57 protein-coding genes (2 of these 57 running past the window's edge) are annotated in these 56,388 nt (G+C 66.3%); 11 read left to right on the plus strand and 46 right to left on the minus strand.

Going from position 1 to position 56,388, the window contains the following annotated elements; genetic code table 11:
* Positions 1–540 carry the 5' portion of a heme o synthase gene (locus tag V6D40_RS00585; protein ID WP_334265093.1) on the minus strand. It extends 363 nt beyond the left edge of the window, so only the first 540 of its 903 coding nucleotides appear in the window; the start codon lies at positions 538–540; the stop codon falls past the left edge of the window.
* Positions 541–789: 249 nt separating this feature from the next.
* Here V6D40_RS00585 and tkt point away from each other — a divergent pair, with 249 nt between their 5' ends.
* The 5 genes from tkt to pgl are packed head-to-tail and all read left to right on the plus strand — an operon-like array spanning position 790 to position 7,276.
* Complete coding sequence (gene tkt, locus V6D40_RS00590; RefSeq protein WP_334288637.1) at positions 790–2,943, plus strand: transketolase; 2,154 nt, start codon at positions 790–792, stop codon at positions 2,941–2,943.
* Between the two features lie 28 nt (positions 2,944–2,971).
* Entirely contained in the window at positions 2,972–4,063 is a 1,092-nt protein-coding gene (tal, locus tag V6D40_RS00595) for a transaldolase (protein WP_334265094.1), read from the plus strand.
* A complete protein-coding gene (zwf, locus tag V6D40_RS00600; protein WP_334265095.1) occupies positions 4,060–5,613 on the plus strand; it encodes a glucose-6-phosphate dehydrogenase in 1,554 nt (517 codons plus the stop codon). The genes tal and zwf overlap by 4 nt, the downstream gene beginning before the upstream one ends.
* Complete coding sequence (locus tag V6D40_RS00605; protein ID WP_334265096.1) at positions 5,614–6,540, plus strand: glucose-6-phosphate dehydrogenase assembly protein OpcA; 927 nt, start codon at positions 5,614–5,616, stop codon at positions 6,538–6,540.
* 1 nt (position 6,541) lies between these two features.
* On the plus strand, positions 6,542–7,276 hold the full coding sequence (gene pgl / locus V6D40_RS00610) for a 6-phosphogluconolactonase (protein ID WP_442891868.1): 735 nt from the start codon (positions 6,542–6,544) through the stop codon (positions 7,274–7,276).
* A 60-nt stretch (positions 7,277–7,336) separates the two neighbouring features.
* Here the strand turns inward: pgl and secG are convergent, their stop codons facing one another.
* From secG to V6D40_RS00700, 18 genes are all read right to left on the minus strand, one after another.
* Complete coding sequence (secG, locus tag V6D40_RS00615) at positions 7,337–7,585, minus strand: preprotein translocase subunit SecG (protein WP_334265097.1); 249 nt, start codon at positions 7,583–7,585, stop codon at positions 7,337–7,339.
* A gap of 89 nt (positions 7,586–7,674) precedes the next feature.
* Positions 7,675–8,457 carry a triose-phosphate isomerase gene (gene tpiA, locus V6D40_RS00620; protein WP_334265098.1) on the minus strand — a complete coding sequence of 261 codons (783 nt, stop codon included), beginning with the start codon at positions 8,455–8,457 and terminating at the stop codon, positions 7,675–7,677.
* An 11-nt stretch (positions 8,458–8,468) separates the two neighbouring features.
* Positions 8,469–9,686, minus strand: a complete 1,218-nt coding sequence (locus tag V6D40_RS00625) for a phosphoglycerate kinase (protein WP_334265099.1) — start codon at positions 9,684–9,686, stop codon at positions 8,469–8,471.
* Positions 9,687–9,771: 85 nt separating this feature from the next.
* Entirely contained in the window at positions 9,772–10,782 is a 1,011-nt protein-coding gene (gap, locus tag V6D40_RS00630) for a type I glyceraldehyde-3-phosphate dehydrogenase (RefSeq protein ID WP_334265100.1), read from the minus strand.
* Between the two features lie 173 nt (positions 10,783–10,955).
* Positions 10,956–11,951: a DNA-binding protein WhiA gene (gene whiA / locus V6D40_RS00635; protein ID WP_334265101.1), complete on the minus strand. Its 996-nt coding sequence runs from the start codon at positions 11,949–11,951 to the stop codon at positions 10,956–10,958.
* Between the two features lie 40 nt (positions 11,952–11,991).
* Positions 11,992–12,957 carry a gluconeogenesis factor YvcK family protein gene (locus V6D40_RS00640; RefSeq protein ID WP_334265102.1) on the minus strand — a complete coding sequence of 322 codons (966 nt, stop codon included), beginning with the start codon at positions 12,955–12,957 and terminating at the stop codon, positions 11,992–11,994.
* Positions 12,958–12,974: 17 nt separating this feature from the next.
* Positions 12,975–13,844: an RNase adapter RapZ gene (gene rapZ / locus V6D40_RS00645; protein WP_334265103.1), complete on the minus strand. Its 870-nt coding sequence runs from the start codon at positions 13,842–13,844 to the stop codon at positions 12,975–12,977.
* Between the two features lie 34 nt (positions 13,845–13,878).
* Positions 13,879–15,960 carry an excinuclease ABC subunit UvrC gene (uvrC, locus tag V6D40_RS00650; RefSeq protein WP_334265104.1) on the minus strand — a complete coding sequence of 694 codons (2,082 nt, stop codon included), beginning with the start codon at positions 15,958–15,960 and terminating at the stop codon, positions 13,879–13,881.
* Between the two features lie 19 nt (positions 15,961–15,979).
* Positions 15,980–16,513, minus strand: coding sequence for a PH domain-containing protein (locus V6D40_RS00655; protein ID WP_334265105.1), 534 nt, complete (start codon positions 16,511–16,513; stop codon positions 15,980–15,982).
* Positions 16,514–16,574: 61 nt separating this feature from the next.
* On the minus strand, positions 16,575–17,060 hold the full coding sequence (ribH, locus tag V6D40_RS00660; protein ID WP_334265106.1) for a 6,7-dimethyl-8-ribityllumazine synthase: 486 nt from the start codon (positions 17,058–17,060) through the stop codon (positions 16,575–16,577).
* Positions 17,061–17,111: 51 nt separating this feature from the next.
* Positions 17,112–18,377: a bifunctional 3,4-dihydroxy-2-butanone-4-phosphate synthase/GTP cyclohydrolase II gene (locus tag V6D40_RS00665; protein ID WP_334265107.1), complete on the minus strand. Its 1,266-nt coding sequence runs from the start codon at positions 18,375–18,377 to the stop codon at positions 17,112–17,114.
* 11 nt (positions 18,378–18,388) lie between these two features.
* Positions 18,389–18,976, minus strand: coding sequence for a riboflavin synthase (locus V6D40_RS00670; protein ID WP_334265108.1), 588 nt, complete (start codon positions 18,974–18,976; stop codon positions 18,389–18,391).
* A 7-nt stretch (positions 18,977–18,983) separates the two neighbouring features.
* On the minus strand, positions 18,984–19,970 hold the full coding sequence (gene ribD, locus V6D40_RS00675) for a bifunctional diaminohydroxyphosphoribosylaminopyrimidine deaminase/5-amino-6-(5-phosphoribosylamino)uracil reductase RibD (protein ID WP_334265109.1): 987 nt from the start codon (positions 19,968–19,970) through the stop codon (positions 18,984–18,986).
* Positions 19,960–20,622 (minus strand): ribulose-phosphate 3-epimerase, encoded by a 663-nt coding sequence (rpe, locus tag V6D40_RS00680; RefSeq protein ID WP_334265110.1) that lies wholly within the window; start codon positions 20,620–20,622, stop codon positions 19,960–19,962. The genes ribD and rpe overlap by 11 nt, the downstream gene beginning before the upstream one ends.
* Before the next feature lie 5 nt (positions 20,623–20,627).
* Complete coding sequence (locus tag V6D40_RS00685; RefSeq protein WP_334265111.1) at positions 20,628–22,046, minus strand: RsmB/NOP family class I SAM-dependent RNA methyltransferase; 1,419 nt, start codon at positions 22,044–22,046, stop codon at positions 20,628–20,630.
* Entirely contained in the window at positions 22,043–22,975 is a 933-nt protein-coding gene (gene fmt, locus V6D40_RS00690; protein ID WP_334265112.1) for a methionyl-tRNA formyltransferase, read from the minus strand. The genes V6D40_RS00685 and fmt overlap by 4 nt, the downstream gene beginning before the upstream one ends.
* A 30-nt stretch (positions 22,976–23,005) precedes the next feature.
* The gene (gene def / locus V6D40_RS00695; RefSeq protein WP_334265113.1) at positions 23,006–23,503 is read right to left on the minus strand and encodes a peptide deformylase; all 498 of its coding nucleotides are present in this window, start codon (positions 23,501–23,503) and stop codon (positions 23,006–23,008) included.
* A gap of 9 nt (positions 23,504–23,512) precedes the next feature.
* Entirely contained in the window at positions 23,513–25,528 is a 2,016-nt protein-coding gene (locus tag V6D40_RS00700) for a primosomal protein N' (RefSeq protein WP_334265114.1), read from the minus strand.
* A gap of 104 nt (positions 25,529–25,632) precedes the next feature.
* Here V6D40_RS00700 and V6D40_RS00705 point away from each other — a divergent pair, with 104 nt between their 5' ends.
* The 3 genes from V6D40_RS00705 to V6D40_RS00715 are packed head-to-tail and all read left to right on the plus strand — an operon-like array spanning position 25,633 to position 27,791.
* On the plus strand, positions 25,633–26,502 hold the full coding sequence (locus V6D40_RS00705; RefSeq protein ID WP_334265115.1) for a polysaccharide deacetylase family protein: 870 nt from the start codon (positions 25,633–25,635) through the stop codon (positions 26,500–26,502).
* Positions 26,503–26,553: 51 nt separating this feature from the next.
* Positions 26,554–26,931 carry a hypothetical protein gene (locus V6D40_RS00710; protein WP_334265116.1) on the plus strand — a complete coding sequence of 126 codons (378 nt, stop codon included), beginning with the start codon at positions 26,554–26,556 and terminating at the stop codon, positions 26,929–26,931.
* Positions 26,928–27,791, plus strand: coding sequence for a hypothetical protein (locus tag V6D40_RS00715; RefSeq protein ID WP_334265117.1), 864 nt, complete (start codon positions 26,928–26,930; stop codon positions 27,789–27,791). Before V6D40_RS00710 ends, V6D40_RS00715 begins: the two co-directional genes overlap by 4 nt.
* On the opposite strand, the gene metK is transcribed toward V6D40_RS00715, so the two are convergent.
* The 11 genes from metK to pyrR form a co-directional block, all read right to left on the minus strand.
* Complete coding sequence (gene metK / locus V6D40_RS00720; protein WP_442891870.1) at positions 27,788–29,035, minus strand: methionine adenosyltransferase; 1,248 nt, start codon at positions 29,033–29,035, stop codon at positions 27,788–27,790. The genes V6D40_RS00715 and metK overlap by 4 nt on opposite strands.
* Before the next feature lie 61 nt (positions 29,036–29,096).
* Entirely contained in the window at positions 29,097–30,311 is a 1,215-nt protein-coding gene (gene coaBC / locus V6D40_RS00725) for a bifunctional phosphopantothenoylcysteine decarboxylase/phosphopantothenate--cysteine ligase CoaBC (RefSeq protein ID WP_334265119.1), read from the minus strand.
* Between the two features lie 83 nt (positions 30,312–30,394).
* Positions 30,395–30,709 (minus strand): DNA-directed RNA polymerase subunit omega, encoded by a 315-nt coding sequence (gene rpoZ, locus V6D40_RS00730; protein WP_442891871.1) that lies wholly within the window; start codon positions 30,707–30,709, stop codon positions 30,395–30,397.
* 6 nt (positions 30,710–30,715) lie between these two features.
* Positions 30,716–31,297 carry a guanylate kinase gene (gmk, locus tag V6D40_RS00735; protein ID WP_334265120.1) on the minus strand — a complete coding sequence of 194 codons (582 nt, stop codon included), beginning with the start codon at positions 31,295–31,297 and terminating at the stop codon, positions 30,716–30,718.
* Positions 31,298–31,303: 6 nt separating this feature from the next.
* Complete coding sequence (mihF, locus tag V6D40_RS00740) at positions 31,304–31,624, minus strand: integration host factor, actinobacterial type (protein WP_334265121.1); 321 nt, start codon at positions 31,622–31,624, stop codon at positions 31,304–31,306.
* A 197-nt stretch (positions 31,625–31,821) separates the two neighbouring features.
* Positions 31,822–32,673, minus strand: a complete 852-nt coding sequence (gene pyrF, locus V6D40_RS00745) for an orotidine-5'-phosphate decarboxylase (protein ID WP_334265122.1) — start codon at positions 32,671–32,673, stop codon at positions 31,822–31,824.
* A 3-nt stretch (positions 32,674–32,676) separates the two neighbouring features.
* Positions 32,677–36,027, minus strand: a complete 3,351-nt coding sequence (gene carB, locus V6D40_RS00750; RefSeq protein ID WP_334265123.1) for a carbamoyl-phosphate synthase large subunit — start codon at positions 36,025–36,027, stop codon at positions 32,677–32,679.
* Positions 36,028–36,480, minus strand: coding sequence for a carbamoyl-phosphate synthase domain-containing protein (locus tag V6D40_RS00755; protein ID WP_334265124.1), 453 nt, complete (start codon positions 36,478–36,480; stop codon positions 36,028–36,030). It abuts the gene before it with no gap.
* Positions 36,477–37,763 carry a dihydroorotase gene (locus V6D40_RS00760; RefSeq protein ID WP_334265125.1) on the minus strand — a complete coding sequence of 429 codons (1,287 nt, stop codon included), beginning with the start codon at positions 37,761–37,763 and terminating at the stop codon, positions 36,477–36,479. Before V6D40_RS00760 ends, V6D40_RS00755 begins: the two co-directional genes overlap by 4 nt.
* A 4-nt stretch (positions 37,764–37,767) precedes the next feature.
* A complete protein-coding gene (locus tag V6D40_RS00765) occupies positions 37,768–38,709 on the minus strand; it encodes an aspartate carbamoyltransferase catalytic subunit (protein WP_334265126.1) in 942 nt (313 codons plus the stop codon).
* A gap of 3 nt (positions 38,710–38,712) precedes the next feature.
* Positions 38,713–39,288 (minus strand): bifunctional pyr operon transcriptional regulator/uracil phosphoribosyltransferase PyrR, encoded by a 576-nt coding sequence (gene pyrR / locus V6D40_RS00770; RefSeq protein WP_334265127.1) that lies wholly within the window; start codon positions 39,286–39,288, stop codon positions 38,713–38,715.
* 138 nt (positions 39,289–39,426) lie between these two features.
* On the opposite strand from pyrR, the gene V6D40_RS00775 reads away from it, so the two are divergent.
* Positions 39,427–40,803: a TIGR01777 family oxidoreductase gene (locus V6D40_RS00775; protein WP_334265128.1), complete on the plus strand. Its 1,377-nt coding sequence runs from the start codon at positions 39,427–39,429 to the stop codon at positions 40,801–40,803.
* A gap of 380 nt (positions 40,804–41,183) precedes the next feature.
* Here the strand turns inward: V6D40_RS00775 and V6D40_RS00780 are convergent, their stop codons facing one another.
* The 3 genes from V6D40_RS00780 to V6D40_RS00790 are packed head-to-tail and all read right to left on the minus strand — an operon-like array spanning position 41,184 to position 43,957.
* On the minus strand, positions 41,184–41,945 hold the full coding sequence (locus V6D40_RS00780) for an ATP-binding cassette domain-containing protein (RefSeq protein WP_334265129.1): 762 nt from the start codon (positions 41,943–41,945) through the stop codon (positions 41,184–41,186).
* Positions 41,946–41,948: 3 nt separating this feature from the next.
* Positions 41,949–42,968 carry an ABC transporter permease gene (locus tag V6D40_RS00785; protein WP_334265130.1) on the minus strand — a complete coding sequence of 340 codons (1,020 nt, stop codon included), beginning with the start codon at positions 42,966–42,968 and terminating at the stop codon, positions 41,949–41,951.
* Positions 42,965–43,957, minus strand: coding sequence for a substrate-binding domain-containing protein (locus tag V6D40_RS00790; RefSeq protein WP_442891872.1), 993 nt, complete (start codon positions 43,955–43,957; stop codon positions 42,965–42,967). The genes V6D40_RS00785 and V6D40_RS00790 overlap by 4 nt, the downstream gene beginning before the upstream one ends.
* A gap of 87 nt (positions 43,958–44,044) precedes the next feature.
* On the opposite strand from V6D40_RS00790, the gene V6D40_RS00795 reads away from it, so the two are divergent.
* Entirely contained in the window at positions 44,045–44,506 is a 462-nt protein-coding gene (locus tag V6D40_RS00795; protein ID WP_334265131.1) for a YbjN domain-containing protein, read from the plus strand.
* Positions 44,503–44,952, plus strand: a complete 450-nt coding sequence (locus tag V6D40_RS00800) for a YbjN domain-containing protein (RefSeq protein WP_334265132.1) — start codon at positions 44,503–44,505, stop codon at positions 44,950–44,952. The genes V6D40_RS00795 and V6D40_RS00800 overlap by 4 nt, the downstream gene beginning before the upstream one ends.
* Here V6D40_RS00800 and V6D40_RS00805 read toward each other — a convergent pair.
* From V6D40_RS00805 to alaS, 13 genes are all read right to left on the minus strand, one after another.
* Positions 44,949–45,800: a PPK2 family polyphosphate kinase gene (locus tag V6D40_RS00805; protein ID WP_334265133.1), complete on the minus strand. Its 852-nt coding sequence runs from the start codon at positions 45,798–45,800 to the stop codon at positions 44,949–44,951. The two genes, V6D40_RS00800 and V6D40_RS00805, sit on opposite strands and share 4 nt — an antisense overlap.
* Positions 45,781–46,281: a transcription antitermination factor NusB gene (gene nusB / locus V6D40_RS00810; RefSeq protein ID WP_334265134.1), complete on the minus strand. Its 501-nt coding sequence runs from the start codon at positions 46,279–46,281 to the stop codon at positions 45,781–45,783. Before nusB ends, V6D40_RS00805 begins: the two co-directional genes overlap by 20 nt.
* Positions 46,281–46,844: an elongation factor P gene (efp, locus tag V6D40_RS00815; protein ID WP_334265135.1), complete on the minus strand. Its 564-nt coding sequence runs from the start codon at positions 46,842–46,844 to the stop codon at positions 46,281–46,283. Before efp ends, nusB begins: the two co-directional genes overlap by 1 nt.
* Positions 46,845–46,887: 43 nt before the next feature.
* Complete coding sequence (locus V6D40_RS00820; protein ID WP_334265136.1) at positions 46,888–47,979, minus strand: aminopeptidase P family protein; 1,092 nt, start codon at positions 47,977–47,979, stop codon at positions 46,888–46,890.
* Positions 47,980–47,982: 3 nt separating this feature from the next.
* Positions 47,983–48,417: a type II 3-dehydroquinate dehydratase gene (gene aroQ / locus V6D40_RS00825; RefSeq protein ID WP_334265137.1), complete on the minus strand. Its 435-nt coding sequence runs from the start codon at positions 48,415–48,417 to the stop codon at positions 47,983–47,985.
* Between the two features lie 17 nt (positions 48,418–48,434).
* On the minus strand, positions 48,435–49,490 hold the full coding sequence (gene aroB, locus V6D40_RS00830; protein WP_334265138.1) for a 3-dehydroquinate synthase: 1,056 nt from the start codon (positions 49,488–49,490) through the stop codon (positions 48,435–48,437).
* A 10-nt stretch (positions 49,491–49,500) separates the two neighbouring features.
* On the minus strand, positions 49,501–50,016 hold the full coding sequence (locus V6D40_RS00835; protein ID WP_334288641.1) for a shikimate kinase: 516 nt from the start codon (positions 50,014–50,016) through the stop codon (positions 49,501–49,503).
* A gap of 62 nt (positions 50,017–50,078) precedes the next feature.
* Complete coding sequence (gene aroC, locus V6D40_RS00840; RefSeq protein ID WP_334265139.1) at positions 50,079–51,308, minus strand: chorismate synthase; 1,230 nt, start codon at positions 51,306–51,308, stop codon at positions 50,079–50,081.
* Positions 51,309–51,320: 12 nt separating this feature from the next.
* Positions 51,321–51,719 carry a prepilin peptidase gene (locus V6D40_RS00845; RefSeq protein WP_334265140.1) on the minus strand — a complete coding sequence of 133 codons (399 nt, stop codon included), beginning with the start codon at positions 51,717–51,719 and terminating at the stop codon, positions 51,321–51,323.
* A 10-nt stretch (positions 51,720–51,729) separates the two neighbouring features.
* Complete coding sequence (locus V6D40_RS00850; protein ID WP_334265141.1) at positions 51,730–52,551, minus strand: shikimate dehydrogenase; 822 nt, start codon at positions 52,549–52,551, stop codon at positions 51,730–51,732.
* Complete coding sequence (gene mltG / locus V6D40_RS00855) at positions 52,548–53,699, minus strand: endolytic transglycosylase MltG (RefSeq protein ID WP_334265142.1); 1,152 nt, start codon at positions 53,697–53,699, stop codon at positions 52,548–52,550. The genes V6D40_RS00850 and mltG overlap by 4 nt, the downstream gene beginning before the upstream one ends.
* Positions 53,696–54,190 carry a Holliday junction resolvase RuvX gene (ruvX, locus tag V6D40_RS00860; protein WP_334265143.1) on the minus strand — a complete coding sequence of 165 codons (495 nt, stop codon included), beginning with the start codon at positions 54,188–54,190 and terminating at the stop codon, positions 53,696–53,698. The genes mltG and ruvX overlap by 4 nt, the downstream gene beginning before the upstream one ends.
* A 101-nt stretch (positions 54,191–54,291) precedes the next feature.
* Positions 54,292–56,388: the 3' portion of an alanine--tRNA ligase gene (gene alaS, locus V6D40_RS00865; RefSeq protein WP_334265144.1), read on the minus strand. It continues 573 nt past the right edge of the window; only the last 2,097 of its 2,670 coding nucleotides appear in the window; its start codon lies off the right edge, out of view — the gene reads right to left on this strand; the stop codon is at positions 54,292–54,294.

Here is a 56,388-nt window from a genome sequence, read left to right on the forward strand (position 1 = left end):
GAAGAAGATGATCATGAACATCACCACGGCCTGCCACCAGTGGTCCGGGGAGCCGTCGTGGACGTTGTCGCGGATGACCGCCCAGCCGACGAGGACGGGCATGCAGCCGGCCGCGCCGCCCCAGATCACGTTCTGCCACGTCCTGCGCTTCAACCATTTCGTGTAGACGAAGATGTAGAAGAAGTTCGTGAAAACGATGAATGCCGCGGCGAGCCAGGAGTTGCAGACGAACCCGAGCCAGAGCACCGAGGCGATGAGCAGGGCCCAAGCGAAGACCGCCGCTTTTTCCTTGGTCACGCGGTGGCGCACCAGCGGGCGGGCGCGCGTGCGCCCCATCTTCTGGTCGATGTCGTAGTCGGCGACCATGTTGAAGGTGTTGGCGGCGCCAGCGCCCATCCAGCCGCCGAAGAGGGTGCCCAGCACGAGCCAGAGGTCAACCTCGCCGCGGTTGGCTTGGAGCATGGCGGGGATCGCGGCGACGAGGAGCAGCTCGATGACCCTCGGCTTCGTCAACGCGAAATACGCCTTGATGGTCTCCAACACTTCTCCTTCGCCGTGGCGTTTGAAAATTCATTCTTAAGGGCGCAGCGGAGCGCCCCCGCATCATTCCTTCGGTTGATACTAACCCCGACCCGCCTCTCGTACGGAATCGGACACGTCCCCCACCGCTCGCCTCGCGCTCACGGTGCGGGGAGGGAGCTTGTAGGATTTGTATGACCTTCACTGCCCCCACGAGACCCAAGCGAGGAAACTGTGAACCAGCCGACGCTGCCCGAGCCGCTTCAGGCTATGACCGTCCGCAACTACCCCAAGGACTGGACCGATACGGACACCCGCGCGGTCGACACAGCCCGCGTCCTCGCCGCCGACGCCGTGGAGCACTGCGGCTCCGGCCACCCCGGCACCGCAATGTCGCTGGCACCGCTGGCCTACACCCTGTTCCAGCGGGTGATGCACGTCGACCCGCGCGACAAGGACTGGATTGGGCGCGACCGCTTCGTACTCTCCAACGGCCACTCCTCGCTCACGCAGTACGTCCAGCTCTACCTCGGCGGCTTCGGGTTGGAGCTCGACGACCTCAAGGCGCTTCGCACCTGGGCCTCGAAGACGCCGGGCCACCCGGAGTACAACCACACAGACCACATTGAGATCACCACGGGCCCTCTCGGCCAGGGCCTCGCCTCCGCGGTAGGCATGGCCATGGCCGCCCGCCGCGAGCGCGGCCTGCTCGACCCGGACGCAGCTGCCGGCGAATCGCCGTTCGACCACTTCATTTACGTCATCGCGGGCGACGGCTGCCTGCAGGAGGGCGTCACCTCGGAGGCGTCGTCGCTCGCCGGCACCCAAGAACTGGGCAACCTCATCCTGTTCTGGGACGACAACCGCATCTCCATCGAGGACGACACGCAGATCGCGTTCACCGAGGACGTGCTGAAGCGCTACGAGGCCTACGGCTGGCAGACGCTGACCGTCGAGTCCGGCGAGGACGTCGTCGCTATTGAGAAGGCTGTCGAGAAGGCCAAGGCCGAAACGGCTAAACCGACCATCATCCGCGTTAAGACCGTGATCGGCTACCCCGCCCCGACCATGATGAACACCGGCGCGGTCCACGGCGCCGCCCTCGGGCCTGACGAGATCGCCCGCGTCAAGGAGGTGCTCGGCTTCGACACTGAGGCGACCTTCCCGGAGGAGGCTGAGGTCATCGCCCACACTCGCAAGCTGGGCGAGCGCGCGGCCGAGTACCGCAGCGCCTGGGAGGAGAAGTTCACCGCGTGGGCCGAGCGCAACCCGGAGCGCAAGCAGCTGCTCGACCGCCTCATCGCGCGCGAGCTGCCGGCCGGCTGGGGCGAGGGCGAACTTGCCTTCCCGACGTGGGAGCCGGACGAGAAGGGTATCGCCACCCGCAAGGCGTCTGAATCCGCCATCCAGGTCGCGGCAAAGGCACTGCCTGAGCTGTGGGGCGGCTCCGCCGACCTCGCCGGGTCCAACAACACGTTGATCAAGGGCGTGGCGTCCTTCGGCCCGCGCTCGATCTCCACCGACATCTTCACCGCCGAGCCCTACGGCCGCAACCTCCACTTCGGCATCCGCGAGCACGCGATGGGCTCCATCATGAACGGCATCGCCCTGCACGGCCCGACCCGCGTCTACGGCGGCACGTTCCTGATCTTCTCGGAGTACCTCTACCCCGCCATCCGCGTTGCGGCGCTTTCCGGCATCGACGGCTACTACGTGTTCACCCACGACTCCATCGGCCTCGGCGAGGACGGCCCGACCCACCAGCCGGTCGAAACGCTCGCGGCGCTGCGCGCTATCCCGGACCTCGCGGTGATCCGCCCGGCGGACGCGAACGAGACTTCCGCAGCGTGGAAGGCAGCGCTCGAGTCCAAGGAGCAGCCGAAGGCGCTCGCGCTGTCGCGCCAGAACCTGCCAGTGCTCGAAGGCACGAAGCAGAAGGCGTTTGAGGGCGTGGCGCGAGGCGCGTACGTGCTCGTCGAAGGCTCGAAGGCCACCCCAGATCTGATCCTCATGGCCTCCGGCTCGGAGGTGCAGTACGCGGTCGAGGCCGCCAAGGTCTTCGAGGCCGAGGGCACCGCAACGCGCGTGGTGTCCGTGCCGTCCATGGACTGGTTCATGGAGCAGGGCGACGACTACATCGACGAGGTGCTCCCGCGCGAGGTGAAGGCCCGCGTGTCGGTCGAGGCCGGTGTCTCAATGCCGTGGTTCCGCTTCCTCGGTGAGCACGGTCGCGCCGTCTCGCTGGAGCACTTCGGTGCCTCCGCACCGGGCGCCGAGCTGTTCGAGCGCTTTGGTTTCACCACCGACAACGTGGTGCGCGTCGCACGCGAGACGCTCGACTGCGTGGCCAACAACCGCACCGTCCCGACCAGCGAGCGCGTCGGCGATACCGAGTCCGAACCAACCCGCGGCGACGGCAAGTAACTGCCGCACGAAAGGAACCGAACACCACATGACCGCGATCGATGATCTCTACCAGCTAGGCACCTCCACCTGGCTCGACGACCTCTCCCGCGAGCGCATCACGACCGGCAACTTGGCGCAGGTCAAGCGCGACAAGTCCATCGTCGGCGTAACCACCAACCCGGCAATCTTCGCAGGTGCCATGTCTGCCGGCAACGCCTACGACGAGCAGCTCGCCACGCTTCGCAAGGAAAGCTCGCTTGCCGACGCAGCGGTGTACGCCATGAGCGTCAAAGATGTCCAAGACGCCTGCGACGAATTCCGCGACACTTTCGAGCGCACCGGGGGCAAGGACGGCCGCGTGTCCATCGAGGTCGACCCCCGATACGCCGCCGACGAGGAGAAAACCGTTGCCCAAGCAGCGGAACTGTGGAAGCTTGTCGGCCGCGAGAACGCGATGATCAAGATCCCGGCGACCGACGAGTCGCTGCCGGCGATCACCGCCTCCCTCGCCGAGGGCATTTCCGTCAACGTCACCCTCATCTTCTCTGTGGAGCGCTACCGCCAGGTGATCGAGGCCTACAAACGCGGCATCGCCGAGGCGGCCAAGAACGGCCACGACGTGTCGAGCATTCACTCGGTTGCGTCCTTCTTCATCTCCCGCATGGATACCGAGGTGGACAAGCGCCTGGACGCCATCGGCACCGATGAGGCACTGGCGCTGAAAGGCAAGGCGGGTATCGCGAACGCCCGGTTGGCGTACCAGCTCTTCCTCGACGAGTTCTCGGACACCGCCATGACCGAACTCCCAGCCGGTGCGAACAAGCAGCGCCCGCTGTGGGCGTCCACCGGCGTGAAGAACCCCGACTACCCCGCCGACATGTACGTCGTGGAACTGGCGGGCCCGGATACGGTGAACACCATGCCGGAGGCGACGATCGACGCCGCTATCGCCGGCGACCGTGTCGGCGGCGACACCCTGACGGGCACCGCCGAGGCTTCGCAGGCTATCTTTGACCAGCTCGCCGCCGCCGGTATCGACGTCGAGGACGTTGTGGACGTACTGGAGCGCGAGGGCGTGGAGAAGTTCGTCGACGCGTGGCAGGAACTGCTCGACAACATGGAGGAAAACCTCAAGTGACTCGTCCGAATCCAGCGCCGCTAGCAAACCCGCTCCGCGCCTTGGACGACACCCGCCTGCCCCGCATCGCAGGCCCGTCCGGCATGGTCATCTTCGGCGTGACCGGCGACCTCGCGCGCAAGAAGCTGCTGCCGGCGGTGTACGACCTTGCCAGCCGCGGCTTGCTGCCGGCCGGGTTCACCCTCGTGGGCTTCGGCCGCCGCGAGTGGTCGAAGCAAGACTTCGAGGATTACGTCCGCGAGGCTGTGACGTCGTCCGCCCGCACCACGTTCAACGAGAACGTCTGGGCGCGGCTCGCAGAAGGCATGCACTTCGTCACCGGCGCTTTCGACGACGACGCAGCTTTCGACAAACTCGCTGCCCAGCTGGAGGAGATGGACGCTACACGCGGCACGGGAGGCAACTGGGCGTTTTACCTCTCGGTCCCGCCAGAGCACTTCGCCAACGTCGTCCACCAACTCGACCGCTGCGGCATGGCGGCGCAGGAGGGGGACAACGGCGCGTCGCGGTGGCGCCGCGTCATCATCGAGAAGCCGTTCGGACACGACCGGGAATCGGCCGTCGAGCTTAACTCGGTGGTCAACTCGGTCTTTCCTGAGAACGCGGTCTTCCGCATCGACCACTACCTGGGCAAGGAAACGGTGCAGAACATCCTCGCCCTGCGGTTCTCCAACGAGATGTTCGAGCCGGTGTGGAACGCCCACTACATCGACCACGTGCAGATCACCATGGCAGAGGACATCGGCCTCGGCGGGCGCGCGGGTTACTACGACGGTATCGGGGCCGCGCGCGACGTGATCCAGAACCACCTCATCCAACTGCTCGCGCTGGTGGCGATGGAGGAGCCGACGTCGTTTTCCCCGCGGCGTCTCAAAGCAGAAAAGCTCAAGGTGCTTCGGGCGACCTTTCCCGTCGAACCGTTCTCCGAGACCACCGCGCGGGGCCAATACACTGCCGGGTGGCAGGGCTCCGAGCACGTGGTGGGTTTAAGGGAGGAAGAGGGCTTCGACCCGGAATCCACCACAGAGACGTTCGCGGCCTGCACGCTGCAGATCAACTCGCGGCGCTGGGCTGGCGTGCCGTTCTACCTGCGCACCGGCAAGCGCCTCGGTCGCCGCGTGACGGAGATCGCGCTGGTGTTCAAGCGCCCGCCCTACCAGCCTTTCACCGAGGGCCAAACAGATCTCCTCACCAACAACGCCGTAGTGATCCGGATCCAGCCGGACGAGGGCGTGCTCATGCGCTTCGGCTCCAAGGTGCCCGGATCAACCTTCGAGGTCCGCGACGTGAACATGGACTTTTCGTACTCCGAGGCGTTCACCGAGCAGTCGCCGGAGGCGTACGAGCGGCTCATCCTCGACGCGCTGTTGGACGAGTCGAGCCTCTTCCCCACCAACGACGAGGTGGAGCGCAGCTGGGAGATCCTCGACCCAATCCTCAACTTCTGGGCCGACAACGGCCGGCCGGACGAGTACGCCGCGGGGACGTGGGGCCCGAAGTCCGCGCACGACATGCTGGCGAAAGACGGCCGCGAATGGAGGCGCCCGTAAATGATCCTCACCCTGAAGAACACGACCACGCGCGAGATCGCGAACACACTGGTCGCGGCGCGCGAAAACTACTCGCTCGCCACCGGCCGCGTGCTCACGCTTCTCGTAGCCGTGAGGGCAATCGACGACGTCGACGCGATCCTTTCCACCTTGCGCACCGCCACCCGCGAGCATCCCGCTCGCGTCCTGGTGCTGATCATCGGCGATCCGGCAGAGCCAACCTCGCTCGACGCTGAAGTGCTCGTTGCCGCCGACGCCGGCGCATCCGAGGTTGTGGTGATGCGGCTGCGCGGCGAGCTGACGAACCACCTCGACGCGGTGGTGACTCCCCTGCTGCTGCCGGACACCCCGATCGTGGCGTGGTGGCCGACCACGGCCCCGGCGTGCCCCGCGCAGGCGCCGCTGGGCAACATTGCGCAGCGCCGCATCACTAACACCCACCACAACGTGACCGGCAACTCCCTGCTCCGGGTCACAACGGGCTACACCCCGGGTGATTCGGACATGATGTGGTCGCGGATTACGCCGTGGCGCGGAGTGGTCGCCTCGGCGCTGGACCGCTGCCCCGACGCGCAGATCCGCGCGGTGAGGATCACCGGCTGCGCCCAGGACCCGAGCGTGGATGTCGCCGCTGGTTGGCTCGCCTCGGCGTTGAACGTCACCGTGACCAGGGCGTCGTCCGAGCGGCCTGCTGAGGACGCGGCGCAGATCGACCAGGTGACCTTCATCGCCGACATCGGCGAGATCACCGTCGAGGTCGTCGACGCCCACACGGTCAAAGTGTCGGTGCCGGGCAACGCCGACGCCTTTGTCGCGCTCAGCGCCCGCACCGACGCGGAGTCGCTCGCCGAAGAGCTGCGCCACCTCGACTCGGACGCGACCTACGGCAGGGCGCTCGCCGGACTGGCGCAGGTGCAGGAGGCGTAAAGTGCGGATTCTTAGGTTCCCAGAGCTTTCCTCGCTTATCGACGCCACCGCGTCCCGCCTCACCTCCCTCGTCCGCGACATCCAGTCCTCAGCAGACGGCGGCCTCCACGGCGACGGCGTGGCCCGCCTCGTGCTGACCGGCGGCACCGCCGGCATCGCGCTGCTGCGCCGCCTCGCTGAGCCCGAACTGTCGGAGCAGATCGACTGGTCCCGCGTCCACGTTTTCTTCGGCGACGAGCGCAACGTGGCGCCCACGCACCCCGATTCCAACGAAGGGCAGGCTCGCGAGGCGCTGCTGGACCGCGTCGGCATTCCAGCGCGGCACATCCACGGCTACGGCCTTGACGGAGGCCCGATGGACGAGGCGGTCGCGCGCTACGCTGAAACACTCAACGCTGTCGCACCGCAGGGGTTCGACCTGCACTTGCTCGGGATGGGCGGCGAAGGCCACATCAACTCGCTGTTCCCTCACACCGACGCCGTGCGCGAGCGCGACCTTATTGTCATCGCTGTCTCCGACTCCCCGAAGCCGCCTGCCGAGCGGGCGACGTTGACCCTGCCCGCGGTTGCGCGCGCCGAGTGCGTCTGGTTCCTCGTCTCCGGCCAGGAGAAGTCGGAAGCGGCGGCAGCGCTGGCTACCGGAGCCGATCCTGAGGAATGGCCCGCCGCCGGCGCCAAGGGTACAGCCGAAACAGTGCTCTATGTCACCGAGGACGCGGCTCCTCCCCAGTCGTAACTGGACAAACAAAAAGCTTCCCGCATGGTGCGGGAAGCTTTTTACTGTGCATACCGTCTACTACGGCGTGACCGGCGCGGCGTACGTCTGGATCAGGTTCAGCGCGATGATGCACGCGATCCAAATAATCGCCAGCACCACCGTCACGCGGTCCAGGTTGCGCTCGACCGTGGTCGAGCCGGACAAGTTCGCCTGCACGCCGCCGCCGAAGAGGCTGGACAAGCCGCCGCCCTTGCCCTTGTGCAGCAGGACAAAGATCGTCATCAGGATCGAGGAGATGACCAGCACGATCTGAAGCGCGAGCGCCATGCGGTTGAACCTTCCTAGGTTGGAGACCGTTAGTGTCTAACTTTGGCCAGCCTACACCACCGCCGCCCGCCCCTAGGAATCAGACACGGCTACTGAACCGCTTGCGCTGCGGCGGCCGCGAGCTTGGCAAAGTCATGGCCGTCAAGCGAAGCGCCGCCGACAAGGCCGCCGTCTACATCGGGCTCGCCGATGATCTCGGCGACAGTGTCGACCTTCACCGAGCCGCCGTAGAGGATGCGGATACTGTTTGCGGTGTCCTCGTCTGCCAACTCGCGCACCAGCCCGCGGATAGCGCGGCACACTTCTTGCGCGTCGCCGGCGGAGGCTACCTTGCCGGTGCCGATTGCCCACACCGGCTCGTAGGCGATCACAGTTCGGGCGAGCTCTTCTGCGCTCAGGCCCGCCAGCGACGCGCGGGTCTGCTCCACCACGTAGTCCACGTGCTCGCCGGCCTCGCGCACCTGAAGCGGCTCGCCCACGCACACGATCGGGTGGATGTTGTGCTCGAGCGCCTTCTTGGCTTTCGCGGCGACCAGCTCGTTGTTCTCTGCGTGGTACTCGCGGCGCTCGGAGTGGCCGACAACCACCCAGGTGCAGCCGAGACGCTCGAGCATGGCGGCCGAGATCTCGCCGGTGTAGGCGCCGTTGTCGTGCGCGGAGACGTCCTGCGCACCGAAAGTGATCTGCAGTTTGTCCCCCTGAACCAGCGTCTGGATGGAGCGCAGATCGGTAAACGGGACGGTCAAGGCGACATCGACAAACTCGTAGCCGTCCTTCGGGAAGGCGAACGCGAGCTTCTGCGCGCTCTGGATTGCCTCGAGGTGGTCGTGGTTCATCTTCCAGTTGCCCGCGATGAGCGGTTTGCGTGCCATGGTGATCCTTCCTAGTCGGTCAGTACAGCAACACCCGGCAGCTCCTTACCCTCGATCAGCTCGAGGGAGGCGCCGCCGCCGGTGGAAATGTGCGAGAAGCCGTCTTCGTCGAGTCCGAGGGTGCGCACCGAGGCGGCCGAGTCCCCGCCGCCGACGACGGTGAACGAACCGTTGTCCTCGGTCGCGGCGATCATCGCCTCGGCGACGGCCTTCGTTCCGTCGGCGAAGTTCTCGAACTCGAACACACCCATCGGACCGTTCCAGAACACGGTCTTCGAGTCCTTGATCGCCTCGGCGTACGCGGTCGCGGACTCAGGTCCGATGTCGAGGCCCATCCAGCCCTCAGGGATTGCGTCGAGGCCGACAACCTTCTTCTCTGCGTCCTTGGAGAACTCAGGTGCCGCAGCGACGTCGGTGGGCAGCAGCAGTTTGTCGCCGTAGCGGGCGATGAGATCCTTGCAGGTGTCGACCATGTCTTCCTGCAGCAAGGAGTTCTGCACGTTGTGGCCCTGGGCCGCGAGGAAGGTAAAGCACATGCCGCCGCCGATGATGACCTTGTCGGCCTTCTCGGCCAGCGCCTCAATGACACCGAGCTTGTCGGAGACCTTCGAACCGCCGAGCACGACAACATACGGGTGCTCCGGGTTGTCCTTCACGGACGAGAGGGTTTCGACCTCTTTCTCCACGAGGTAGCCGGCGTAGGCGGGCAACTGCTTCGCCACGTCGTAGACGGAGGTCTGTGCGCGGTGCACCACACCGAAACCGTCAGAGACGAACGCGCCGTTGTCGGCGGCCAGGGCGGCGAGCTCGGACGCGAACTCGGCGCGCTCGGCCTCGTCCTTGGAGGTTTCACGCGGGTCGAAGCGGACGTTCTCGAGCAGGAGGATTTCGCCCTCGGTCAGGCCGTTGGCGCGCTCGTGCGCGTCCTCGCCGGAAACGTCGCCTGCCAGGGGCACGAACTGGCCGAGACGCTCGGACAGAGCCTCGGCGACCGGGGACAGGGAGTATTTGTCGTTCACTTCACCTTTGGGGCGGCCGAGGTGGGCCATGACGATGACCTTCGCTCCGTCGTCAAGCAATGCCTTCAAGGTCGGAATGGAGGCGTCGATGCGCCCTGCGTCGGTGATGTTGCCCTCGTCGTCGAGCGGGACGTTGAAGTCGGAGCGCACGAGCACGTGGCGGCCGTCGACACCTTCCTCCAACAGCTGCGCAAGCGTTTTGGTGGCCATGAAAATCTCCTCAGTAATTCTCCGTGTTATGAAAACGGGCCCGCAGCCACGCCGCGAGCCCCCTTTGTTGACAACTGTGTTGCGGTTACAGCTTATCCGCGACGAACTTGGTCAGGCGGATGTACTGGGAGGTGTAGGACCACTCGTTGTCGTACCACGAGATGACCTTGACCAAGTTGCCATCGATAACGCGGGTCATACCTGCGTCGAAGATCGCGCCGTGCGTATTAGCGATGATGTCGGAGGACACGATCGGATCTTCGGTGTACTCCAGCGCCACGCCCAGGACCTCGTCCTGCACGGCGTTCTTGACCGCCTGGTTAACCTCCTCCACCGTGACGTCCTTGTTCAGAGTGACGGCGAGGTCGGTGGCGGAGCCCGTGATCGTCGGCACGCGCATGGCGAAGCCGTCGAGCTTGCCCTCCAGGTTCGGCAGCACCAGCGCGACAGCCTTGGCAGCGCCGGTGGTGGTCGGCACGATGTTCTGAGCTGCGGCGCGGGCGCGGCGCAGGTCCTTGTGCGGCGCGTCCTGGATGCGCTGGTCGCCGGTGTAGGCGTGGATGGTGGTCATCAGACCAGACTGGATGCCGAACGCCTCATCGAGCACCTTGGCCACAGGGGCCAGGGAGTTGGTGGTGCAGGAGGCGGCGGAGATGATGTTCTGCTCGCCGGTGTAATCGGTGTGGTTCACACCCCACACGTACGTGCCGTCGACGTGCTTGCCCGGTGCAGAAATGATGACCTTCTTCGCGCCCGCGTCGAGGTGCGCCTTAGCATCGTTCGCGTCGGTGAAGCGACCAGTGCAGTCGAGCACGATATCCACACCTGCCTCGCCCCATGCGAGGTTCGCCGGGTCCTTCTCAGCAGTGACCTCGATGCGGCGGCCGTCAACGGTGATGGATTCCTCGTCGTACGACACCTCGCGGCCGAGCTGACCGTACGTGGTGTCGTATTTCAGCAGGTGGGCAAGCGTCTCGTTGTCGGTCAGGTCGTTGATCTTGACCACTTCGAGGTCGCCGGCATACTCGTCCAAGATGATGCGGAACGCGGAGCGGCCGATACGACCGAAACCGTTGATGCCAATGCGGGTAGTCATGCCTTCAATCTCCTCTGGGTTGAATATTCGTTGACTCGTTGGACCCACCGCGGCGCATCTCGTTGGCAGTGTTTGCCTAGGCGCTAACGGCGCTCACGATGGCCCGTCACAACCCAGTGTAACCAGCTGGCCCCGCAGCTGCAGGGGCAAATTGGAGGGTGATCTGTCTAACGCTAATCCGCGCCGCCGCTGCCGTTGGCGGCCTCGGCTGCCGCGGCGGAGGTGTCCGGAAGATCGAGTTCGCTGGCGCGCTTATCGGCCAGGGACAGCAGACGGCGGATGCGGCCCGCCACGGCGTCTTTGGTCATCTGCGGGTCAGCTAACCGGCCCAACTCCTCGAGCGACGCGTGCCGGTGCTCGACTCGCAGGTAGCCTGCCTCAGCCAAATGCTCCGGTACGTCGTCGCCGAGAATTTCAAGCGCACGCTCGACGCGAAGCGCAGCCGTCGCCGCGGCTTGCGCCGAGCGGCGCGTGTTCGCGTCGTCGAAGGTGGCGAGGCGCTGGCCCGTCTTCGCGGTTTGTTGCCGGGTGACCCGCTTTTCGTCCCACTCCAAGCGGCTGCGCTGCGCGCCCATTCGGGTCAGCAGTACACCGATGGTCTCGCCGTCGCGAATAAAGACGCGCTCGGTGCCGCGTGTTTCGCGGGTCTTCGCCGCGACCCCCATGCGCCGAGCGAGGCCGACAAGAGCGAGCGCGGCTTCCTGCCCGGGGCACGCTACGTCGAGCGAAGCCGTGCGACCTGGCTCGGTTAAGGAACCCCGGGCGAGGAACGCGCCGCGCCACGCGGCCTCCACCGCCGCCATAGATCCGGAAATGACCTGACGTGGCATACCTACGACGGGGTGGCCGGACGGGGTAACGAGTTTCAGCCGGCGGATCACGTCGTCGGTGCGGCTGTCCACGATGACGTGGTGGCGGGTTTCGCGGCTCGCGCTGCCGGGCTCGACGGTTTCAATCCGGCATGGCGTCTCGCAGGTTTCCTCGAGCAGGGCACCGAGAAGGTCGGCGACGGCGCGCTCAGCGAAGTTGCACACCAGCGCAAGGCCGCGGGGGGTGGATTCGTAGGCGCCGGCAAAGCGGATGAGCGCGGTTGCTTCTGCCGCGCGGGCTTCAGCGGAGGTCCGCCTCACGCCCAGAAGCTCATCTTTCACCTTTGCGGTCAGCGCCACCGTCGGATCCTTTCCCCTTCACAATTGCCGTCGAGACAGTCTAGCTTGCCTGCAAAACCTCGAGCAGCGCGGTGGCGAGCTTCTCCGGATCGTGCCTGTTCAGCCCTCGGCCGTCGGCGTCGGCTTCCCGCACCTCGCAGAAGCAGATTTCCGCGCCCGCCACCGCAGCCGCGCGGCGCAGGTTGTCGCGCTCGCCCTCGGTCAAGCTCAACGTGCTATCGGCGATGAAGTAGTCGACGCGCAGCTCAGGCGCGTGGCGCTCAAAGACGTGCAGGTGGCGCTCAGTAGTGAAACCAGGCGTCTCCCCCGCCTCAGGCGAGAGGTTCAGAAGCACCGCGACCTTCGCGTCCGTCTCGTTCAGCGCTGTCACAATCTCAGGAACGAGCAGGTGCGGGATCACCGACGAAAACCAGGAACCGGGCCCGATGGTGACCAGATCGGCGTTGCGGATCGCAGCGACCGCGTCTGGGGAGGCCACCGGCTTATCGGGCAGCACGCGCACCCGGCGCACTGTGCCGGGGGTCGTGGCGACGGCGACTTGCCCGCGCACGGAGCGCAGCACCCTCGGGTCGTCATCAAGACCCGCGACGTCAGCTTCAATCTCGAGCGGTGTCGGGCACACAGGGATGACGCGGCCGACGGATCCAGTCCAACCCGCTACCACGTCGAGGGCAGCTTGCATCGACCCCAGCTGTTCGTTGAGGCCGGCGAGAATCAGGTTTCCCACTGCGTGGCCCGCCATCGCGCCGTGACCGCCGAAGCGGTGCTGCAACGTGTCGCGCCAAAGATCTCCGTCGCCGTTCGCCGCGGTGAGCGAGGCCAGCGCCATGCGCAGGTCTCCCGGCGGCACGATGTCCATTTCGCGGCGCAAACGGCCTGAAGAGCCGCCGTCGTCGGCGACGGTCACGATTGCGTCGATCGTGGTTGCGTTCGCGAGACGGGCAGCTTGGAGGGTTTGGTAAAGACCGTGCCCGCCGCCGAGGCAGGCAATGTGGAACGAAGACACGAGTGAATGTACCGCCTTTAGTGCCGCTCGAGGTCGCGGTGGATCACGCTGACATCCACATCGCCCCGCTGACGGAGCCTGCGCCCGATCGCTTCGGATACGGCCACCGACCGGTGGTGCCCGCCGGTGCAGCCCACGCCGACAGTGATGAAGTCCTTGCCCTCGCGGCGGTACCCCGCCAGAGTGCTGCTGAGCAAATCGACGAAGTTGTCGACGTATTCCTTCGCGCCCGGCTGCGTGAGCACGTACTGCGCCACCTGCTCATCCACGCCGCGGTAATCGCGCAGTTCCTCAATCCAGTACGGGTTGGGGAGGAACCGGACGTCGAGCACGATGTCCGCGTCGCGCGGGGAGCCGTGCTTGAAGCCGAACGACTCGACGGTGACGTGCTGGCGACCGACAGGCAACTCGCCGACTGAAGCCTCCACCGCGCGGCGCAAATCGTGCACCGACAGGTTGGTGGTGTCGATGATGATGTCGGATTGCGCGCGAAGGGTCTCCAGCAGCTCGCGCTCGCGGGCAATGCCGGTCTCGAGCGTGGCGTTGCCCTGCAACGGGTGCGTGCGCCGCACCGAGTCGAAGCGGCGTATCAGCACATCGTCGCGCGCCTCGAGGAAGAGCACGAACGGCGTGTAGCCGCGTTCCTTGATGCCGTCGATGGTCTGCATGAGCGAGCCGTTGAACACGTCAGCGCGCACGTCGGTGACCACAGCGAGCCGGTCGACAGGCGAATCGTCCGCCGCAGCGAGGTCGATCAGCTCGAGAATCAGTTGCGGCGGCAAATTCTGGGAGACGAAGTAACCCTTGTCCTCGAAAACTTTCGCCGCCGTAGACAGGCCGCCACCGGAAAGTCCCGTGATGATCACCGGTCGTATCTGATCGCGCATGAAAAATATAGTAGTGGAAAACGACTTGTGGATCTTAAGTGCGCAAGTGGTCGAAAATCGTCTGGGCGAGCTTTGGCCCGACGCCCTTGACCTCCTGCAGCTCCTCCACGCTCGCTTCCTTCATCTTCTTCACCGAGCCGAAGTGCTTGACCAAGTCGGAGCGGCGAGCGGGCCCGAGACCCGGCACCCCATCGAGGGCGGAGGCGCGCATCCGCTTGGAGCGCTGCTGGCGGTGGTAGGTAATAGCGAAACGGTGCGCCTCGTCGCGAATCTGCTGGAGCAAGTACATGCCCTCGGAGTTGCGGGGCAGGATCAGCGGCTCGTCGTCGTGCGGCACCCACACCTCTTCAAGGCGCTTGGCAAGCCCGATGAGCTGCACGTCGACAATGCCGAGCTCGTCGAACACCGCTTGCGCGGCGTTGACCTGAGGCTTGCCGCCGTCGACGATGAACAGCTGCGGCGGGTACGCGAAGCGGCGCGAGGACGATTGGCTGCCGGTAGTCTCGACGTCGGCGTCTTCCTCGTCGGTGAACGTCTGCTCCGCGGCCATCTCGTCGGGGTTAGCCAACTTGTCCTCGTTGTAGCGCTTAAATCGGCGGCGGGTGACCTCGGCGATGGAGCCGACGTCGTTCGAATGGCCGTCGCCCGCGGCTTCCTTAATGCGGTAGCGGCGGTAGTCGTTCTTCTTCGGCAGGCCGTCCTCGAACACGACCAGCGAGGCGACGACATCGGTGCCCTGGATGTGCGAAATGTCGGTGCACTCGATGCGCAGCGGCGCCTCGTCCATCATCAGCGCGTCCTGGATGTCTTGCAGCGCCTGCGAGCGCGCGGTGAGATCTCCCACACGCTTCAGCTTGTGTTGGTGCAGCGCCTCGGCCGCGTTCTTGTGCACCGTTTCCATCAGCGCGCGCTTATCGCCGCGCTGCGGCACCCGCACCTCCACCGGCCCGCCGCGGAGCTTGCCCAGCAGCGATTCAACATCGTCGAGCTCCGCGGGCAGGACCTCGACGAGGATGTCGCGGGGCACAGGCATCGGAGGCTGCACCTTGGCGCGCGATTCCTGGTCCACCCCGCGGCGGCGCACCTTCTGCGCTTCGATGCGCTTATCTTCCTCTTCTTCCTGGGCGGCGCGCTCGACGGCGTCGGAATAGTACTGCACGAGGAAGTTCTGCATGAGGGTCGGCAGCGCTGGGTCCTTCTGGCCTTCCTCCAGACGCTCGAGCGAGCCAGGCTCGTCACCGGTCTTCTCCACCACCCAGCCGCGCTGGGAACGGATCCTGCCGTCGCGGACGGTGAAGATCTGCACGGCCGCTTCCAGCTCGTCTGAAGCGAACGCAATCACGTCAGCGTCGGTGTCCTGGCCCAGCACAACCGTCTGGCGCTCCATCACTTTGTTGACTGCGCCGAGGTCGTCTCGCAGCCGCGCGGCCTTCTCAAACTCGAGGTTCTCCGCCGCCTCGTTCATTTGGGCGGTGATGCCCTTGACCAGAGCGTCCGTGCGCCCAGACATGAACCCCATGAATCCTTGGACGATTTCGTCGTACTCGGATTCCGTCACTCTCCCGACGCACGGCGCCGAGCATTTGTCGATGTAGCCCAAAAGGCACGGCCGGCCCAGCTGTTCGTGGCGGTTGAACACGCCGTTCGAGCACGTGCGGATCGGAAATACCCTGGTGAGCAGGTCGAGTGTTTCGCGCACCGCCCAAGCGTGGGAAAACGGGCCGAAGTAGCGCACCCCCTTGCGCTTCGGTCCGCGGTAGAAGAACGCCCGCGGATAGCGCTCCTTCACGCTGACCGCGAGCATGGGGTACGTCTTGTCGTCGCGGTACATGACGTTGAACCACGGGTCGAAGCGCTTGATCCACGTGTACTCCAGCTGGAGCGCCTCAACCTCGGAACTGACAACGGTCCACTCCACCGACGCGGCGGTAAACACCATCTGCCGGGTGCGCGGGTGCAGCGTCTGCGGCGGCTGGAAGTAGTTGTTCAGCCTGGCTCGCAGGCTTTTCGCCTTACCCACGTAGACGACTCTGCCGTTGGCGTCGCGGAACTTGTACACCCCGGGCTCAGTCGGAATGGTTCCTGGTGCTGGCCGGTAATCTTTCGGGTTTGCCACTGTGCGCTGGTGCTTCGTCCTAATCTTCTGGCATGTACTTCGCCTCGAGCACGCGGAAGTCCTCGACGGCCTGAATGGCGCGTTCCTTATCCCCCGCCTGAATCGCCCACAGCGGGACGTACTCGAAGTCTGGCAACTCGAGGCGCGCCATCCGCGAGCCCTTGGGGAAGTTCAGTCCGTACACCAGGACCCACGGGTAGAAGCGGGTGCCGATGATGTTGACCACCTGCACGCCGTCCGCGTTGGCTCGCACCCGCGGCCGAGTCAGCGCCACCCACGACAGCGCGGAAATGATCAGCCCCACACCGACGAACGCGAACTGGTCGAGACTGGTGAGCGTAACGCCCGTGAACTCGGCGTTCACTACGGCAGCCATAAAGATGTGCACCGCCATGACGACGACGATCCACACCGCGGCGACGCGCTTCAGGTGCGAAGAGCGCACCTCGTACTCCCACGGCTTGTCCGTGGTTGCCGCGTGCGGGTCGAGCGCGGTGAGGTAGGCAAGCTCCCGGTCCTCCAGTTGGCTTTGGTGCGATGCTTTTCCGCTCACGTCTACCCGCTTCCCTTCGCCGCCTTGTTGACGGCGCCTTCATGTTGGTTGTGTGGTGATCCTAGCCCTTCAGCGGCAAGGAGCGAACTTTGCGCAGCTCCACCGCCGCGCCGAGGGCGGCGCGGACGGCATCCGCACCCTTGTCCTCCTTGGCGTCCTCGCCGCCGGCGCGCTCGATCGCCTGGTCCTCCTCCTCGACGGTGAGCACACCGTTGCCCACGGGGGTCGCCTCGTCCAGGGCGACGCGGGTGAGCCCGGCGGTGACGGAGTCGCACACGTACTCGAAGTGCGCGGTCTCGCCGCGAATCACGCAACCGAGCGCAACCACCGCGTCGTAGCGGCGGGCGCAAGCCTGCACGACAACCGGCAGCTCAAGCGCGCCGTCGACGAAGTAAGTGTCCGCCTTTACCCCGAGGCCGCGGGCAGTCTCCAAGGCGCGCTGCGTCATCTGCTCGACAACGCCCGCGTTCCAACGGGTAGCCACAACTGCCAGGGTGAGTCCTTCGGCCCGTAACTGGTACTCCTCAGGTGCTCCGGTGGACGACATGTTTTTGCTCCTTCGCGTCGGCGTTTGATGCTTCGAGTGTATGAGAGCAGTCTATGCGTTCGCCTCAGGGTGCTCGGCGAGCCACTCGCCCACTGCGGGAAGATCGTGTCCCATCCGGTCGCGCTTGGTGCGCAGGTAGCGGATGTTCTCGTGCGACGGCGCCACTTCGATGCGCACTCGGCCGCTGATGCGCGGCCCTGCACCGTCGAGCGCGGCCACCTTGTCAGGGTTGTTCGTCATGAGCTGGGCGGAAACGAGGCCGAGGTCGGTGAGGATGTGGGCGGCGGTGGTGTACTCGCGGGCGTCGGCAAGCAGCCCTTGCTCGAGGTTGGCGTCGACGGTGTCGAAACCTTGGTCCTGCAGCCGGTACGCCTCCAGCTTGGGCAAAAGCCCGATACCCCGGCCTTCGTGGCCGCGCATGTAGATCAGCACGCCGCGGCCGGCGTTGTGGATGCGCCGCATCGACTCGTGCAGCTGCGGCCCGCAGTCGCAGCGCTTGGAGGCGAAGACGTCGCCGGTAAGGCACTCGGAGTGCACGCGCACCAGCACGTCGTCTTCACCGGCCACGTCGCCGCACACCAGCGCCACGTGCTCCACGCCGTCGATGCCGCTTCGATAGCCGTAGGCGGTGAATTCCCCGAACTCGGTGGGCAGGCGCGCCTCGGTAACGCGGGCGACCAGTTGCTCCGTGCGCTTGCGGTAGGCGATGAGCTGCTCGATGGAGATCATCTTCAACCCGTGGGTGTCGGCAAAACGACGCAGCTCGTCGAAGCGGGCCATGTCGCAGGGGTCATCCTCCGAAACGATCTCGCACAAGGCACCAACCGGCCGGCACCCCGCCATCCGCGCCAAGTCCACCGCCGCCTCAGTGTGCCCGTCGCGGGTCAGCACGCCGCCTTCGCGGGCGCGCAGCGGCACCACGTGGCCGGGGCGGGTGAAGTCGGCCGGGACCGATTGGGCGTCGGCGAGGCGGCGGATCGTCTCCGCGCGGGAGGTCGCCGAGATGCCAGTTCCTCCCGTCGCGGCGTCCACGGTCACGGCGTAGGCGGTGCCGCGCACGTCCTCGTTGCGGACCACCATCGGCGGCAGGTCGAGGGCGGTGGCGCGGGCGTCTTCAAGCGAAACGCAGATGTAGCCCGAGGTGTAGCGCACCATGAAGGCAACCAGCTCCGGGGTAGCCTTCTCGGCGGCAAAGATGAGATCGCCCTCGTTCTCGCGGTCCTCGTTGTCCACCACGACAACGGCCTCGCCGCGGGCAACGGCCGCGACCGCCTCTTCTACTGGATCCAAACGGTTAAGACGGTCGGGGTTGCTCATACGGCGCAATGTTAGCCCCGCACCATTTTCTCGACGTACTTGGCCACGATGTCCACCTCGAGGTTGACGGTGTCCCCCTCGCGGAGCTTGCCGGCGGTGGTTGCGGCGAGGGTGGTAGGGATGAGCGAGACTTCGAACCAGCCCTCGCCGACAGCCGACACCGTGAGGGATGTGCCGTTGACGGCGATGGAGCCCTTCTCCACCACGTAGCGCTCGAGCGGAGCCGGCAGCGAGAAGCGGAACACCTCCCAGTTATCCGACGGGGTTCGAGCAACCAGCCGCGCAGTTGCGTCAACATGCCCCTGGACGATGTGGCCGCCCATGCGCTGGCCCGCCGCAAGCGCTCGCTCCAGGTTCACCGCAGAACCCACCTCGTACTCTCCGATGCGGGAGCGGTTCAGACTCTCGCGCATCACGTCCGCGCAAAACGCGGTGTCTGCGAGCTCAACCACCGTCAGGCACACACCGTCGACGGCGATGGAGTCGCCCGGCTGCGCATCGGAGGTGACCAGCGGCGCATCCACGGTCAAGCGCACCGCGTCACCGAGCGCTTCCAGCTTGACGACGCTCCCCTGCTCCTCCACCAACCCAGTAAACATTTTCGTCTCACGCCTTCCTTTTCATCTCAAAGATCACGTCGTCGCCTAAAAGCATGGTGCGCACCGGTTGAAAGCGGCGGGCATCTGCAAGGGTTTGCGCCACCGGTCCCGCCAGCACCCCGCGGCCCGCGCCCAAAAACGCCGGCGCGATGTGAGCCTGGACCATGTCCACCAAATCAGCAGCGAGGAAACTGTGCGCTAAGTGCGCCCCACCCTCGAGCAGGACGTCGCGGGCGCCGGTCTCCCACAGCGCGCTCAGGGCCTTATGCGGGGTGGCGTAGCACTCGTAACCGCCCGGCACCTCGCCTGCGGCGGCGCGCGAGCCGATCACTACCCTGCGCGGCTGCCGGTCGTAAAGCGTGCCGTCCGGTTTCCGGGCGGTCAGCTTGGGTTTGTCGGCGAGCGCTGTGCCCGATCCCACGATGATCGCGTCGCGGGTCGCGCGGTCCTCGTGCACCCACACGCGCGCCTTGTCGCCTGTGATCCACTGGCTGGTGCCGTCGGCGGCGGCGGTGAAACCGTCCGCGGTGGCCGCGTACTTCCACGTCACCGCCGGCCTGCCGAGACGCACCGAGGTAAGCCACGGCTCGAGCGCGCCGACTGCGATAGGCAGGTGCGTCACCTTGACACCGTTCTCGCGCAGGTGTTGCGCGCCCCCGGCGGCCTGCGGGTTCGGGTCTGCCGTGAGATACACCACCTCGGCCACGCCCGCGCGCACGAGCGCCTCCGCGCACGGCCCAGTGCGGCCGGTGTGGTTGCAGGGTTCCAGCGTCACAACCGCCGTCGCTGAACGGGCGCGTTCGCCCGCCGCGCGCAGCGCCACGACCTCGGCGTGCGCGCCGCCGGCGGGTTCGGTGGCGCCGCTTGCGATGGGGTTGCCGTGGGCGTCGATAAGCATGCAGCCCACAGGCGGATTGGGCGACGTGGTGCCGCGGACCGACTCGCCCGCCTGGATCGCGGCGGATGCGGCCTCGGCGAGGCGGCTAGGAAGCACGTGCCTCACGCGCGAGCGCGCGCAGCCGCTCCACGGCCTCGGCCGGGTTGTCGGCGCCGAACACCGCGCTGCCGGCAACGAACGCGTCCACACCCGCCGCAGCCGCCTCGGCGATCGTCTCGCTCGAAATGCCGCCGTCGATGCCGATAACGGTGTCAAGGCCCTGCTCCGCGATTGCGTCCCGGAGCTGCACCACCTTGCCCAGCACCTCCGGCATGAACTTCTGCCCGCCGAAGCCAGGCTCAACGCTCATCACCATGACCTCGTCGAAGTGCTCGAGGCTGTCCAGGTACGGCTCAACCGGCGTGCCGGGTTTGACGGCGAACCCGGCCTGCACGCCGAGGTCCTTGCATTGGCGCGCCGCGGCCACGTGGTCACCCACCGCCTCGACGTGGAACACCATCCGGTCTCCGCCAGCCAGTGCGTAGGTCTTGAACCACCTCTCCGGGTCCTCGATCATCAAGTGCATGTCCAAGAACTGCTCGGTGACCGCGTTGACCGCGTTGGTCACATCGGGCCCGAACGACAAGTTGGGCACGAAGTGGCCGTCCATGATGTCGACGTGAATCAGGTCGGCGTTGGCAACTTTTCGCACGTCGTCGCCGAGCGCGGCGTAGTCGGCTGCGAGAATCGACGGGGCGATGTAGATCATGGTGCTTAGGGTAGCTTCCTCAAAACGGCGAAGAACATCGCGTCGGTGCCGTGCCGGTGCGGCCACATTTGCACGCTTTTGTGCTCGCCGACGTCCTCCATACCCCCGGCGAACTGGTGGGCGTCGAGCTCCTCGACCTGCCCAAGGGCAAGTTGCTTGTCGACGATCCCCCGCGTCTCCCGCACATCCGGACTGCACGTCGAGTACACAATCACCCCACCCGGGCGCGTCAGGCGCACCGCCGAGGCCAAAAGTTCCGACTGCAGTGTGTTGAGTTCGGCGATGTCGCGCTCCGTCTTTATCCAGCGCGCCTCCGGGCGGCGCCGCAGCGCTCCGAGCCCGGAACACGGCGCGTCCACCAGCACGCGGTCGAAGCTCGCCTTTTCTAACCCGGGGTCGCGCCCGTCCGCCACGGTGACCTTGACCGGGAGGTCGCCGACCGCCTTTCGGATGAGCTCAGCGCGGTGCGGCGCGACCTCAACCGCGGTGACCCGCGCGCCGTCGATCGAGGCGATTGAGCCGATTAGTGCGGCCTTGCCGCCCGGGCCCGCGCACAGGTCGAGCCACCGGCCTTGATCGCCCTCGACCGGCACCTCAGCCAGTGCGCGGGCGATGAGCTGGGAACCTTCGTCCTGCACACCGGCGAGGCCCTCGCGCACCTCCTGTAACTGGCCTGGGTCACCTTCGGGCAGGTAGACCGCGTACGGGGAGTACTTGCCCTCTTCACCGCCGGTGGTCAACGCGAGCTCCTCGGCTGTGATCTCGCCGGGGCGCGCCACGAGGTGGACGATGGGGCGCTCCGAGTCTGCCTTCAGCGCGGCGTCCAGCTCAGCGACTGCGCTTTCGCCCAGCGCGGCTGCGAAGCTGGCGGCAACCCAGTCGGGGTGAGCGTGGTTGTGGTCGAACTTCTCCAACCACTGCGCCGCCGGAGTGCGCGCGATGGATCGCAGCACGCCGTTAGCGAAGCCTTTGGCCTTCTCTTGGTTCGCCGCCTCCACCAAGCGCACCGAGGTGTCGACCGCGGCGTGATCCTCCACGCGGGTGTAGAGCAGCTGGTAGGTACCGAGCCGTAGCGCGGTGAGCACCTCGGCGTTGATATCGTTCACCGGCCGCGACGAGTTCGCTCCAATGACCTCGTCCAGCACGCCCATGGTGCGAAGCGCCCCGTACGTTAGCTCGGTGGCGAACGCGGCGTCGCGGCCCTTGATCTTGCGCTCTTTCAACAGCCCCGGCAGGGTGAGGTTCGCAAATGCCCCGTCGCGGGTGACGCGCAGCATCGTCTCGAAGGCGGCCTCGCGCGGCGCGTCGCCGATCGAAGCCGGGCGCGCCTTCACGCTGTACCGCGTCTGCTGCCTGGGCGTCGTGCGCTTTTCACCGCGAGGTCCCCGCCTGCCGTCTGCTCTCGACCTGAATCCGCCGCTCACTCGAATACCACGCCCTTCTCCGCGTCCTCGGGTTTCATGCCGCGCGCCCAGTCAGCCGCGTTCATCATCTTCTTCCCCGGCGGCTGGACCCGCGTCAGCGCAACGTCTGCGCTGCCGGTGCCCACCAGCACCTGCTTCTTCGACGCGCGCACCTCCCCGGGGGCGAGCTCCGACGTCTCCTGCGCTTCGACGCGCTCGAGTTTCACCCGGTCTCCGCCGAGAGTGGTCCACGCGCCGGGCGCGGGGCTGAACGCGCGCACTACGCGGTCAACTACCCCTGCCGGTTGCTTCCAGTCGACGCGCGCCATCTCGGGCGTGATCTTGCCGGCGTAGGTCCCCTCGGTCGGCTGGGGCGTGTGCGCGGCTGCGCCGCTCGCGAGCTGGTCCATCGCCTCTACGAGCGCGGCGGCCCCTGCTTCGGCGAGACGGCCCAGAAGTTCACCGGAGGTCTCACCCGGTTCAACTTCAGTGCGCAGGGTGTGGATCACGTCCCCGGTGTCTAAGCCTTCATCGATGCGGAAGACCGTGGCGCCGGTGACCTCATCGCCGTGGAGGATCGCGTGCTGCACCGGGGCCGCCCCGCGCCACTGCGGCAAAAGGGAGAAGTGTAGGTTCACCCAGCCGTGCGGCGCAATATCCAGCATGTCCGACGGAATCAAGTTGCCGTAGGCGACAACGGGGATGCAGTCCGGCTCGAGTTCTTTCAAGCGCTCGCGGATCTCCTCGTTGTCTTTCAGCGTATCCGGGGTGAGCACCTCAATCCCGTGCTCGGCGGCGAGCTCCTTCACCGGCGAGGGGTGCAGGCTGCGGCCGCGGCCCTTCCTCGCGTCGGGGCGGGTCAGCACCGCCACTACCTCGTGCTGCGAGTCGATAAGATGGCGCAGCGATGCCGCAGCCGGCTCTGGGGTCCCGGCGAACACTAGGCGCATAGAACGAACGTCTCCTTGTAGTTGCAGCTTTTAAGCTTGGAACCATTCCGCAGCGCGGATCTCGGCCATGGCGGCCTTGCGCTGCGCCGGTTCCATCCGTGTAAGGAACAGTACCCCGTCCAAATGGTCGGTCTCGTGCTGGATGCAGCGCGCCAGTAACCCCGAGGCGCGGATCACCACCGGCCGGCCGAACTCGTCGACGCCGCGCGCGAGCACGTCCTGGTGCCGTGTTACCTCCCCGCGGACGCCGGGGACCGAAAGGCACCCCTCGGAACCGGTCTGGTAGGCCTCGCCGACCGGTTGCCACACGGGGTTGATCAGCACCCCGCGCATGCCCTGGCACCCGTAAACGAACACGCGCTTGGCGACGCCGACCTGGTTGGCGGCCAGCCCGACGCCGCGGGAGGCGTCCATCGTCGCCAACATGTCCCCCGCGAAAGCCCGGATGGACTCGTCGATGCGGTCGACCTCCTGCGCTCGCGTCGTGAGCACGGGGTCGCCGAAGTAGCGCAAACGCAACAATGCCATGCGCCCACGCTAGCCGATGTCAATCGGGTTGACCTGCACCCGCAGGGGCAGATCTACCTTGCGCGCACCCCGGCTGGCCACTCCTGCGCGTAGCGATTTGCCCAGCGCGTCGCGGCCTGCAAGCGGCGAGCGCACCAGCATGCGCTGCGCCGGGCCGTGGGTGTGTGTATCCCACTCCCCCGGCAGCCCCGCGCCGGGGGGCAGGTCGACGGGGCCCAAGAGTTCGGAATGCTCCGGCAGCGTGGTGTGGGCGAAGAAGTCGTCGAGGGCGGCGCGGGGGGCATCGACAAGCGCGACATGCACTGCGGGCGGGAAACGCGCGTCGCGCCGCTGCGCGAGCTCAAGCGCTGCGAAGCCCTCGACATCCCAGCGGATCAGGTGCTGCACCGCGGGGATGGAAGGGTCCGCAACGACGACCACTTCCCCGCCCTCGGAGGCGGGTTGGACAAGTGCCGCGGCCCGCAGCCATGTCGTGAACGTGTCCTCGGTTGCCCGCAGGTCGGGACGCTGCAGCAACGCCCACGTGTCGAGCAGGACTGCCGCCCCGTATCCGGCAGCTTCGCCCGCGACCCGCGGCTCCGCTCCCGGCGTGGCGACGACGATCGCGGGCTTTCGGTCGACCATGTCGCGGATCTTTTCCCCCCACGAACTGATGATGCGGTGCTTCGGAAACGCCCGCCCGAGCTCCTCCGCGGTGCGCTCGGTGCCTAAGACCACGGCGCGCATTTTCTTCGACCCGCACGCCGGGCACACGTGGTGCGGGTCCATGCGTCCGCACCAGCGGCACGCCGGTGCCTGCGCCTCGCCCCCGGCGGGCAGGCCAAGCGGGCCGTTGCACCAGCGGCACCGCGACGGCGCGCGGCACACCCCGCAAGCGAGCGCCTGGATGTAGCCAGTGCGCGGCACCTGGAACAGCACCGGCCGGCCCCGCTCCAGCGCGCGCGACGCAGCTAAAAACGCAGACGACGGCAGGCGGGCCTGGCGGGCGCGGGGGTCGCGCTCCAGCTCGAAGTCGGAGTCGCCTGCGGCGTGGATGCGCGGTGCTCGCGCCCGGACCGTGTCGCGGGGTGCGGTCAGCGAGTGCGCCCACCCGGACTCCACCAGAAGCTGCGCCTCCGCGGTCCGGGCGTAGCCGCCGATGATGACTGAGGTGCGCTCGATCGGCGCGCGGGTGGTGATGACCTCGCGGGCGTGGAAATACGGCTCGCGCGGGTCAACCAGCGAATCGTCGCCGTCGAACATCACCACCGCAAGCCGCAGGTTCTCCAACGGCGCAAAGGCCGCGGAACGGGTACCCACCACAATGCGCGCCTGCCCGTGCAGCACCGAGAGGTAGCGCGAGTAGCGGGCTTGCGGTCCCTGGGAGGCGGTCAGTGTGGTCACCTGCTTCGCGGAGACATGTGCGCGAAGCGCCGCCTCAAGCTGGTCGACGTTACGCTGGTCGGGCACGACGATGAGCGCGGAGCCGCCGTCGATCGCGACTTTGACCGCGAGCGCGGCCAGCGCCTCCGCCCAGCTATCGCCCGGCGCCACCTGCCACGCCGCCCGCGCCACGTTGCCGGCCAGCACGGCGTCGACGAAACTCTCGCCGAAGGTGTAGGCGCTCCACGACGACAGGTCCGGCTCTGAAACCTCGCCGAGCTCGTCCCAGCTGGTGGCCGTGTCCGTCTCCTCGGCCTTGGCGTGGCGCGCCGGGATCGCTGCGCGGTAGAGGTCGGAGCGGGTGGCTGCGTAGCGGTTCGACAGGGCGTCGATAAGCTGCCTGAGCTTTGCCGGCGCCACCACCTCGGGCGAGATAACCCGCTCGATGAACCGCAGCTTGCCCTGGTGCGTGGACTCCGCGGTGCGCTCCAGGACAACCGCGTCCACCAACCGCCCAGCGAAACGGATGCGCACTTTCACCCCGGGTCGCGCCGCAGCTGAATCCGCCTCCGAAACGAGGTAGTCGAAGGTGCGGTCCAGATGCGCGAGCCCGATCAGCGGCAACACCCGCGCGACGGGGTCGGCGGCGCTGGAAGTCGGCATGGCGACGATTCTAAGCCCCCGGTTGGCTAAAGCTCAGACCAAGGCGCATACTCAGTTGCGAATTGTTTTGGAAGTACCTGTCGTACCCATAAGGACTGTCCCCCATGAACCGCGCCGTCCGCGCCACCGTCGCTGCTGTCTGCTCGCTCGCACTGCTCACCCCCGCGTCTCACGCGCTGCCGAGCGTGTCGGACCTGTCGAGCTCCAGCTCACGCGCGACGAACGACGCCTGGTTGCAGGGCTACAACGCGCTGCCTGCCCAGCTGCGCGAGGCCGTGCCGCCGCACCTGCGGCCCGCCCAGCCCGCGCCTCTGCCGGCACCGCCCGCTGAGCCCGAGTACGAGGCCGCGCCGGAGCCCACGCCAGCACCGGACACCTGCGCGAACTGCGTGGCGATCACCTTCGACGACGGCCCGGGAGCCTACACCGGCCGGCTGCTGGACATCCTGGACGAGAAGAACGCCAAGGCGACCTTCTTCGTTGTCGGGCAGAACGCGAACGCCAACCCTGCGCTGATGCGCCGCATGCGCGACAGCGGCCACACGGTTGCCAACCACACGTACAACCACCCAGACCTGAAAAAGCAGTCGGACGCGGCGATTGCGAAACAGCTCGACGACACCAACGCAGCGATCGCGAACACCACGGGTATTAAACCGAAGTGGATGCGCCCGCCGTACGGCTCCTACGACAACCGCACGGTGGCCGAGGCGAAAAGCCGCGGCCAAGCAGTAGCGGTCTGGGACGTTGACACGGCCGACTGGCAACACCGCAATTCTGCGAAGACCTGCAGCATCGCCGTCCAGAACTCCACGCCGGGCTCCATCATCCTGATGCACGATATCCACGCCCCCACCGTCGACGCGGTGCCGTGCGTCATTGACGGGCTGCGCGCCAAGGGTCTGCGCCCTGTCAGTCTTGAATACATGGTGAAACAATCCGAGCCGGGTCGCGTCTACACCCACCGGCCGTAAAGCAGCCAGCCTCACCGCGCCCGCGCGTTGCGGCCGTTACAGTGAGATGCCATGACTACTTCGACAGCGGTATCTGACGACACCGAAAGCGCCGGGCGCACCGGCTGGCGCACGGCGACCCCGTGGGTCATGATCGCCACGTACGTCCTCGCACCGTTGCTGATCATCCCCGCGGCGGGCGAGCAATCCGCGCCCACAGCCGTGATCGCCCTCGTCTTCGGGGCGGCTGCGGTCTTCGGCTTCGTCGACGGGTGGACCTTCCGCTTCACGTGGTCGCTGCCGATTCTCGCCGGAGTCGGTTTCTGGCTGGCGAAGACGCTCTACCTTAACGACGGCACGTTTATCTACCTGCTGGGCTGCGTCGTCATCGCTGCCCTCGCGGGCGCGCTCGGCAGCGCGGCGAACCGCGGGAAGGGCGCACGCGCGTGACCATCGAGACATGGGTGCTCGACCACCCCGAACACGGCCGAATCGAGGTGCGCGCCGGGTTCGACAGCGATTTCCTCGCCCTCGATCCATCCTGGCCGGGCATGACCGACGCAGGCAAGGTGGGCGTGCGCCCGGACGCCGACGCCTCGCTTTCCGCTCGGGCGCGGGCGCGCATGCAGAATCCGCCGATGCGGATGGAGTTTCTTGTCGACGCCGCGGTGCAGCAACAGTACGACGCGGTAGAAAGCGGGCGTTTCCCTCTCTACGGCGAGGGCGCGAAGGAGACGCTTTCACCGACGATATCGCTCGGTGTCGACCGGGAGAAACCCCACCTGAAGATCACAGCGAACGCGTTCAAGGACATCCTCGCCATCGATTACCGCGAGGGCTCCACTGTGGTCGAGTTCGATCCCCCGGCTGGATCCCGCGGCGCGAAACGGCGCGATACCATGGCCTCCAGCTCGCTGAAGCGAACGCTCATCCCCATTGCAGAGGGGCTGGGCAAAGGCGGTTGGGCGCTCGCGGTGGTCCTGCTCGGCCCGCTGGTAGGCAGGCTCTTAAATTGGCTGCTGGGCTTCCTGCCCGACTGGCAGCTGCCCGACATCACGCTGCCGCACGCGGACCTGCCGGTGCCGAAACTCCCCCAGACCGCGCTGCCAACTCCGAACATCCCATTCCCAGAGATCACCCTCCCGCAGCTGCCTGAATGGGTGGGGTGGCTCGCCGAATACTCCAAGGTGTGGGTGCCGGTGGTCATCGGCATCGTGGTCGGTATCGTCGCGCTGCGCAACCACAAGCGGTCAGAGGCGGAGAAGGCGAGGTGGAACGCCCCGCGCGGCGAGGCGCCCGAGGAACGCTAGGCCACGCCGGCCGCACGCTTGAGCTCGTCGACCTTGTCCAGCTGCTCCCACGGCAAATCCAAATCGTTTCGCCCAAAGTGGCCGTAGGTGGCGGTCTGCGCGTAAATCGGACGCAGAAGGTCGAGCTCGCGGATGATGGCGTCAGGCCGCAGGTCGAAGACCTTCTGCACCGCCTGCTGGATGGACTCGTCGGTCTGGCCTTCGGCCGCGGTGCCGAACGTCTCGACGTAGAGGCCGACCGGGTTCGCGCGACCGATGGCGTACGCCACCTGGACCTCGACGCGCTCGGCGAGACCAGCCGCCACAATGTTCTTCGCCACCCAGCGCATTGCGTACGCCGCCGAGCGGTCCACCTTTGACGGGTCCTTACCGGAGAACGCACCGCCGCCGTGGCGGGCCATGCCGCCGTAGGTGTCCACGATGATCTTGCGGCCGGTCAGGCCGGCATCACCCATCGGGCCGCCGACAACAAAGGACCCGGACGGGTTCACCAAAAGCTTGGTGTCCTCGTTGTAGAACTCGTCCAGACCCGCGTCCTTGACTACCCACTCCAAAACATGCTCGCGCATCGCGCCCTCGAGCGCTTCGCCTGTGAAGTCGTCGTCGTGCTGGGTGGAGATGACCACCGTGTCGAGGTGGACCGGGGTGTCGCCGTCGTAGGCGAACGTGACCTGGGTCTTGCCGTCCGGGCGCAGTCCCTCGACGATGGCCTCGTGGCGGACCTGCGCGAGGCGGCGCGAGAGGCGGTGCGCCGTGGCGATAGGCAGCGGCATGTACTCCGGGGTCTCGTGGGTGGCGTAGCCGAACATCAACCCCTGGTCGCCGGCGCCGGACTGGGCGAACTCCTCGACCTCGGCACCTGCGCGCGCCTCCTGGGAGGTGGTGACGCCGGCGGAAATCTCCTCTGACTGGTCGCCGATGGCAACGTTGACGCCGCAGGTGGTGCCGTCAAAGCCAACCTCGGAGGAGTTGAACCCGATCTCCACCAAGCGGTCCCGCACCAGCTTGGCGATGTTGGAGTACGCCGTGGTGCGCACCTCGCCCACCACGTGCACTTGGCCAGTGGTCACCAGCGTCTCTACCGCGACACGGGACTTCGGGTCCTGGCGCAGCATGTCGTCCAAGATGGCGTCCGAGATCGAGTCGCAGATTTTATCCGGGTGCCCTTCAGTCACCGATTCGCTGGTGAATAGCCGGTGGAAAGTGCCAGTTGCAGTGTCATCGTGAAGAGACAAGGTAGTCACGCTTTCAAGTAATCGGGTGTATCACCCAACACACTAGACCAAGCTGTCTAAATTGGCAACGCTACGCGCCGTACGTCTCGATCGCGTCCCAGATGCGCACCGCGACCTCCATCTTGGTGCCGTCCGGCACCTCCACCTCGGAACCGTCCGCTCCAAGCATCCACCCCGAGTTTCGCTCCTCGCCGAACACCTTTCCTCCCGCGACGGAGTTCACCATCAACAGGTCCGCCCCTTTGCGCTCGAGCTTCGCGCGGCCGTTGGCCAGCACATCGTCGGTTTCCGCTGCGAAACCGACAATCACCGCTTTGGTCTCGCGGGCATTTCGCTTATCGACGATCCCCCGCAACACATCAGGGTTCTCCTTAAGACGAAGCGTGCTCAACGCGTCGTCCGCCTGCCCCTTCTTCAACTTCGAGGTCGCTACCCTCTCCGGCCGGAAGTCTGCGACCGCCGCGGCCATGATGACCACATCCGCCTCCGCGACGCGCTCGTTCATCGCGGCCTCCAGATCGCGTGTGGAGCGCACCCGCACCACCTCCGCGCCGGCCGGTGTGTCCAGATCGTTGGTGTCTCCCGCCACGACAGTGACCTGCGCACCTCGCTGCGCGGCGATCTCCGCCAGCGCGAACCCCTGCTTGCCGGAAGAGCGGTTGCCGATGAAACGCACCGGGTCGATGTTCTCCTGCGTGCCGCCGGCGCTAATCACCACGCGTTTGCCCTCGAGCGTGCGAGCAATCGGGCCGGTCGAGGCAACTGTGCGAGCCAGCTCCGCGATCTGGCGCGGCTCAAGCAACCGCCCCGGTCCGGTGTCCTTGCCCGTCAAGCGGCCGCTTGCTGGCTCTAGCACGGTGATGCCGCGGCTGCGCAGCGTCGCAACGTTCGCCTGCGTCGCGGCGTTGTGCCACATCTCCGTGTGCATTGCTGGCGCGATGACCACCGGGCAGGTGGCCACCAGCACTGTTGCTGTGAGCAGGTCGTCTGCGCGGCCTGCCGCGATGCGGGCGATCACGTCGGCGGTCGCCGGAGCAACCACCACGAGGTCCGCCTCTTGGCCGACGCGAACGTGTTGGACCTCGTCCACCCGGCTGAACACACCGGTGTCCACTGGGTGACCCGACAGCGCTTCGAAGGTGGCTGCGCCGACGAAGTTGAGCGCGTTCGGCGTGGGTACCACCCGCACGTTGGCCCCCGACTCCTTGAAGTCCCGCACGAGGTGGCACGCCTTGTACGCGGCGATGCCGCCGGCGACCCCGACCACAACCTGAAAATCGCTCATGGGGTCCGAGTCTACAAAAAACGGTGCCCCGCACCCGCCTCAAGTTGAGGCGGCGCACGGGGCACCGTAACGCTTGGAAGGGTTTACTGGCCCTCTTCGTGCTCCAAGAGACCCGCCTGGATCTCGCGCAGCGCGATGGAAAGCGGCTTCTCGCCCGGTTCGGGGTTCACCAGCGGGCCGATGAACTCGAAGACGCCTTCGTCGGAGTTCTGGTAGAAGCTGTTGATCTGGCGAGCACGCTTGGCCGCGAAAATGACCAGTGCGTACTTCGAGGAGACCTTGGTCAATAGCTCGTCGATCGGGGGCGCGGTAATGCCCTCCGGTTCGTCGTAGACGCGCTCCTGCTCGATCACCGCGTCGTCAGCAGCTTGCGACAGATCGTCGGTTACGTTGCTCACTTACACCTACTCGCTTGTTGTGTTGGTCAAAATTGCCGCGATTGCGGCGACTGTCTGGTCGACATCGTCGTTCACCACGACAGTGTCGAACTCGCCCTGTGCGTCGAGCTCTTCCCTGGCAGTGCTGAGACGCCGTTGGATGACGTCCTCGGTTTCCGTGCCGCGGCCGGTGAGCCGCTCGACGAGCGCCTCCCACGACGGCGGCGCCAAGAACACGGTTGCGGCTTCCGGCATTAGGCGCTTGATGTTGCGCGCGCCGGCGAGGTCGACTTCGACCAGCACCGGGTAGCCCGCCTCCAGCGCCTCGTTCACCGGGCCGGCCGGTGTGCCGGAGCGCTGCAGGCCACCGTGAATGTCGGCCCACTCCAGCATTTCGCCCGCGTCGATGCGGTGCTGAAAGTCGTCGGCTGTGACAAAGAAGTAGTCTTGGCCGTCAATTTCGCCCGGCCGCGGGGCGCGCGTAGTCATGGACACGGAGAAATAGAGGTTCGGCACATCGGTGACCAAACGGCGCACCACTGTGGACTTCCCTACCGCGGACGGTCCCGCGAGAACGACGAGCCTGCCGCGTTTCGTGCCCTCAACCACGTCGCTTTACGCCTCGTAGCCGAAACGCTCGAGCAGAGCGCGGCGCTGACGGTCACCGAGACCGCGCAGGCGGCGGGTCTGAGCGATCTCCAGCTCTTCCATGATCTCGCGAGCCTTCACCTTGCCCACCTTCGGCATAGCCTCGAGGAGTGCGGAGACCTTGGTCTTGCCCACGATCTCGTCGGTGTCCGCCTTGTCCAGGACGTCCTTGAGGGTGATCTCGCCGCGCTTGAGCGACGCCTTCAGCTCTGCGCGCTGCTTGCGGGCCTCAGCTGCCTTCTCAAGTGCCGCCTTGCGCTGCTCATCGGTCAACTGTGGAAGTGCCACGGGTTCCTCCAATGTTTCTAAGTTCTTAAGTGGTCCAGTGTGATCAACCGTCCCCGGCTGAATTGCACCGTTGCAACTCGCCAGCTCCGGCCAAGTGTAGCACTCGCGAAAAGTGCTGCCGGGTTAACACGGCCTGCGTTTGACCACGTCAACGGTTCGACGGAACTAAGCTACCAGGGTTTTTCCCGAGCAGGGAATCACCCCGCGTCGTTTTGCTGTTTTCGCAGTTCACGCACCTGTTTCCGCAGGTTGTCAACATTCGGCCCAGCTTGCAGCACCGAGCGCGAGACGCTCGGGAACACCACGTGCGCGCTGCTCCCCGCCAGCCGGTCGGCGTCGGCGAACGTGGCGCCCTGGGCACCCACGCCGGGCATCAGCACACAACCGTTCAGCTCGCTGAGGGCAGGAGGCTTGACGACGGTCGCCCCCACCACCACTCCAACATGGCCGACAGACGCCCCATCCCTGGCTGGCGCGTTGTACCCGGCGCACTCGTCCACCATGTACTGCGCCACCGTGGGCGCAGCCTCAGAAGGCTCGCCCAGCGGCGCACTCTGGAACGCCTCTGCCTCCGGGTTGGAGTTGGCCGCCATCACGAACACGCCCTTGCCGTGCTCAGCAGCGAGCACGATCGCAGGATCGAGCGACCCGACGCCGAGGTACGGCGTCAGGGTGACCGCGTCCGCTTCGAGGGGCGAACCTGGCTGGAGCCACGCCGCGGCGTAGCCGGCCATCGTCGATCCGATGTCGCCGCGCTTCGCGTCCGCCACGGTGAGCGTGCCGGATTCGCGCAGCGCCGCCAGCGTCTCCTCCAGGACGGCGAACCCGGCTGAGCCAAAGCGCTCAAAGAAGGCGACTTGAGGTTTCACCAGCGCGACCTCGCCCGCGAACGCCTCCACGCACGTCAGTGCGAAGGTGCGCAAGCCGTCAACGGTGTCGGGCAACCCCCAGGCGTCGAGCAGGCTCGCGTGCGGGTCAATCCCCACGCACAGCCGCCCGCGCTCGCCACCGGCGGCGACGAGCATGTCACCGAATGTTGGCGCACCCATGCGCTACTCCTGCTCGCCGGTGTGGTTGAGCTCCTGCAGGCTCATCACGCCGACCTCGTTGCCCCGCAACGCTTCGATGCCCTGCACCGCGGCAGTCACACCTTGCACCGTCGTCATGATCGGCACGCCCGCGGCGACAGCTGCGGCGCGGATGTCGTAGCCGTCGTGGCGCGCGCCGGCAGAACCCGCAGGCGTGTTCAGGATCAGGTCGATCTCGCCGTCGTTGATGCGGTCGAGGATGCTCTTGCCTTCAGCGCCCTCGCGAACCTCGGACGCCTTCAGCACGGTCTCGCACTCGATGCCGTTGCGGCGCAGCATCTGCGCAGTGCCGGCGGTGGCAACCACGTTGAACCCCATGGTGTAGAGGCGCTGGATGGGGAAGATCAGCGTGCGCTTGTCGCGGTTGGCGACCGAGACGAACACGGTGCCCTCCGTCGGCAGCTCGCCGAACGCCGCTGCCTCAGCCTTGGCGTAGGCCACGCCGAAGGACGGCGCCAGGCCCATGACTTCGCCGGTGGACTTCATCTCCGGGCCGAGAATAGTGTCCAGCACCTTACCCGCCGGGGTGCGGAAGCGGCTGAACGGCAGCACGGCCTCCTTCACCGCGATCGGGTGCTCCAGCGGCAACGAGCCGCCGTCGTAGTCGGACGGGATGAGACCCTCAGACTTCAGCTCCGCAATGGTGGCCCCCATCATGATGCGGCTGGCGGCCTTCGCCAGGTGCACGCCCGTGGCCTTGGACACGAACGGCACCGTGCGCGACGCGCGCGGGTTCGCCTCGATGACGTAGAGGATGTCGTCCTTCAGCGCGAACTGGACGTTCATCAGGCCTTTCACCCCAATGCCGTGCGCCAGCGCTTCAGCAGAGCGGCGCACTTTCGCGATGTCGTCGGGGCCCAGCGTCATCGGCGGCAGGGCGCAAGCCGAGTCGCCGGAGTGGATACCGGCCTCCTCGATGTGCTCCATCACGCCGCCGAGGTACACCTCCGTACCGTCAGAGAGCACATCCACGTCGATCTCGATCGCGGAGTCCAAGAAGCGGTCCACCAGCACCGGGTGGTCCGGGGTCAGCTCGGTCGCGCGGTCGATGTAGTCGTGGAGGCTCTCCTCGTCGTAGACGATTTCCATGCCGCGCCCGCCCAGCACGTAGGAGGGACGCACCAGCACCGGGTAACCGATGCCGGCGGCAACCTCGCGAGCCTCCTCGAAGGACGTCGCGGTGCCGTATGCCGGAGCCGGCAGGCTAGCTGCCTCGAGCACCTTGCCGAACTCCCCGCGGTCCTCGGCGAGGTCGATGGCTTCGGGCGTGGTGCCGACGACGGGCACGCCGGCGTCGGCAAGCTTCTGCGCAAGCCCCAGCGGCGTTTGGCCGCCGAGCTGCACAATCACGCCGGCGACCGGACCGGTCGCGCTCTCAGCGCGGTAGATCTCCATGACGTCTTCAAACGTCAGCGGTTCGAAGTAGAGGCGGTCCGCGGTGTCGTAGTCGGTGGAGACAGTCTCCGGGTTGCAGTTGACCATCACCGTCTCGTAGCCCACACGCGACAGCTCGAGCGCGGCGTGCACGCAGGAGTAGTCGAACTCGATGCCCTGGCCGATGCGGTTCGGGCCGGAGCCCAGAATGATGACTTTGTCCTTGCCCGAGATACCCGTCGCGTCGACCTCGCTCTCGGCGTCGGGATCGAGCTCGTAGGCCGAGTACAAGTACGGAGTCTTGGCTTCGAACTCGCCCGCGCAGGTGTCGACAGTCTTGTAGGTCGGGTGGATACCCAGCGACCAGCGCAACGAGCGCACACCGTCCTCGCCGGCCAACTCGGGGCGAAGCACTGCAATCTGGGCGTCGGACAGGCCGTACGCTTTCGCCTCTCGGAGGAGGGAGGCGTCGAGAACGGGGGCGTCGGCAAGCAAAGCCCTAAACTCGACGAGCGACTCGAGCTCTGCGAGGAACCACGGGTCAATACCGGAGGCTTGGTAAATCTCGTCGATGCTGGCGCCGAGGCGCATGGCCAACTCCACGTCGTACATGCGCTTGTCCGTGGGCACCTTGAGGTCTTCGAGCACCGCCTGCTTGTCCTGCGCGCGCTCGCCGGCGAAGTACTCGTCCGGCTTCGTCCAGAACCCGTTCGGCTTGTCCTCCATCGAGCGCATGACCTTGTTCAGGCCCTGGATGTAGTTGCGGCCGATCCCCATGGCCTCGCCCACGGCCTTCATCGAGGTGCCCAGCGTCTCGTCGGAGCCGGGGAACTTCTCGAAAGCAAAGCGCGGCATCTTCACAATGACGTAGTCGAGCGCCGGCTCGGCGAGCGCCGTCAGCGCGCCGCCGGTGATGTCGTTTTCAATCTCGTCGAGCGTGTAGCCGATCGCCAGGCGGACGGCGACCTTCGCAATCGGGTAGCCGGTGGCCTTAGACGCCAACGCAGACGAGCGGGAGACGCGCGGGTTCATCTCGATGACGATCATGCGGCCGTCTTCGGGGTTGATGGCGAACTGGAGGTTGCAGCCGCCTGTTCTCACGCCGACCTCGCGGATAATGGCCTTGCCCTGCTCGATCATCTTCGTCACCTCGGGCTCGGTCATGGTGAGCACAGGAGCCACAGTGACGGAATCGCCCGTGTGCACGCCCATTGCGTCGACGTTTTCGATGGTGGCAATGGTGATGCAGTTGTCGTCCTTGTCGCGGATGAGCTCGAGCTCCATCTCCTTCCAGCCGAGGATCGACTCTTCAATGAGCACGTTGGCCTCGGGGCTGGCGGCGAGACCGTCGCCGGCGATGCGGTGCAGGTCGTCCATGTCGTAGGCCAAACCTGAGCCGAGACCGCCCATGGTGAACGACGGGCGCACGACGCAGGGAAAGCCCAGCTCCGCAACCGTGTCTTCGATCTCCTCCATGGTGTAGCAGACGCGGGAGCGGGCTGATTCGCCGCCGACCTTCTCCACGATGTCCTTGAACTTCTGGCGGTCCTCACCGCGCTCAATCGCGTCGATGTCTGCGCCGATGAGCTCCACGCCGTGCTTGTCCAGGATGCCCAGGCGGTCCAGCTGGATCGCGGCGTTGAGCGCCGTCTGCCCCCCGAGGGTAGGCAGGATCGCGTCCACCGGGTGACCCAACTCCGCTTCGCGGGCCAGGATCTTGTCCATGTACTCGGGTTCGATCGGCTCGACGTAGGTCGCGTCGGCGAACTCCGGGTCCGTCATGATCGTCGCCGGGTTGGAGTTGACCAACGTCACTCGCAGGCCCTCGTCTTTGAGTACGCGGCAAGCCTGGGTGCCGGAGTAATCGAACTCGCAGGCTTGGCCGATCACGATCGGGCCGGAACCGATCACCATGACGTGGTTGAGATCTTCGCGCTTCATTTACTTGGTCTCCTCGCTGGCTTCAACGGTGATGGTGGCCTGCTGCGGGCCAGTCTTGGAAAGGTGGCGGACCAGTTTGCGGGTGTCCACGCCGCGGATGCCGGTCACGCCTTGGTTGCGCAGCTCCTCCTCAAAAGAGCGCGCCGAGCGGTGGTTGGATGTGAGGCGAGAGACATCGCGCACCACCACGGCCGCGGCGGTGATCGAGCCGTCCCCGGCACTGTCCTCGCTGTTCCAGCCGACGTTGCCGATCTGGGGCGCGGCAAAGACTAGGATCTGTCCGGCACGCTCCGGCTCGGTCAGTTCCCGTTGGTAGCCGAACATATCGGCCGTGTGGGTGCAGGTGCCTGCAATCTCTCCGGTGCCAGCTTCAGGGCAGGCGCCGAACGCGAAGCCCGGGAATTCGGTGCCGTCCGCCAGAACCAGCACGGCAGGGATGCGGTTGTTGCTCATGAGAAGTCCTTTTCCATGTGGGTGATCTTGCCGCGCAGCCAGGTGGCCACGACTTTCGCGTTGAAATCCATGCCCTCGTAGGGCGTGTTCGACGCCTTCGACGCCAGCTCGTCACCGCGGGTGGTCCAGGAGTGCTGCGGATCCACCAGGGTGAGGTTCGCCGGCTCCCCAGCCGCGATGGGCCGGCCCTGGTCCTCGAGCCGCAAGATTTCGGCGGGGCGCTCAGACATGACCTGCGCAACGAAGCGCCAGTCCGCGAGCCCAGGTTCGACGAACAGCTGGTGGACCACCGCCAGGGAGGTTTCCAAGCCGAGCATGCCGGGCTTGGCGTGTTCGAACTCCACGCACTTGTCTTCGGAGCCGTGCGGGGCATGGTCGGTGGCGACGACATCGACGGTGCCGTCCAGCAACGCTTCTCGGAGAGCGGCGGTGTCGCTCTCCTCCCGCAGCGGAGGGTTGACGCGGTAGACGCCGTCGAAGGTCTCCAGCTTTTCGTCGGTGAGCAGCAGGTGGTGCGGCGTCACTTCGGCAGAAACCTCGATCCCCTGCTGCTTCGCCCAGCGAAGGAGGGAGACGGTGCCCTCAGTGGAAGCGTGGCACAGGTGGTAGCGCCCGCCGTAGTCGCGCGTCATGATCAGGTCGCGCGCGACAACGGATTCCTCCGCCACGCGCGGCCAGCCGCGCAGGCCGAGGCGCGCGGCGTTAGGGCCCTCGTGGGCGCATGCGTCGCCGGTCATGCGGTGGTCCTCGGCGTGCTGCGCCAGCACCACGTCGTGCGCCTTCGCGTACTCGATCGCGCGGCGCATCAGCTGCGGGTCGTTTACGCAGCGGCCGTCGTCGGAAAACATGCGCACGTGACCGCGCGCCATGAGGCCGATCTCAGTGAGGGTCTCCCCCTGCAACCCGCGGCTGATCGAGCCGACCGGGTAGACGTCGCACTTGCCGTAGGCCTGGCCCTTCTCCCACACAGCGTCGGCCAAAAACGGCTGATCGATGACCGGGTTCGTGTTCGCCATGGTAAACACGGCAGTGAAGCCGCCCTTGGCAGCCGCCTCGGAGCCGGTGGCAATCGTCTCGGTGTCCTCGCGGCCCGGCTCGCGCAGGTGGACATGCATGTCAACCAACCCGGGAAGCAGGATGTTGCCCGCGCAGTCGTAGGCCTCGTCGGCGTCGGTAAACGGCTGCTCGCTGACCGAGTCGATAACGCCGGCGGCGACGTCGATAAGAATGTTGGTTGCGTCCTCGCCGTAGGGCCGGACGTTGTTCAAAGCGAGTGTGGTCACGGCGCTACTCCTTTCCTTCCAGTCCGGTGTTGCCGCTGGCCAGCAGCGTGAACAGCACAGCCATGCGGGTGTAGACACCGTTCGAGACCTGGCCTAGCACCACCGCGTTCGGGCGCTCGGCCACGGCGTAGTTGATCTCCATGCCGCGCAGCATTGGGCCGGGGTGCATGATCAGCGCACCGTCGCTAAGCCGATCAGCCCTGTCCTTGCTCAACCCGTAGAGCGTGGCGTATTCGCGGTGCGACGGGAAGAACCCGCCGTGCATGCGCTCAGCCTGCACGCGGAGCATCATGACGACCGCTGGGTCTAGTTCGATGGCTTGATCTAGGTCGTGCATTACGCGGCACGGCCAGTGCTCCACACCCAGCAGCAAAAGCGTGGGCGGGGCGACCAGCACGACGTCGGCGCCGAGAATGGACAGCAGGTCGACGTTGGAGCGAGCCACACGCGAGTGCAGGATGTCGCCGACGATCAGGACGGTCTTCCCGTTCACGTCGCCGATGTGTTGGCGCATCGTCACAGCGTCGAGGAGCGCCTGGGTGGGGTGCTGATGCTGGCCGTCGCCGGCGTTGACGATGGACGTCTCCGGCAACCAGGTGCGCAAAAGGTTCGGCGCGCCCGAGGCCGGGTGGCGCATCACGATTGCGTCGGCGCCGATTGCGGCGAGTGTCTGTGCGGTGTCCTTGAGCGACTCGCCCTTTTTCACGCTTGACCCGGAAGCGGACACGTTGATCACGTCCGCGCTCATCCACTTGCCCGCGGTCTCGAACGAAGACCGGGTACGTGTGGAGTTCTCGTAGAACAGGGTGAAGATCGTGCGCCCGCGAAGCGTAGGCAGCTTCTTGATCTCGCGACCGTCAAGCGCCTCCCGGAAGCGGTCTGCCTCGTCCATCAGCCCGATGATCTCGCTGCGAGAGCAGTCCGCGATGTCGATGAGGTGTTTCATTTTCTATTGGCCCTCCTTGGTGAGGGTGACGCCGTCAGTGGCGTCGATCGGAGTCAGGCTCACCGTCACGTCTTCCGTCTTGGCGGTCGGGATGTTCTTGCCCACGTAGTCCGCGCGGATGGGCAGCTCGCGGTGGCCACGGTCCACCAGCACGGCAAGTTGGATGGCGGCTGGGCGCCCGATGTCGCGAAGCGAGTCGAGCGCCGCGCGGATGGTTCGGCCGGAGTACAGCACGTCGTCGACGAGGATGACGGTCGCGCCGTCGATCTCGCCGGGGATGCGGGTGGGCCTCAGCGCGCGGTGGGGTTTGTCGCGCAAGTCGTCGCGGTAAAGGGTCGTGTCCAAGCTGCCCACGGGCACTGCGACACCCGAAAACTCTTCGATCGCGTCCGCGATGCGCTGCGCCAGCGGTACGCCGCCGGACGGGATCCCGAGCAGCATCACGTTGGGTATTTTGTCGGCGTCGAGCGCCGTCTTCTCGATGATCTGATGGGCAATGCGCGCAATGGTGCGCCCGACGTCGGAAGCCGTCAACAGCTCCACTGTCGTGCGATCTTGGTCGCTTCGTTTGTCGCTCACCGGACCTCCTTCCCCGCCTCTCTGTGCGGAATTTAAAGGATGTCTTCTTCGTTTCGGGTCTATTCTCGAAAGACCGCTTCGAAGTTTAGCACCGATAGTTCCCTCCTAGTAGATCAAGAAAGTGAGCGGCGACAAGCTATGGGCATCGACGCAACCCACCTCGTGCCGGCTGATACTGACACCGTTTGGAAGTGGCACTCGAGGCCGGGTGCGCTCGAGCGCTTGACGCCGCCGTTCCTTCCTATGCGGCCGGTGCGCCAGGCGCAGTCCTTACGCGGCGGCACCACCGTCTTCCAGCTTCCGGGCGGCTTGAAATGGGTCGCCGAGCACCAAATCGACGGGTACGTTGCGGGCGAGCAGTTTGTCGACGAAGCCGCGAACCGGCCGATCAGGTACGCAACAGGGTGGCGCCACACCCACCGATTCGAGGAGGCTAAGAGCGTTGACGGCACCGCTGCCACGCTGGTCCACGACTCGGTCGAGTCGCGGGTGCCCGAGTTCGCGCTGCGCCCCGCGTTTGCGTACCGCCAGCGCCAGCTGGTTCAGGACATCGAGTTCTTGCGGTCCCTGCCGGAGACCGAGCCGAGGGTCATCGCAGTGACAGGGGCTTCCGGCCTGGTCGGCAGCCACCTGCGCGCGCAGCTGTCCACCGCCGGACATACGGTGATCGGTCTCACCCGCGGCGAGGCCGGCCCCGGCGAGCGCCACTGGGACCCGGACAACCCCGCCGCAGACCTCCTCGCCGGTGTCGACGCCGTCGCCCACCTCGCCGGCGAATCCATCATGGGCAGGTTCACTGAAGAAAAGAAGCGCAAGATCCGCGACTCCCGCGTCGGCCCGACGAGGAAGCTCGCCCAGCTCGCAGCCGACAGCGGCGTTGCAGCGTTCGTCTCGGCCTCCGCAGTCGGTTACTACGGCACAGACGCCGGCGACAATCCGCACGTCGAGTCCGACGGCCCGGGCAAGGGCTTTCTTGCCGACGTCTGCGCCCAGTGGGAGGAGGCCAGCCAGGTAGGCGGACTCCGCGTGGTGAACATCCGCACTGGCCTCGCGCTATCCGGAGCGGGAGGGCTTTTGCCCGTGCTCAAGGCGTCAGTGAACGCGGGCGCGGGCGCAAAGTTCGGCGACGGCGACTTCTGGATGTCCTGGGTCTCGCTCGACGATCTAACTGACCTCTACACTCGGGCGCTTCTCGACGACATCGTCTCCGGCCCGATCAACGCCACCGCTCCGAACCCGGTGACCAACGCGGAGTTGTCCGCGGCGCTGGCCGAAGTGCTTCACCGCCCCGACTTCTTCAGCATTCCCGCATTCGGGCCGAAGCTACTGCTCGGTGCGCAGGGTGCGAAGGAGCTGGCTTTGGCCGACCAGCGCGCAGTCCCCGCCCGCGCTGAGGAGGCAGGCTGGGCGTTCCGGTACCCGACGCTCGGGGCGGCGCTGCGCCACGAGCTGGGCAAGGAGACGCTGCTGGGCTTCGCCCCGGGGACGGTGTCAACTGGCGTTGATAGCGGGTAACTCGGGGGCGTTTCGCGTTTCCCCAGGTCGCCGCTCGGCTGGTTGAGAGTTACCCGCTATCAGCGCGCGGCGGCGGCTAAGCTGCGGCGGCTAGCTGCCGCCCCCGGGGCGGTGTTGTTAGCTGGCGTTGATAGCGGGTAACTCGGGGGGCGTTACGCGTTTCTGCAGGCCGCCGCTCGGCTGGTTGAGAGTTACCCGCTATCAGCTCGCGCCAGCGGCTATCAGCTCGCGGCGGCTAGCTGCGGCCCCCGGGGCGGTGTTGTTAGCTTGCGTTGATAGCGGGTAACTCGGGGGGCGTTACGCGTTTCCCCAGGTCGCTGCTCGGCTCACGGGGAGTTACCCGCTATCAGCGCGCGGCGGCGGCTATCAGCTCGCGGCGGCTAGCTGCGGCGAAGCTCGCGCATAAGTTCGGTGAGCTCGCCGCCGCCGGCCATTTCCCGGGTTAGCTCGTCAAGACTGACTTCGCTGCGCGGCGCGTCGAGCACCTGCCTGCCTAGCTGCAGGATGGTGAAGCGGTCGCCCACCAAATACGCGTGGTGCGGGTTGTGGGTGACAAACACCACGGCCACGCCTTGGTCCCGCGCCGCCGCGATGAACTTCAGCACCATCCCGGACTGCTTCACACCGAGGGCCGCGGTCGGCTCGTCCAGCACCACCACGCGCGCGCCGAAGTAGATTGCGCGCGCGATGGAGATCACCTGGCGCTGCCCGCCGGACAGGTTTCCCGCCTCGACGTCGACGTCCGGGATGTCCACGCCCATCCGCCTCAACTGTTCTGAACAGATGCGGCGCATCTCAGCCTGGCGCAGCAGGCCGAAGCGGCCGGTGAGTTCTTGGCCGAGGAAGAAGTTGCGCCACACACTCAAGGAATCGACCAGCGCAAGGGTTTGGTGCACGGTGGCAATCCCCGCGCTCAGTGCGTCGCGTGGTGAGCTGAGGGTGGTTGGGGTGGCGTCGATAAGCACCTGCCCCTCGGTTGGCTGGTGCAACCCTGCCAGGATCTTGATCAGTGTCGATTTGCCCGCGCCGTTGTCCCCCAGCACGCAGGTCACCTCGCCGGGGTTGACCGCGAGGTTGACGCCTCGAAGGGCCTGAAACGCGCCGTAGTCCTTGGTGACGCCGCGTAGCTCAATGACTGCCATGGATCAGCGCCCCTTGGTGAAGTTGGCAAACGTAGTGTTGGTCAGCACCGCAAACAGCAACATCGCGCCGAGGAAGAACTTGAACCAGTCTGGGTTCCACCCTGCGTAGACGATGCCCTGGTTGGTCATGCCGAAGATCAGCGCGCCGATCGCGGTGCCCACGGCGGTGCCCCTCCCGCCGGTCATGGCGCATCCGCCGATTACCGCGGCGATGATGTAGAGGAATTCGTTGCCCACCCCTTGGCCCGCCTGGATCGAGTCGAAAGCGAACAGCGTGTGCATGCCCACGAACCAGGCGGCGAACCCGACCGTCATGAATAGCGCGATCTTCACCTTGCGCACCGGCACGCCGACGGCCCGGGCCGCGTCCTCGTCCCCGCCGGATGCGGTGATCCAGTTGCCGAACTTGGTCCTCAACAGCACAACCGACGCGACGGCGACGAAAAGCGCCCACCACACCACCATTACGCTGATGCGCACGCCACCCACGGTGAACCAGCCGGCGAAGAACCGGCGCGCGGAGGGAAACCCCTCCATGTCCGCGATCGTCGGCGTAGCAACCTGGCCGGTGACGAGCTTGGTTACGGCCAGGTTCAACCCCTGCAGCATGAGAAACGCCGCGAGCGTGATAAGGAAGCTGTCGATGCCGGTTCGCGTGACTAGATAGCCGTTGAGTGCGCCGATGCCCAGCGCGATGGCGAGCGATATCGCCGCCCCCACCCACGAGTTGAGGTGGAGGTTGTAGTTGAGCATCGTCGCAGCGAGCGCCGCGGTGGTCACCGCGACACCGGAAGATAGGTCGAACTCGCCGCCGATCATGAGTAACCCGACCGCAAGCGCGACAATACCCAGCGTGGAGCTCGCGTACAGGATGGTCGCGATGGCCTCGAGCGAGCGAAACGCCGGGGCGACCGCCGTAAACAGGGCGAAAAGGACGACTAAGCCCAGCAGGCTGGCGAGCTCGGGCCGGCGGACAACGCGCGCAACCCCGGTGCTGGAGCGGAGTCGATCGTCGCCGGTCACCGCAAACCCGCCTTCGCGGCGTCGGCGATGACGTCGACGTTTCCCGCGTCGACGAAACTCGGGCCGGTGTACACGGGCTGCCCTCCGCCAAGCGCCGCGCCGTTGCGTTTCGCCAGCCATAACGAGTCCACCGCCAGGTACCCCTGCACATACGGTTGCTGATCCACCGCCCACGCCACGCGACCGTCCTTGATCGCGCCGACAAGCTCGGCGTTGGTGTCGAAGGTAACGACCTGGGCCCCAGCGCCTGCCTGCGCGACCGCCTCCGCCGCCCGCAGCGCCACCGGTGCCTGCAAGGCGAAGACGGTGTCGAAGCTCGCGTCCTGCGCGAGCTTCGACGTGATGGTCGACTGCGCGGAGGTGAGGTCCTGCCCGTTGACGTAGAGCAGCTCCACCCGCCCGTCAAGGCCAGAGCGCACGCCGTTGCAGCGCGCCTCCTGAGATACGTTGCCCTGCTCGTGGATGACGCAGAGCACGTTGCGCTTGCCCTCGTCTTTCAACCGCTCGCCCGCGGCGGTGCCGGCGACGGTTTCGTCTTGGCCGAAGAACCCGCTCAACCCGTAGTCGGCGTACCGGTCCATGCCGGCGTTCAACCCGACGACCGGGATTCCCGCGTCCACGGCACTTTGGGCCGCGGGGCCGATCGCGTCCGCGTTCGGCAGGGTGACAGCGATGCCGTCCACGCGGGCGTCGACAGCCGAACGCACCAGATTAGCCTGGTTCGGTGCCTGGGGGTCGGAGGAGTACCTCAGCTCAATATTGTCCTTCTTCGCGGCGTCCTCCGCGCCTTTGCGCACTAGATCCCAGTACGTGTCGCCGGGGGCGCCGTGGGTGACCATAGCGACGACGTAGCGCGGAGTGTCCACCCCGCCCACCGCTTCACCCGCCGGGACGCTGCGGGGAGCACCGCCTGTCGCCGAGCACCCCGCTGCAAGCGCGACACCAAGCGACGCAAGCATTGCGGCGGTCTTCTTCCAGATTGTTCTCACGGTTCCATCTTGGCCGGTGGCGCCCGGCAATCCCCTCTTGTCGACGCTCTGAACCGATACAGAAGCTGTTGGGTACCCTTAGGGGCCATGACTGACCCGCTTGAGACAGCGCCAGATCCAAACGAGGTCCGCGACATCGCCCTCGCCGACGTGGTCGCGATCCTCGAGGACGAGAGCCTGGAGTACCGGCTGGAAGAGGCGGTACTTCGCACCGGATTCGTCAACGCCGCGATCGCGTTCACGATAGAAGACCACAAGCTGCTTTTCGAAGCAGCTTGGCGAGGGGCATTTGCGCTTGCCGACGCCTCCTCCCTCCTCTTCGCCACCAACGAGTACAACCAAACCCGCTTCACCCCAACGCTGCGCTTCTTTCAGAGCGACGAGGACACGCTCATGGTGACCGGCGTTCGTGCGATCGATATTGGGCGGGGTCTGAGCACCAACCAGCTCGGCACCTTCGTTCTCACCTCGATCAACGCCGCCATGGAGGCGTTCGACTTTTTGGCGGCGTCCTTCCCCACCGCCGTGACCTGGGAGGAGACCCGATGACCGCACCGAAGCTCGTGACCATCGACCGCATCGCCGAGACATGCGCTGCAGCGGGCATCGACATCACCCCGGACGCGACCGGGCGCGCAGCCCACGGCACCCACGAGGGATTACCCTTGCTCGTGGTGCTCTTGGACTCCGTGTTTATCGTGCGCGCAGACTCCGCGACCGACACCCCCACCGATTCCCCGGACGCGACGTACTACCTCGCCGCGAACGAGGTCAACACCGCGATGATGGGTGCCCGCGCAGTGGTGGCGAACAAGGGCGAGGTAAACGTCATTCGCACCGAAGCCGAAGTACCCTGCGCTGCCGGCCTGACAGACGAGCAGCTGGCGTTCGCTGCAACCCAGGCGGTTGCCTCGGTGGTTGAGGCGCACAACGCCATGGTGGTCATGTGCGAGCAGATCCGCGCGGCGCGGGAGGCCGCAGCTGAGGAGGGCTAGGACTCGGCGAGGCGCCGCAACTCCACCTCGGGGTCGAAGTCAGCTTCGGGCCAGTCGAGGCCCAGCGAGACAAGCGCGTCGCGCAAGAGAGTCTTGACGACGGTGCGGCAATACTTCTTGTTGTCCGACGGGATGCAGTACCACGGCGCGACGTCGGTGGACGTCCGAGTCATCGCGATTTGGTAGGCCGCCATGAACTGCGACCACAGTTTCCGGTCGTCGATGTCGCTGGGGTTGTACTTCCAGTGTTTCTTGGGGTTCTCGATGCGGTTGCGCAGGTTTTCCGCCTGGAACTCGCGCGAGATGTGCGGCATGACCTTGATGATTTTGGTGCCGCGGGCGGCCAGATCGGCCTCGAAGTCGACGATGGCGCCGTAACGACGCTCGATCTCCTCAGGCGGCGCCATCTGCTTGACTCGCTGCACCAGCACGTCCTCGTAATGGGAGCGGTCGAAGACCGAGATCTGGCCGGGCTTCGGAAGGTGCGGCTCAAAACGCCACAGGAAGTCGTGGGACGCCTCCTCTTCCGTCGGGCGCCCGAACGCTTGGACGTGCACCCCCTGCAGGTCCATCGTCTCGCCGATGACGTGGCGAACAATGCCGCCCTTGCCGGCGGTGTCCATCCCCTGCAGCACCAACAGAATTGATCCAGCGTCCTCGTTGCCTGCACGGCCGTTGGCGTACAGCTTCTCCTGCAGCTCGTCGAGCTCGGAGTCGAGGCGGTGGAACGCTTCGTCGATGTCGTCACTGCCTTTTAGGCCAGGCGTCGAAGCGGGGTCAACGTCCGCGAGCTGGAAGTTCGGCCCGACCTTGAGAGATTGGGCCTCCTCAGAGCTGAGCTTCGCCATCGCCCTCACCGTCAGTATCGGCGTCGACTTCCCCGGGCGCATCCGCGGATTGCGCCTGCGTGATCCCGTCGAGCATCGCGTGGATGTACGGCGGGGCTTGGTTGCCAGAGTACTCCGTTGCCATCTCCAGCGCGTTCGCGATAGCGATCGCCGGAGGCACCTCCTCGTTGAACAGGATCTCCCAGGTGGCAACGCGCAAGATCTGGCGGTCAACCGCAGGAAGCCGGTGCAGCTCCCAATCACGGTCGAGGAAACGTTCAATCTGGTCGTCCAGATCATCGAGCTTCTCAGCCGCGCCGCACACGATATCGCGGGTGTAGTCGGCGATCGGCGCAACTGCGTTTTGCGGGTCGCGGGCCAGCTCGGTGCGGTCTTCCACGATCGACACCGGGTCGACGTCGCGGGTTTCCGCCTCGAAGAGGATGTCTACTGCTCTGCGGCGCGCGCGGTAGCGGGCGCCGTGACGTTTGTAGTCGGGCATTAGTTGTTCACGCGGGAGAGGTACTCGCCCGTGCGGGTGTCCACCTTCACTACGTTGCCGGTCTCGAGGAAGAGCGGCACCTGGATCTCGGCGCCGGTTTCCAGCGTTGCTGGCTTGGTGCCGCCGGTGGAGCGGTCGCCCTGCAGGCCCGGCTCGGTGTGCTCGATGCGCAGGTCCACGGAGATCGGGAGCTCGCCGAAGAGTGCCTCACCTTCGTGGAAAGACACCTGAACGCGCATGTTCTCAAGCAGGAAGCGGCCCGCGTCGCCGAACGCTTCCGGGGAGAGCTCGTACTGCTCGAATGTCTTGTCGTCCATGACGACGAAGTTGGTGCCGTCGTTGTACAGGTAGGTCATGTCGCGGCGGTCGACGGTGGCGGTCTCTACCTTCACACCGGCGTTCCAGGTCTTGTCCACGGTCTTGCCGCTGACAACGTCCTTCAGCTTGGTGCGGACGAAAGCGGGGCCCTTGCCCGGCTTCACGTGCTGGAACTCAACGATCTGCTGGAGTTTTCCGTCAACCTTCAGCACGAGACCGTTCTTGAAATCGGCGGTAGTTGCCACGGGGGTACCTCCCAAATAGAGAATGCGAGCAAACACCGCAATGCTACAGCACGATCAAATCCTTCGGGTATTCGGTAATCACCCGCGGCGCCCCGTCCGTGATTACGAGCGTGTCCTCGATCCGCACCCCGCCGCGTCCCGGCACGTAGATGCCTGGCTCGATGGTCAGCGTCATGTCCTTGGCCAACTCGCCCTTGCCTGTCGCCGCGGCCCACGGCGCCTCGTGCACCTCAAGGCCAACACCGTGGCCGGTGGAGTGGACGAAGTACTCGCCGAACCCGGCCTCGTCGATAACCTCCCGGCAGGCGCGGTCAACGTCCGCGAGCGCGGTGCCCGGGGTGGCTGCTCGCACGCCAGCGAGCTGGGATGCGAGGGTGGCCTCGTAGATCTCGCGCAGGAACTCCTCCGGCTCGCCGATCGCGAAAGTTCGCGTCATGTCGGAGTTGAAGCCCAAGCGGTGCATGCCGAAGTCGATCGTGACCAGGTCGCCCTGCTCCAGCGCGCGGTCGCCGGCTGAGTGGTGCGGCATTGCGGAGTTCGGCCCCGAGGCAACAATCGTGTCGAAACTTGGCCGCTCCGCCCCCAGCGTGCGCATCCGGTACTCCAGATCGGCGGCGATCTCGCGCTCAGAGCGACCTGAGCGCACCCCGCCTTCCTCGATCAACGCCGCCAAGGCCTGCGCCGCAAGCTCCGCAGCCTCGGTCAGGCGCGTGATCTCCAGGTTGTCCTTGGTCAGGCGGATGTCTTCGATAACGCCGGTGACCGGCACCAGCGTCACCCCCTCCGGGCACACCTTCTCAAGCTTCTCCAGCGCGGTGACGCTGAGGTAGTCGGCCTCGTAGCCGATGCGGTAGCCGTCGGCGACGCCTTCCAGCAACTCCGCGTTCAGCTGGCGCGTGACCGTCGCCTCGATGTCCGGCACCTCTGCGGCGATCTGGGTGGTGTAGCGCCCGTCTGTCGCGATGCGCGCCGAGCGGTCCTTGAACACCATGAGCGCCGCGTTGGAGCCGGTGAAGCCCGAGAGGTAGCGGACGTGCAGGAGGTGGCTGACTAACAGGCCGTCGAGGCGCTTCGCGGCCAGCTCAGAGGCGAGCTTGCGGCGGCGGGTTTCAAAACGGGTGTCGGCCATGGACATGGTCTATCGCTCCTTTGCTAAATACTCGAGTGCTAGGACGTAACCGCGCGCGCCAAGGCCCGCGATCACGCCGATCGCCAGCGGCGACAGGTAGGAGTGGTGGCGGAACGGCTCGCGCGCGTGGACGTTGGAGAGGTGGACTTCCAAAAACCCCGCGCCGTCCGCAACCTCCGCCAGGGCGTCGCGCAGGGCAACCGAGGTGTGGGTCCAGCCGCCGGGGTTCACAATCACTGGCCACGCGTTATCGGCTGCCTCGTGCACCCACTCAAGCATGACGCCTTCGTGGTTGGTTTGACGGAAGTCGACCTCGACGCCGAGCTCGGCGGCGCGGGCGCGCACCATTTGCTCGACGTCGTCGAGCGATAAGGATCCGTAGACCTCCGGCTGGCGCTTGCCTAGGCGGTTCAAGTTTGGTCCGTTCAGGACGAGGATCGTCATGAGTGGCCTGCCTCCTTCTACTGGCGCGTCACCGCGGCGTACGCGGCGCGCATTTCGTCCACAGTCGCGTCTTCAAGCCGGGTGCAGGAACCGAGACCGTCGAGCACCACAAAGCGGATCCGGCCGTCGCGGTTCTTCTTGTCGTGGGTCATGGCCTCGTAGAGCTCGTCGAAGGCGTCCGGGTCGTAGGTCACCGGAAGACCGACGGTGGCGAGGATTTCGTGGTGGAGGGCGTACAGGGGGTCGTCGATAAGCTGCCTGCTTCTTGCCAGCTCGGCGACGAACATCATGCCCACCGCGACGGCGTTGCCGTGGCGCCAGCGGTACTCCTCGCGGCGCTCAATGGCGTGGCCGAGCGTGTGGCCGTAGTTGAGGATCTCGCGCAGCCCGGCCTCCTTCAGGTCCTGGCCGACCACGTTCGCTTTGACCGCCACGGAGCGCTCCACCAGCTCCTCCCAGTGCTTGTCTGCGCCGTCGCGGTAGAGCTCGAGGATGACCGGGTCCGCGATGAAGCCGGTCTTGATCAGCTCTGCAGAGCCGGAGACGATCTCCTCCTCAGGCAGGGTGTGGAGGCGTTCGAGGTCGATGAACACCGCGTCCGGCTCGTGGAACGCGCCCACCAAGTTCTTGCCGGCGGCGGTGTTGATGCCGGTTTTGCCGCCGACGGCGGCGTCCACCATGGCCAGAAGCGTCGTCGGCACCTGGATAACCTTGATGCCGCGCATCCACGCGCTGGCGACGAAACCAGCGAGGTCAGTCGCGGCTCCCCCGCCGAGGCCTACAATCGCGTCTTGCCGCGAAAACCCTGCCGCGCCAAGCTCGTCCCATAGCTCGCCGGCGACGCTGAGCGTCTTGCCGCTCTCGGCGTCGGGGACGGGCAGCAGCAGCGGTTGCACGCAGACAGCCTCAAGGTCGCTGGCGATTGCACGGGCGACTGCCGCGAGCGGCTGTTGGTAGACGACGGCGACCTTGCGCGCTCCCGTGGATTTCGCGTGGCCGGCCACTTCACCCGTGATGTCGTAGCCGATGTGGATGTTGTAGGGATTCGGTCCCGTCACTTCAATCGTGGCCAAAATCGCACCCCTATTCCGTATCGATGAAGCTCAAGACCTCCGCAACCACGCGCTGCGGCGGGCGGGAGTCGGTGCGCACCCGGTGGTCCGCCACCTCGCGGTAGAACGGCTCCCGGGTTTCGAGCAGGTTGCGGTAGTGCTCCTCGCGGTTTGCGGCGTTAAGCACCGGGCGTGACGTGTCGTTTGCGGTGCGGCGGATCCCCTCTTCCGGGGTGACGTCGATCCACACCACGGTGTGCCGCTGCAGCAGGGTGCGGGTGGACTCGGTGAGCACCGATCCCCCGCCCAGGCTGACCACGCCGCCAGTCGCCAACGCCCGGGCGACGTAGCCCGCCTCGAGCTTGCGAAACTCTTCTTCGCCCAGCTCGGCGAAGACCTCGCCGCAGGGCTTGCCCTCACCCTGCTCAATCAGCGTGTCGGAATCCACCAGCGGGAGGTTCAGCGCGCTGGCCAGCCGGCGCCCGATGGTCGATTTGCCCGCGCCCGGAGGCCCGACGAGGACCACCCGCGGGAAGGAATTCACCATCTGCACACCTTCGTGCGCAGGCCGTGCCTGCTCCTCGGGTGTCTTCTCGGGGGCATCAATCATCATCGATCACCTTCCTCGGGCGCCGCGTCAAACGCCAGGCGCTGGGCCACATACTCGTTGTAGGAGGCTACATTGCGGCGCACCTCTTCGAGGGAGTCGCCGCCGAACTTCTCGGTCACCGCGCGCGCGAGCACAAGGGCGACCATTGCTTCCGCAACCACGCCTCCGGCAGGCACCGCGCAGACGTCTGAGCGCTGGTGGATACCGGTGGCCGCGTCGCCGGTGGCCATGTCCACGGTTTTCAGTGCGCGGGGAACGGTTGAGATCGGTTTCATGGCCATGCGGACGCGAAGCTGCTCGCCGTTGGTCATCCCGCCCTCGAGCCCGCCGGCCCGGTTGGTGAGGCGGCGCAGCTCCCCGTCTTCACGCACCATCTCGTCGTGGGCTTGGGAGCCGCGGCGGCGGGCTTCTTCAAAGCCGTCGCCGATCTCCACTCCCTTGACACTCTGGATGCCCATGAGCGCACTGGCGAGCTGCGCGTCCAAGCGGTGCTCGCCGGAAATGTGGGAGCCAAGCCCAACCGGCAAGCCGTCGACGATGACCTCGATGATCCCGCCCAGGGTGTCGCCGTCCTTCTTCGCCGCCTCGATTCGGGCGACCATGTCCTCTTCCGCCGCTTTGTCGTAGGCGCGCACGGGAGAGGCGTCGATCGCGTCGATGTCGGCGAACGTCGGCCTGGGGCCGTCGTATATCGCGGACTCACCGATAGACACCACGTGCGAGAACACCTCAACGCCGAGCGTTTCACGCAGGAGGGACCGCGCGACGGACCCAGCTGCCACACGCGCCGCGGTTTCGCGGGCCGAGGAACGCTCAAGAACCGGGCGCGCCGAGGTGAAGCCGTACTTGATCATCCCGGCGTAGTCGGCGTGGCCCGGGCGCGGGCGGGTGAGCTGGGCACCTCGACCGGACCCCATCGCCTTCGCCACTTCCGGGTCGTCCATATCCACCGGCTCCGCGGACATGATGGTGGTCCACTTCGGCCATTCGGTATTGCCGATCTCGATCGCGATCGGGCTGCCGATTGCCTGCCCGTGCACGATACCGGTCAGAAGGGTCAGCTCGTCGGCCTCAAACTTCATCCGCGCGCCGCGGCCGTAGCCGAGGCGGCGGCGCGAGAGCTGGTGCGCGACTTCTTCTTTGGTCACCGGCACCCCGGCCGGCACGTTCTCAACAAGCGCCACGAGCGCCTGTCCATGGGATTCTCCAGCGGTGGTCCAACGAAGCATTGCTGCATTGTCTCACACAGCGCCGATGAAGAGTGCATTAACGAACACGAGCCAAAAGGCGGCGATCATGGACGGTCCATGCGGCACCTCGCGCTTGCCCGCGGAAACCGCAACCAGGCAGGTGAACAGCGCGGACAGCACCATTGCGGCCACCACCGCACCCGGGCCGGTGGAGAAGGCGAGCGCGACGCCGAGCGGCAGCGCAAGCTTAATGTCCCCGCCGCCGATGCCGCGCCCGAAGAACAGGTAACAGGCGGGCCACGCGAACCCCCAGAGGGCATATGGCTTAACGACGCATCCCGCAACCGCAACAGCGCACGCCGGCAACGTGAGGACGTCGGGGAGGCGGTGGCGGGTAGCGTCGACAAGCAAAAGCCCCAACGACCAGCAAAGAACCAACCCCCACCCCATAGCTGGCAGCTTAGCGCTGCGCTGCCACGTGTGTGAAGAGCGCGGCGCGCATTGCCTCGCGTGGGGCGTCCACTGAAGTGAACTGCTCGAACTGGGAGTACGACTGGCCTGCAAGCATGCTCAGGCCCCCGACAGCGTGGTAGCCGTGGCTGGCGGCGCGTACCGCGAGCGGCGTCGGCCACGGGTTGTAGATGACGTCGAGGATCGGCGCGTGGGCGAGATCGTTGACGTGGTCGGCGACGCCGGCAGACGGCACAGTCGAGATCACCGCGTCGGCAGCCATGGTCAGACCGGCGATGTCGGTGCGCGCGTCCAGCGGCGCGAACGCGACGTCCATCCCCTCGGTCAGCGACGCAAGCTCTGCGGAGCGGTCGGAGCGGTTCAGCACGGTCACGTGTTCAACTCCGAGGGATCGCAGCGCCCACAGCGCCGGGCGCGCGGTGCCGCCCCCGCCCACGACGACAGCGCTGGTGATTTGCTGGCCGCGCATGAGCTCGTCCAGCGCGATGAGCAACCCCTCGCAGTCGGTGTTGTCGGCGCGCCACGTGTCAGCGCCCGTGCGCACGAGCGTGTTGGCGGATCCGATCGCGCGGGCGCGCTCCGTCACCTCGTCAGCGAAGTCCAGCGCCGCGAACTTGGCGGGCATGGTGACGGAGAAACCGCGGTAGTCCTCCCCCGCGCCTTCGACGGTCTCCGGCAGCGCTTCCGCGGTGCACTCAATGCGGGTGTACTCCCAACCCGAAAGGCCCGCTGCCTTATACCCCGCGTTGTGGAGCACTGGGGAAAGCGAGTGGCTGATCGGCGAGCCGAGCACAGCCGCGCGAAACGTCATCGCTGCGAGTCCAAAACGCCGTTCTGGATGGAGCGCTCGGTGTCGGCGAAGTGCTCTTCCAGGGTGTCGTTGAACACCGTGGTGCCGTCCTTGTCGACGGTGACGAAGAACAGCCAGTTGCCCTCAGCCGGGTTCTCCATCGCCTCGATCGCTTCCATCGACGGCGAGGAGATCGGCGTCTGCGGCAAGCCGTCCATGGCGTAGGTGTTCCACGGGGTGACGCGGCCGCGGTCGGCGTCGGTGGTCGCAACCTCCACAGACGGCAGATCGTAGTTCACGGTCGAGTCGAACTGGAGGCGCATCGGCTCATCCAGGCGGTTCAGGATCACGCGGGCAACCTTGTCAAACTCTCCTGCCGGCGCCTCGCGCTCGACCAGGGAGGCCGCCACCAGCAGCTCGTACGGCGTCAGCCCGATCGCCTGGGCGCGGTCGACAATGCCAGAGTCGTTGTAGAGCTTGGCCGAGCGCGTCACCAGATCCGTGATGATCTCCTCGGCGCTTGCCTGCGGGTTGATGATGTAGTCGCCTGGGGCGATGAGACCTTCGAGGCGCTTCGCGTCGCCTTGGCGGGCGTTTACCGTCTCGAGCGCCCACTCTGGCACGCCGAGCGATGCCGCGTCGGCGTTGGCGGCGACCTTGTTCAACTGCTCAATGTCGACGCAGCCGTTCATGTTGTCACCGCCGCAGGTCACGTCCTGAATCATCGAGAGGATGCCGTAACGGGTCTGGCCGCCGAGAACGTTGATGTCCATCAGGGTGGCGCCGCCGTACACCTTCAGCGGGGTGACCATCTTGTCCGGGTCGACGAGCGCGGCCACGGCGGCCTCGGCGCTCATCTCCCCCTGCAGGCGGTAGAACCCGGGGTGGATGTTGTCGGATTCCGGGTTGTTCGCCGCGGCAGTCTGGAACGCGCCGTCGGATGCGACAACGCCGCGTTCCACGAGCTCCGGCCCGAGCGCCGAAATCGTCGAGCCCTCCTTGATTTCCACGACCTGCTCGACGCCGTTGCCGTCTCCGGTGAAATCGTCCGGGGCGCCGTTCTGGCGCGCCACCGCGATCCATGCGATAAGGCCGATGATGAGCAGAATCGAGGCGATCAGCAGCGCAGCGCTGCGTGTCCGCCCTTGGGCGCTTCGTCGGGTGGTCACGATTCGTTCTCCTTTAGATAGGTGTTTCGCCCGTCCAACCAAGATTGGAGGATCTCGACAGCGGCCGCCTGATCGATGAAAGACCGCGCGCGCTTCTCCGACGTTCCCGCAGCGCGGATCGCCTGGGAGGCAACGACGGTGGTGAGGCGTTCATCGGCCATTTTCACAGGCAACCCGGTGCGGCGCTTGATGCGGAAGGCGATTTCCTTCGCGTGCTTGACACTCTTCGAGCCGTTCCCCTGCAAATCTCGTGGCAGACCCACAACCACCTCGACCACGTCGTAGTCGTTGGTGAGCTGCACAAGACGATCGATGTCGTCGCCGTCTTGGTCCTTAAAGCCAGTGACCCGAGGCACCGTTTCAACTGCGGTGGCCAAACGCGCGTCACGGTCCGAAACCGCAACACCGATGCGCACAGTGCCGACGTCGACGCCGAGGCGTCGGCCGTTACCGGGGTCGTCGACCCCTGGCGCATCTGGCTGTACCTTCATCGTCATCGCCTTTCGGGTTGGGCTTTCCAACCAAACTAATGCTGGATAACGCCTGAACGTACCCGAAACGCCGACTTGGGTGTAACCAATTCGTTACGTGGCTACCGGCCAAGTTCCTCGCGCACGGCTGCGAGCGCTTGGTCAATCCCCTCGGGTGCGGAGCCCGAGCCCTGGGCCAGGTCCGGCTTGCCGCCGCCCTTGCCGCCGACGTACCCGCCGACGAGTTTGACCAGGTCGCCGGACTTCACACCGTTCGCCACGGCATCCTGGGTGGCAGCAACCGCGTACGCTGCCTTGCCGCCGTCGTTCGACGCGAGCACCACCACGGCATCCCCGCCGTTGAGCTTGCCGCGGATATCACCTGCCATCGTGCGCAGGTCGCCGGTGTTGATTCCGTCCGGCAAGTGGACGGCGGCAAGCTTGCGGCCGCTGGGGAGGGTCTCCGCCTTGCGGGCGATGTCGCCCGTGTTGGCCAAAAGCTGCGCGCGGTGCAGGGCCTCGATCTCCTTCTCAGCCGCGCGCAGGCGCTCGGTGAGCTGCGCGATGCGCTCTGGCAGCTGGTCGCTCGGCGTCTTCAGCTCGCTGGCCAGGCCGGAGGCAAGCGCCGCCTCCTTGGAGAAGTAGCGGAAGGATTCGAGACCCGAGTACGCCTCGATACGGCGGGCCCCCGAACCAACCGAGGATTCGCCGAGCACAGCAACCGGGCCGATCTGGGACGAGTGGTCCACGTGCGTGCCGCCGCACAGCTCGATGGAGAACGGGCCGCCGATCTCCACAACGCGGACGCGGTCGCCGTAGTTCTCGCCGAAGAGCGCCATCGCGCCCATCGCCTTCGCCTCGTCTAAGGACGTCTCGATGGTGTTGACCGCGAAGTCGGCGTCGACCGCCTGGTTGGTGATCGTGGCGATTTCCGCCAGCTGCTCATCGGTGAGTTGGTCGGTGTAGTTGAAGTCGAAGCGCAGGTAGCCGGGCTTGTTCAGCGAGCCCGCCTGGACCGCGGTGGGGCCGAGCACCTGGCGAAGCGCCGCGTGGATGAGGTGGGTCGCGGTGTGGGCCTGGCGCGCGCCGTGGCGCCACGCGCCGTCGACCTCCGCGGTCACCGTCTGGCCGAGGTCCAGCCCGCCGTTTTGCACCGTCGCCTTGTGCACCCACAGCTTCTTGCCGATTTTCTGCACGTCGTTGACGTCCAGCACGGTGTCGCCGACCAGAAGACGGCCGCGGTCAGCCATCTGGCCGCCGGCCTCGGCGTACATCGGGGTGACGTCCAGGATCACCTCCACCTCGTCGCCTTGGGCGACCTCGCCGACCTTCTGGCCGTCGCGGACTAGGCCGATGACGTTCGCTTCGTGCACCAGCTGGTCGTAGCCCACAAACTTGGTCGGGTGCTCGTCCACCCACTTGCGGTACAGCGAGTCGTCGCGGTTACCCATCTTCTTGGCCTTGTTGTCGGCCTTTGCGCGGTCGCGCTGCTCCTGCATCGCGGCATCGAAGGCCTCCATGTCCACGTCGAGGCCTGCCTCGCGGGCCATCTCCAGGGTCAGGTCGATCGGGAAACCGTAGGTGTCGTGCAGCTCAAAGGCCTGCGCGCCCGTCATCACGGTGCTGCCGGCGGTCTTGAGAGCCTCAGCCGTTTCGTCGAAGCGGTGGGTGCCGGACTCCAGGGTCTTGGAAAATGCGCGCTCCTCAGCAAGAGCGACGCGCAGGATGCGCTCGCGGTTCTCCGCGATCTCGGGGAACGACGGCGTCATCGTGTCCATGATGGTGTTCATGAGCGGCTGCATCACCTCGCCGGTGGCCCCCAGCAGGCGGGCGGAACGGATGATGCGGCGCAGCAAGCGGCGCAGGATGTAGCCGCGCCCCTCGTTGGACGGGGTCACGCCGTCGAGAATGACCATCATGGCGGTGCGCGAGTGGTCCGCAATCACGCGGAAGCGCACGTCGTCAGCCGGGTTGCCGGTGTCGTAGCGCGTGCCGGTGAGCTCCTGCGCCACGTCGATTACGGGGCGCAGGAGGTCCGTCTCGTAGACGTTGTCGACACCCTGCAGAATGCACGCTACGCGCTCGACGCCGAGGCCGGTATCGATGTTCTTCTTCGGCAGCTCGCCGAGGATCTCGAACCCGCCCTTCTTGTCGCCGGCGCCGCGGATGGACTCCATGAACACGAGGTTCCAGATCTCCATGTAGCGGTTGTCGTCGGC

Origin of the sequence: Corynebacterium sp. Marseille-Q4381 (assembly GCF_036881695.1) — a bacterium.
Classification (GTDB): Bacteria; Actinomycetota; Actinomycetes; order Mycobacteriales; family Mycobacteriaceae; genus Corynebacterium.

What these genes read in the sequence shown, in the direction of transcription:
- tkt (WP_334288637.1), top strand. Translation starts at nt 790, where the DNA reads ATGACCGTCCGCAACTACCCCAAGGACTGGACCGATACGGACACCCGC.
- tal (WP_334265094.1), top strand. Translation starts at nt 2,972, where the DNA reads ATGACCGCGATCGATGATCTCTACCAGCTAGGCACCTCCACCTGGCTC.
- V6D40_RS00605 (WP_334265096.1), top strand. Translation starts at nt 5,614, where the DNA reads ATGATCCTCACCCTGAAGAACACGACCACGCGCGAGATCGCGAACACA.
- secG (WP_334265097.1), bottom strand. Translation starts at nt 7,585, where the DNA reads ATGGCGCTCGCGCTTCAGATCGTGCTGGTCATCTCCTCGATCCTGATG.
- tpiA (WP_334265098.1), bottom strand. Translation starts at nt 8,457, where the DNA reads ATGGCACGCAAACCGCTCATCGCGGGCAACTGGAAGATGAACCACGAC.
- V6D40_RS00625 (WP_334265099.1), bottom strand. Translation starts at nt 9,686, where the DNA reads ATGGCCACCAAAACGCTTGCGCAGCTGTTGGAGGAAGGTGTCGACGGC.
- gap (WP_334265100.1), bottom strand. Translation starts at nt 10,782, where the DNA reads ATGACTACCCGCATTGGCATCAACGGTTTCGGTCGTATCGGCCGCTCC.
- rapZ (WP_334265103.1), bottom strand. Translation starts at nt 13,844, where the DNA reads ATGCGCGATCAGATACGACCGGTGATCATCACGGGACTTTCCGGTGGC.
- ribH (WP_334265106.1), bottom strand. Translation starts at nt 17,060, where the DNA reads ATGTCGTCCACCGGAGCACCTGAGGAGTACCAGTTACGGGCCGAAGGA.
- V6D40_RS00665 (WP_334265107.1), bottom strand. Translation starts at nt 18,377, where the DNA reads ATGAGCAACCCCGACCGTCTTAACCGTTTGGATCCAGTAGAAGAGGCG.
- V6D40_RS00670 (WP_334265108.1), bottom strand. Translation starts at nt 18,976, where the DNA reads ATGTTTACTGGGTTGGTGGAGGAGCAGGGGAGCGTCGTCAAGCTGGAA.
- rpe (WP_334265110.1), bottom strand. Translation starts at nt 20,622, where the DNA reads ATGATCTACATCGCCCCGTCGATTCTCGCAGCCGACTACGCCGCGCTC.
- fmt (WP_334265112.1), bottom strand. Translation starts at nt 22,975, where the DNA reads ATGCGCCTAGTGTTCGCCGGGACCCCAGAGCCGGCTGCGGCATCGCTG.
- def (WP_334265113.1), bottom strand. Translation starts at nt 23,503, where the DNA reads ATGGCATTGTTGCGTTTGCGCTACTTCGGCGACCCCGTGCTCACGACG.
- V6D40_RS00700 (WP_334265114.1), bottom strand. Translation starts at nt 25,528, where the DNA reads ATGCCGACTTCCAGCGCCGCCGACCCCGTCGCGCGGGTGTTGCCGCTG.
- V6D40_RS00705 (WP_334265115.1), top strand. Translation starts at nt 25,633, where the DNA reads ATGAACCGCGCCGTCCGCGCCACCGTCGCTGCTGTCTGCTCGCTCGCA.
- V6D40_RS00710 (WP_334265116.1), top strand. Translation starts at nt 26,554, where the DNA reads ATGACTACTTCGACAGCGGTATCTGACGACACCGAAAGCGCCGGGCGC.
- coaBC (WP_334265119.1), bottom strand. Translation starts at nt 30,311, where the DNA reads ATGAGCGATTTTCAGGTTGTGGTCGGGGTCGCCGGCGGCATCGCCGCG.
- pyrF (WP_334265122.1), bottom strand. Translation starts at nt 32,673, where the DNA reads ATGGGTGCGCCAACATTCGGTGACATGCTCGTCGCCGCCGGTGGCGAG.
- carB (WP_334265123.1), bottom strand. Translation starts at nt 36,027, where the DNA reads ATGAAGCGCGAAGATCTCAACCACGTCATGGTGATCGGTTCCGGCCCG.
- V6D40_RS00755 (WP_334265124.1), bottom strand. Translation starts at nt 36,480, where the DNA reads ATGAGCAACAACCGCATCCCTGCCGTGCTGGTTCTGGCGGACGGCACC.
- V6D40_RS00765 (WP_334265126.1), bottom strand. Translation starts at nt 38,709, where the DNA reads ATGAAACACCTCATCGACATCGCGGACTGCTCTCGCAGCGAGATCATC.
- V6D40_RS00775 (WP_334265128.1), top strand. Translation starts at nt 39,427, where the DNA reads ATGGGCATCGACGCAACCCACCTCGTGCCGGCTGATACTGACACCGTT.
- V6D40_RS00780 (WP_334265129.1), bottom strand. Translation starts at nt 41,945, where the DNA reads ATGGCAGTCATTGAGCTACGCGGCGTCACCAAGGACTACGGCGCGTTT.
- V6D40_RS00795 (WP_334265131.1), top strand. Translation starts at nt 44,045, where the DNA reads ATGACTGACCCGCTTGAGACAGCGCCAGATCCAAACGAGGTCCGCGAC.
- V6D40_RS00800 (WP_334265132.1), top strand. Translation starts at nt 44,503, where the DNA reads ATGACCGCACCGAAGCTCGTGACCATCGACCGCATCGCCGAGACATGC.
- V6D40_RS00805 (WP_334265133.1), bottom strand. Translation starts at nt 45,800, where the DNA reads ATGGCGAAGCTCAGCTCTGAGGAGGCCCAATCTCTCAAGGTCGGGCCG.
- nusB (WP_334265134.1), bottom strand. Translation starts at nt 46,281, where the DNA reads ATGCCCGACTACAAACGTCACGGCGCCCGCTACCGCGCGCGCCGCAGA.
- V6D40_RS00820 (WP_334265136.1), bottom strand. Translation starts at nt 47,979, where the DNA reads ATGTCCATGGCCGACACCCGTTTTGAAACCCGCCGCCGCAAGCTCGCC.
- aroQ (WP_334265137.1), bottom strand. Translation starts at nt 48,417, where the DNA reads ATGACGATCCTCGTCCTGAACGGACCAAACTTGAACCGCCTAGGCAAG.
- V6D40_RS00835 (WP_334288641.1), bottom strand. Translation starts at nt 50,016, where the DNA reads ATGGTGAATTCCTTCCCGCGGGTGGTCCTCGTCGGGCCTCCGGGCGCG.
- aroC (WP_334265139.1), bottom strand. Translation starts at nt 51,308, where the DNA reads ATGCTTCGTTGGACCACCGCTGGAGAATCCCATGGACAGGCGCTCGTG.
- V6D40_RS00845 (WP_334265140.1), bottom strand. Translation starts at nt 51,719, where the DNA reads ATGGGGTGGGGGTTGGTTCTTTGCTGGTCGTTGGGGCTTTTGCTTGTC.
- V6D40_RS00850 (WP_334265141.1), bottom strand. Translation starts at nt 52,551, where the DNA reads ATGACGTTTCGCGCGGCTGTGCTCGGCTCGCCGATCAGCCACTCGCTT.
- ruvX (WP_334265143.1), bottom strand. Translation starts at nt 54,190, where the DNA reads ATGAAGGTACAGCCAGATGCGCCAGGGGTCGACGACCCCGGTAACGGC.